At 57.5% G+C, this 53428-nt stretch carries 49 protein-coding genes; 18 read left to right on the top strand and 31 right to left on the bottom strand.

Features of this window, described 5'->3' with window-relative positions; genetic code table 11:
• Positions 1 to 688: 688 nt before the first annotated feature.
• The 12 genes from EI185_RS09680 to EI185_RS09625 all read right to left on the bottom strand — a co-directional run bounded on the left by EI185_RS09680 (position 689) and on the right by EI185_RS09625 (position 12307).
• The gene (locus EI185_RS09680) at positions 689 to 1888 is read right to left on the bottom strand and encodes an IS91 family transposase (protein WP_124704946.1); all 1200 of its coding nucleotides are present in this window, start codon (positions 1886 to 1888) and stop codon (positions 689 to 691) included.
• 18 nt (positions 1889 to 1906) lie between these two features.
• Positions 1907 to 2785: a tyrosine-type recombinase/integrase gene (locus EI185_RS09675; RefSeq protein ID WP_124704945.1), complete on the bottom strand. Its 879-nt coding sequence runs from the start codon at positions 2783 to 2785 to the stop codon at positions 1907 to 1909.
• Positions 2786 to 3065: 280 nt separating this feature from the next.
• Positions 3066 to 4370, bottom strand: a complete 1305-nt coding sequence (locus tag EI185_RS09670; protein ID WP_124704944.1) for a DUF58 domain-containing protein — start codon at positions 4368 to 4370, stop codon at positions 3066 to 3068.
• On the bottom strand, positions 4367 to 5371 hold the full coding sequence (locus EI185_RS09665; protein WP_124704943.1) for an AAA family ATPase: 1005 nt from the start codon (positions 5369 to 5371) through the stop codon (positions 4367 to 4369). Before EI185_RS09665 ends, EI185_RS09670 begins: the two co-directional genes overlap by 4 nt.
• Positions 5368 to 6498: a DUF4350 domain-containing protein gene (locus EI185_RS09660; RefSeq protein WP_124704942.1), complete on the bottom strand. Its 1131-nt coding sequence runs from the start codon at positions 6496 to 6498 to the stop codon at positions 5368 to 5370. Before EI185_RS09660 ends, EI185_RS09665 begins: the two co-directional genes overlap by 4 nt.
• Positions 6495 to 8030 (bottom strand): hypothetical protein, encoded by a 1536-nt coding sequence (locus EI185_RS09655; RefSeq protein WP_124704941.1) that lies wholly within the window; start codon positions 8028 to 8030, stop codon positions 6495 to 6497. The genes EI185_RS09660 and EI185_RS09655 overlap by 4 nt, the downstream gene beginning before the upstream one ends.
• On the bottom strand, positions 8020 to 8982 hold the full coding sequence (locus EI185_RS09650; protein WP_502697135.1) for a stage II sporulation protein M: 963 nt from the start codon (positions 8980 to 8982) through the stop codon (positions 8020 to 8022). Before EI185_RS09650 ends, EI185_RS09655 begins: the two co-directional genes overlap by 11 nt.
• A 28-nt stretch (positions 8983 to 9010) precedes the next feature.
• Positions 9011 to 9694: an RDD family protein gene (locus EI185_RS09645; protein WP_223247769.1), complete on the bottom strand. Its 684-nt coding sequence runs from the start codon at positions 9692 to 9694 to the stop codon at positions 9011 to 9013.
• Between the two features lie 6 nt (positions 9695 to 9700).
• The gene (locus tag EI185_RS09640; RefSeq protein ID WP_124704939.1) at positions 9701 to 10261 is read right to left on the bottom strand and encodes a DUF805 domain-containing protein; all 561 of its coding nucleotides are present in this window, start codon (positions 10259 to 10261) and stop codon (positions 9701 to 9703) included.
• Between the two features lie 220 nt (positions 10262 to 10481).
• Positions 10482 to 10814 (bottom strand): hypothetical protein, encoded by a 333-nt coding sequence (locus EI185_RS09635; RefSeq protein ID WP_124704938.1) that lies wholly within the window; start codon positions 10812 to 10814, stop codon positions 10482 to 10484.
• A gap of 106 nt (positions 10815 to 10920) precedes the next feature.
• Positions 10921 to 12045: a M14 family metallopeptidase gene (locus EI185_RS09630; protein WP_124704937.1), complete on the bottom strand. Its 1125-nt coding sequence runs from the start codon at positions 12043 to 12045 to the stop codon at positions 10921 to 10923.
• A 73-nt stretch (positions 12046 to 12118) separates the two neighbouring features.
• Positions 12119 to 12307, bottom strand: coding sequence for a YgaP family membrane protein (locus EI185_RS09625; protein ID WP_124704936.1), 189 nt, complete (start codon positions 12305 to 12307; stop codon positions 12119 to 12121).
• 267 nt (positions 12308 to 12574) lie between these two features.
• Here EI185_RS09625 and EI185_RS18040 point away from each other — a divergent pair, with 267 nt between their 5' ends.
• Positions 12575 to 15316, top strand: a complete 2742-nt coding sequence (locus EI185_RS18040; protein WP_189836362.1) for a bifunctional diguanylate cyclase/phosphodiesterase — start codon at positions 12575 to 12577, stop codon at positions 15314 to 15316.
• Here the strand turns inward: EI185_RS18040 and pdxJ are convergent.
• The 14 genes from pdxJ to rpoE all read right to left on the bottom strand — a co-directional run bounded on the left by pdxJ (position 15302) and on the right by rpoE (position 25931).
• Complete coding sequence (gene pdxJ, locus EI185_RS09615) at positions 15302 to 16042, bottom strand: pyridoxine 5'-phosphate synthase (RefSeq protein ID WP_124704935.1); 741 nt, start codon at positions 16040 to 16042, stop codon at positions 15302 to 15304. The two genes, EI185_RS18040 and pdxJ, sit on opposite strands and share 15 nt — an antisense overlap.
• Positions 16039 to 16797, bottom strand: coding sequence for a DNA repair protein RecO (recO, locus tag EI185_RS09610; RefSeq protein WP_124704934.1), 759 nt, complete (start codon positions 16795 to 16797; stop codon positions 16039 to 16041). Before recO ends, pdxJ begins: the two co-directional genes overlap by 4 nt.
• Before the next feature lie 124 nt (positions 16798 to 16921).
• Positions 16922 to 17818, bottom strand: a complete 897-nt coding sequence (gene era, locus EI185_RS09605; protein ID WP_124704933.1) for a GTPase Era — start codon at positions 17816 to 17818, stop codon at positions 16922 to 16924.
• Positions 17819 to 17924: 106 nt separating this feature from the next.
• Complete coding sequence (rnc, locus tag EI185_RS09600) at positions 17925 to 18611, bottom strand: ribonuclease III (RefSeq protein ID WP_124704932.1); 687 nt, start codon at positions 18609 to 18611, stop codon at positions 17925 to 17927.
• 15 nt (positions 18612 to 18626) lie between these two features.
• Positions 18627 to 19013, bottom strand: a complete 387-nt coding sequence (locus EI185_RS09595; RefSeq protein WP_124704931.1) for a DUF4845 domain-containing protein — start codon at positions 19011 to 19013, stop codon at positions 18627 to 18629.
• Between the two features lie 10 nt (positions 19014 to 19023).
• Positions 19024 to 19830 carry a signal peptidase I gene (lepB, locus tag EI185_RS09590; protein ID WP_124704930.1) on the bottom strand — a complete coding sequence of 269 codons (807 nt, stop codon included), beginning with the start codon at positions 19828 to 19830 and terminating at the stop codon, positions 19024 to 19026.
• A 35-nt stretch (positions 19831 to 19865) separates the two neighbouring features.
• The gene (gene lepA, locus EI185_RS09585) at positions 19866 to 21662 is read right to left on the bottom strand and encodes a translation elongation factor 4 (protein WP_223247771.1); all 1797 of its coding nucleotides are present in this window, start codon (positions 21660 to 21662) and stop codon (positions 19866 to 19868) included.
• Positions 21663 to 21719: 57 nt separating this feature from the next.
• On the bottom strand, positions 21720 to 21971 hold the full coding sequence (locus EI185_RS09580; protein WP_124704928.1) for a glutaredoxin family protein: 252 nt from the start codon (positions 21969 to 21971) through the stop codon (positions 21720 to 21722).
• Positions 21968 to 23371, bottom strand: a complete 1404-nt coding sequence (locus EI185_RS09575; RefSeq protein WP_189836361.1) for a DegQ family serine endoprotease — start codon at positions 23369 to 23371, stop codon at positions 21968 to 21970. The genes EI185_RS09580 and EI185_RS09575 overlap by 4 nt, the downstream gene beginning before the upstream one ends.
• A complete protein-coding gene (locus tag EI185_RS09570; protein WP_124704926.1) occupies positions 23368 to 23844 on the bottom strand; it encodes a SoxR reducing system RseC family protein in 477 nt (158 codons plus the stop codon). The genes EI185_RS09575 and EI185_RS09570 overlap by 4 nt, the downstream gene beginning before the upstream one ends.
• Positions 23841 to 23975: a hypothetical protein gene (locus tag EI185_RS18355; RefSeq protein WP_262982386.1), complete on the bottom strand. Its 135-nt coding sequence runs from the start codon at positions 23973 to 23975 to the stop codon at positions 23841 to 23843. The genes EI185_RS09570 and EI185_RS18355 overlap by 4 nt, the downstream gene beginning before the upstream one ends.
• Positions 23954 to 24787, bottom strand: coding sequence for a MucB/RseB C-terminal domain-containing protein (locus tag EI185_RS09565; protein ID WP_223247768.1), 834 nt, complete (start codon positions 24785 to 24787; stop codon positions 23954 to 23956). The genes EI185_RS18355 and EI185_RS09565 overlap by 22 nt, the downstream gene beginning before the upstream one ends.
• Before the next feature lie 8 nt (positions 24788 to 24795).
• Positions 24796 to 25320, bottom strand: a complete 525-nt coding sequence (locus tag EI185_RS09560; RefSeq protein ID WP_189836360.1) for a sigma-E factor negative regulatory protein — start codon at positions 25318 to 25320, stop codon at positions 24796 to 24798.
• Between the two features lie 11 nt (positions 25321 to 25331).
• Positions 25332 to 25931, bottom strand: coding sequence for an RNA polymerase sigma factor RpoE (gene rpoE / locus EI185_RS09555; protein ID WP_124704923.1), 600 nt, complete (start codon positions 25929 to 25931; stop codon positions 25332 to 25334).
• 205 nt (positions 25932 to 26136) lie between these two features.
• Between rpoE and nadB the strand changes: the two genes are divergently transcribed.
• Complete coding sequence (nadB, locus tag EI185_RS09550; RefSeq protein ID WP_124704922.1) at positions 26137 to 27756, top strand: L-aspartate oxidase; 1620 nt, start codon at positions 26137 to 26139, stop codon at positions 27754 to 27756.
• Here nadB and EI185_RS09545 read toward each other — a convergent pair.
• Positions 27698 to 28183 (bottom strand): protein YgfX, encoded by a 486-nt coding sequence (locus EI185_RS09545; protein WP_124704921.1) that lies wholly within the window; start codon positions 28181 to 28183, stop codon positions 27698 to 27700. The genes nadB and EI185_RS09545 overlap by 59 nt on opposite strands.
• 8 nt (positions 28184 to 28191) lie before the next feature.
• Between EI185_RS09545 and ygfZ the strand changes: the two genes are divergently transcribed.
• The 16 genes from ygfZ to glsA all read left to right on the top strand — a co-directional run bounded on the left by ygfZ (position 28192) and on the right by glsA (position 49001).
• Positions 28192 to 29142, top strand: coding sequence for a CAF17-like 4Fe-4S cluster assembly/insertion protein YgfZ (gene ygfZ / locus EI185_RS09540; RefSeq protein ID WP_124704920.1), 951 nt, complete (start codon positions 28192 to 28194; stop codon positions 29140 to 29142).
• Positions 29139 to 29453 carry a DUF4936 family protein gene (locus EI185_RS18035; RefSeq protein WP_189836359.1) on the top strand — a complete coding sequence of 105 codons (315 nt, stop codon included), beginning with the start codon at positions 29139 to 29141 and terminating at the stop codon, positions 29451 to 29453. The genes ygfZ and EI185_RS18035 overlap by 4 nt, the downstream gene beginning before the upstream one ends.
• Before the next feature lie 38 nt (positions 29454 to 29491).
• Positions 29492 to 29653, top strand: a complete 162-nt coding sequence (locus tag EI185_RS18030) for a hypothetical protein (protein WP_189836358.1) — start codon at positions 29492 to 29494, stop codon at positions 29651 to 29653.
• Positions 29654 to 29696: 43 nt separating this feature from the next.
• Positions 29697 to 29864 carry a hypothetical protein gene (locus tag EI185_RS18025; protein WP_189836357.1) on the top strand — a complete coding sequence of 56 codons (168 nt, stop codon included), beginning with the start codon at positions 29697 to 29699 and terminating at the stop codon, positions 29862 to 29864.
• Between the two features lie 55 nt (positions 29865 to 29919).
• Positions 29920 to 33078 carry a DEAD/DEAH box helicase gene (locus EI185_RS09530; RefSeq protein WP_124704918.1) on the top strand — a complete coding sequence of 1053 codons (3159 nt, stop codon included), beginning with the start codon at positions 29920 to 29922 and terminating at the stop codon, positions 33076 to 33078.
• Between the two features lie 201 nt (positions 33079 to 33279).
• On the top strand, positions 33280 to 34338 hold the full coding sequence (locus tag EI185_RS09525; RefSeq protein WP_124704917.1) for an NADH:flavin oxidoreductase/NADH oxidase: 1059 nt from the start codon (positions 33280 to 33282) through the stop codon (positions 34336 to 34338).
• A 398-nt stretch (positions 34339 to 34736) separates the two neighbouring features.
• A complete protein-coding gene (locus EI185_RS09520; RefSeq protein ID WP_124704916.1) occupies positions 34737 to 36404 on the top strand; it encodes a sensor histidine kinase in 1668 nt (555 codons plus the stop codon).
• Complete coding sequence (locus EI185_RS09515; RefSeq protein ID WP_124704915.1) at positions 36401 to 37021, top strand: response regulator; 621 nt, start codon at positions 36401 to 36403, stop codon at positions 37019 to 37021. The genes EI185_RS09520 and EI185_RS09515 overlap by 4 nt, the downstream gene beginning before the upstream one ends.
• 352 nt (positions 37022 to 37373) lie before the next feature.
• Positions 37374 to 37829: a cyclic nucleotide-binding domain-containing protein gene (locus EI185_RS09510; RefSeq protein ID WP_124704914.1), complete on the top strand. Its 456-nt coding sequence runs from the start codon at positions 37374 to 37376 to the stop codon at positions 37827 to 37829.
• A gap of 45 nt (positions 37830 to 37874) precedes the next feature.
• Positions 37875 to 38882, top strand: coding sequence for a Crp/Fnr family transcriptional regulator (locus tag EI185_RS09505; protein ID WP_189836356.1), 1008 nt, complete (start codon positions 37875 to 37877; stop codon positions 38880 to 38882).
• 88 nt (positions 38883 to 38970) lie between these two features.
• The gene (locus tag EI185_RS09500) at positions 38971 to 40581 is read left to right on the top strand and encodes a ShlB/FhaC/HecB family hemolysin secretion/activation protein (RefSeq protein WP_124704912.1); all 1611 of its coding nucleotides are present in this window, start codon (positions 38971 to 38973) and stop codon (positions 40579 to 40581) included.
• Positions 40582 to 40672: 91 nt separating this feature from the next.
• Entirely contained in the window at positions 40673 to 43090 is a 2418-nt protein-coding gene (locus tag EI185_RS09495) for a two-partner secretion domain-containing protein (protein WP_124704911.1), read from the top strand.
• A 19-nt stretch (positions 43091 to 43109) separates the two neighbouring features.
• On the top strand, positions 43110 to 43841 hold the full coding sequence (locus tag EI185_RS09490) for a FecR family protein (RefSeq protein ID WP_189836355.1): 732 nt from the start codon (positions 43110 to 43112) through the stop codon (positions 43839 to 43841).
• A 105-nt stretch (positions 43842 to 43946) separates the two neighbouring features.
• Positions 43947 to 46175, top strand: a complete 2229-nt coding sequence (locus EI185_RS09485; protein ID WP_124704909.1) for a CHASE2 domain-containing protein — start codon at positions 43947 to 43949, stop codon at positions 46173 to 46175.
• A gap of 9 nt (positions 46176 to 46184) precedes the next feature.
• Positions 46185 to 46949 (top strand): MBL fold metallo-hydrolase, encoded by a 765-nt coding sequence (locus EI185_RS09480; RefSeq protein ID WP_124704908.1) that lies wholly within the window; start codon positions 46185 to 46187, stop codon positions 46947 to 46949.
• Between the two features lie 225 nt (positions 46950 to 47174).
• Positions 47175 to 49001, top strand: coding sequence for a glutaminase A (gene glsA / locus EI185_RS09475; protein WP_189836354.1), 1827 nt, complete (start codon positions 47175 to 47177; stop codon positions 48999 to 49001).
• Positions 49002 to 49140: 139 nt separating this feature from the next.
• Here the strand turns inward: glsA and EI185_RS09470 are convergent, their stop codons facing one another.
• The 4 genes from EI185_RS09470 to EI185_RS09455 form a co-directional block, all read right to left on the bottom strand.
• On the bottom strand, positions 49141 to 49758 hold the full coding sequence (locus EI185_RS09470; protein ID WP_124704906.1) for a hypothetical protein: 618 nt from the start codon (positions 49756 to 49758) through the stop codon (positions 49141 to 49143).
• A 208-nt stretch (positions 49759 to 49966) separates the two neighbouring features.
• The gene (gene queF / locus EI185_RS09465) at positions 49967 to 50797 is read right to left on the bottom strand and encodes an NADPH-dependent 7-cyano-7-deazaguanine reductase QueF (protein WP_124704905.1); all 831 of its coding nucleotides are present in this window, start codon (positions 50795 to 50797) and stop codon (positions 49967 to 49969) included.
• Positions 50794 to 51864 carry an alanine racemase gene (gene alr, locus EI185_RS09460; protein WP_124704904.1) on the bottom strand — a complete coding sequence of 357 codons (1071 nt, stop codon included), beginning with the start codon at positions 51862 to 51864 and terminating at the stop codon, positions 50794 to 50796. The genes queF and alr overlap by 4 nt, the downstream gene beginning before the upstream one ends.
• 12 nt (positions 51865 to 51876) lie before the next feature.
• Complete coding sequence (locus tag EI185_RS09455) at positions 51877 to 53262, bottom strand: replicative DNA helicase (protein ID WP_124704903.1); 1386 nt, start codon at positions 53260 to 53262, stop codon at positions 51877 to 51879.
• Between the last annotated feature and the right edge of the window lie 166 nt (positions 53263 to 53428).

The raw sequence follows: 53428 nt of genomic DNA, 5'->3' as shown, positions 1-53428 counted from the left end.
GATGTCATGTCGTTGATAGGCATCAGCCATTCGCGTCCACCGCAGTTTATGTAAAAAACTATTTTAACATATCACGTGACGACACTGTCTAGGAAAGGGATTGACGAATATTTAACTCTCCTGAGCGTTGCAGAGACCTGCGAATACCGGAGCATCGACTTTCTTGATTTTCTTTTGTCCGAAGAACGCGATGTTGACACGTTTGCCAAGCGGCGCAAATGGTCACGGGTTCATCAAACGATCTCAACGTGACGTTCGTAATATTCCTGACTGACCGCTTCACGCTACGGAGCAGTCGCTTAGATATTCCATCTTGATGGTCTCCTGTTGTGTAGGTTTGTTCGATGCCTGCCCTGACCGTGCAAGCGGCAGATGACCAGCCGAGGTGGGTGGGCAGGCGTTGGACAAACCCCGAGGGAGGAAACCGCGGAATGTATCGGCGCGGGTTGAGCAGGCTTACCGGGCTATGGGATTTGAAGGTTCGTACTCGTGCTGAGCGTGGCACTCAGCCCGGTCAATCGGCTGAGGATCGAGCTCAACGGCTTGGCACGGACTCCGGTGAGCGCAGTTATTCGCTGATGTATCGAGCCGGAAGGGCGGTTATTCCAGCGTAACGTAAAACCGTCCGCTATCGGCTCTGGATGCTGAAGAGACGACGGTTGGCTTGAGTGGCGAGATGATGTTGAGTTCATGCTGCGTTACGCAGCCCGGGTGGTGCACGGATCAGTTGCCCACGCACGAATATCTCGAGGATGCTCATGGCCGCGCCACAACAACGGCAAACGAAGGTTGGCGGCGTCGCTGGGAGCGCCGTCGACTCAACAAGCGGTTGCACATCGGCGCCATGAACCGCCTGGGCAAGTAGCTTCCGCACTCGCGCCAGATTCTCGCGGCGCCCGGCATTGGCGATCAAGCCATAGTGGCGGATACGGTGAAACCCGCCAGGCAGTACATGCAGCAGAAACCGCCGCATGAACTCCTCGGCGCTCAGCGTCATCGTCTTGTAGCGCGTTCGTCCCTTGACCCGGTAATCCTTCCAGCGAAACGTCACGCCACGCTCATCCAGCGCCACGAGCCGCCGGTTCGAGATCGCCACCCGGTGGGTATAACGCGACAGGTACGCCAGCACCGCCGCCGGACCGGCAAACGGACGCTTGGCATAGACCACCCATTCGCACTTGCGCATCGGTGCCAGCCACCTGGTGAAGCGCGTCGCCGCCGCCAGCGGCTCGTGCTCACCGAAGAAGCGTAGCTGCCCAGCTCGATGTGCTTTCTCCAGTTCTTCGAGAAAGCGCCGGCGAAACAGTCGTGAGAGCACGCGCACCGGCAGAAAGAACCCCGGTCTGCAACTGACCCAGCGTTCGCCGTCTGGGGACAGACCCCCGCCGGGGACGATCCCGTGCACGTGAGGATGATGCGTCAGCGCCGACCCCCAGGTGTGCAGGACCAGCGTCACCCCGATCTGCGCGCCCAAATGTTTCGGATCCGCCGCGATGGTGCCGAGCGTTTCGGCGGCCACCTCGAACAACAGGCGATAGATCACCGCCTTGTTGGTGTAGGCGATGGCGCTGATCGGCGCCGGCAGGGTAAAGACCACGTGGTAATACGCCACCGGAAGCAGGTCTGCCTGACGGGCTTCCAACCAACGCTGTGCCGCCTTGGCCTGACACTTCGGGCAGTGGCGATTGCGGCAGGAATTGTAGCTGATCTCGATATGCTCGCAGCTGTTACAGCGCAGCACGTGTCCCCCCAGCGCCGCGCTGCGGCACTGTTCGATGGCCGACATGACCTTGAGCTGTCCCAGACTCAGATGCTCGCGCTGAGACAAACGCCAGGCCGGACCAAAGGCGCGGAAGATATCCGCGACCTCCAGGGTCGGACGCCCCATGGAAGGAACTCGGTGGTTCTATTCCGGGTGCAGCATCTCCAGGGGGCTGACCACTTCGCGTAGGATGTCGGTGGCGACCTGGGTATAGAGCGCCGTCGTGTCCAATTGCTTGTGCCCGAGCAGCACCTGGATCACACGAATATCCACCTTCTGCTCCAGCAGGTGCGTCGCAAAGCAATGTCGAAGCGTGTGCATCGAGACGCGCTTGTCGATCTTCGCCTCCGCAGCGGCGGCATGGATAGCCCGGTTGAGCTGGCGGGTGCTGAGCGATTCGATCGGGTTGAGGCCCGGAAACAGCCAGCCGCCATCGAGCATCTTGCCCTGTGCGCGTGCCACACGCCACCACACTCGCAGGCGTTCGAGCAGCACCGGTGAGAGCATGGCGTACCGATCCTTGCGACCTTTGCCCTGTTCAACGCGCAGTGTCATGCGTTGGCTGTCAATGTCGCAAACCTTGAGCGCGACAACTTCGCTGGCGCGCAGTCCAGTTCCGTAGGCGAGCGACAGTGCCGTTTGATGCTTCAGGTTGCCAGACGCCGCGATCAGGCGACCCACTTCCTCGCGGCTTAATACTACGGGGAGTCTCTGCGGGACACGAACGGGCTGCATCTTGGCCATCAGCTCGGCACGATCGAGCGTGACGTCGAAGAAGAACTTCAATCCGGCAATCGCGGCATTGAGCGAGATCGGCGAAGTGCCGGTATCGACGAGGTGCAACTGATACCACCTCAGATCTTCTACGGTGGCCGTATCAGGCGAGCGGCCGAGAAACCCCGCGAATCGTTTCACGGCGCGCAGGTAACCGCTTTGTGTCTTGGCAGTGAATTTGCGCATCCGCATGTCGTCGATCATGCGCTGACGCAACGGCGATATCACCGGTGGTGTCGATGAGTCCATGGCTTGCTCCTGTCAAAAAAGAGGCGGATTGCCTCATCTTCAACATTGGCAGTTTCCGCGCCTGAGCAAAACCACCAGCGCTCGCATCACCCACTGCCGATCGCACATCCTTACCGCGCGAGCGGTTTAGTCCTCGGGTCGTTAACCGTCTTTGCTGATCCCCAGCTTTTAAATCAATACAACTGACAGCTTTGGACTGGAATCAGTAGTATGTTTGGATTGGCGTGCGTAGCTGTTTTAGCGCGGAACACCAGCGGCGTTCGCCCTGTCTGCGGCGGACTTAAAGACGCCCGCTACGCTTGATGTCCAGATAACGATTCACCAGCGCCACCGGCAGTTTCTCCGGCTCGACATCCACACCCAGCACGCCGTACGCTTTAATCGCCTCATGCGCCTTGCGCCGTTCCCCCAGATAAAGATGGGTCGCGCTATGGCGCAAGGCAGCGCTGAAATCCCTGACCGGTTCGGACAGAACATCGTTGATGATGCGTTCCTGCAGGCTGGCCAAAAGCACCAGATGGCGTTGCCGCATCAGATGCAATGCGGGCAACAGTTCGTCATTGTCTTCGTCACGCAGATTGGTGACGAGAACGACCAGCGAGCGCTTGTTGAGACGAGTCATCAATTGCGTGGCCGCATTCAGAAAATCCGGGCTGCTGGTTCCCGCCTGCAAATCGTAGACTGTATCGAGCAGGCTATTAATCACCCCGGCGCCTTTGCGCGGCGGCAAATAGCACGGCCGCCCCCCGAACGCCATCAGCCCCACCGTATCGCCCTGCCTTAAAGCCACATAGGACAACAGCAGCACTGCGTTCAGCGCGTGGTCAAAATGGCTCAGCTCTCCGTCTTTGGCGAGCATGCGGCGTCCGCAATCGATCAGGAACACCACTTGCTGGTCGCGTTCATCCTGATATTCGCGCGAGGTCAGTTTCTTCAGGCGCGACGTGGCTTTCCAGTCGATCTGGCGCAACATGTCGCCAGTCCGGTATTCACGCAGCTGGTGAAACTCCAGCTCTTCGCCGCGGCGCTGACGCAAACGTATGCCCATCATGCTGAGCCGGTTGTCGGTCGCAAACAACGCGTAACTGGTCATGGCAGCAAAGTTCGGATACACCTTGACGCACTCACCCGCACCCGCCCTGCGGCTGCGCCGCCATAGCCTGAGCGGCGAAGCAACCAGCAAACGGGTTGCAGCAAAACACTGTTCACCGCGTTCCGTCGGCTTGATTTCATAGCTGATTTCGGCCCAGCCTGAAGCTGGAATTTGCGTCTGCGCGGGCATGCCACGGACTTCGACATGCGCCGGGAAGTGGTCGAAAATCTCCAGCGCAATGGGCGATTTTGCAGCATGCTGAATGTGCAACCGCACCTCGCCCCAAACGCCCAGCGCGAGGGTGCCGGAAACCTGACGCAGCACGGATATTTCAGGTTGCCGCAATGTGGCAAGCAGGTCGACAGCGGCAACCAGCAGCATCAGCGCGCCGAGCCCTGTCCAGACCATCACCAGCGTCGGCCAGAACGCGGCAACCACACCTGCGGCCAGCCACAACCACAGCAGATGGAACAGTCGCTGTGCAGGTATCACGCGCGCGGCGCTTTCACTTTTTCCAGCATGGCTTTCAGCACATCGTCCGCGCTTTGACCTTCGATTTCCAGTTCGGGGCGCAACGCAATGCGGTGGCGCAAAGCGGCGATCGACACCGACTTGACGTCATCCGGGGTGACGAAATCGCGCCCGGCCAACAATGCCTGCGCGCGCGCCGCACGGATCAGGGCAATACCGCCGCGCGGTCCGGCGCCGATGGCGATCCCCGACCACTCGCGGCTCTGGCGCACGATTTGCACCGCGTAGTCGTTCACTTGCTGATCTACCCGCAGGCCCGCCACAATTCGCTGTATCCCCAGCACCGTCTGCGGCTTGACGACGGTGGCGACGCGTTCCACATTGAGCGCATCGCCGGTTTGACCGGCGGTCACGCTGGCCACCAGGGATTTTTCTTCGTCCTCGCCCGGATAGTCGATCAATATCTTGAGCAGAAATCGGTCAAGCTGGGCTTCCGGTAGCGGATAGGTGCCTTCCTGTTCGATCGGATTCTGCGTGGCAAGCGTCATGAACGGCGGTGCCAGCGTCATGGATTGTCCCTCGATGGTGACCTGGCATTCCTGCATCACTTCCAGCAGCGCGGCCTGGGTTTTGGCGGGCGCCCGGTTGATTTCGTCCGCCAGCAGCAGGTTGGTAAAAATGGGGCCTTTGCGGATGCTGAACTGCTCGCTTTTCAGATCGTAGAGCGCATGGCCGGTGATGTCGGACGGCATCAGGTCCGGGGTGAACTGGATGCGCGTGAACGCACCGTCGAAGGTTTTCGCCAGCGCCCGTACCAGCAAGGTTTTCCCAAGCCCGGGCACGCCTTCGATCAGGACATGGCCGCCGGCAAACAAGGCGATCAATACCTGGTCCACAGTCTCTGTCTGTCCGATCAGCGCCTTGGCGATTTCCGAACGCATGCGTTGGGCAATGGCGCTTGCCTGCGCAATTTTACTGGTTGCCGGGGCGGCTTCTGCTTCCAATGGGGTGGTTTCATTCATAGCGTTTTCCTTATCGTCTCCAGCAGGATGATTGCGTCGGTAAACTCGGTTTCATTCGGGGCATGCTGCTCGAACAGGGCTTTTTGAATCGCGCCGGGCGTTGTGTTGGACAACTCGGCGAGCTGCATGGTGAGTGCTTCCCGAGGCAGGCTGGCCAGCGCCGGGTGCCGAGACTCCAGCATCCGCAACAAGGCTGCGCGCGTGCCATTCAATAGTTTCGCACGCTGGCCCTGCTGCCACAGAAAGCGCCCGCTTGCTTCGATATGATCCAGCAGGCGGCGCCGTGCCAGCGGCGCTGCAGCACGTACAGGGCCTAATCTGCGGCTGCTTGACCACAGCCATGCGACCAGCAACAGGGCTGCGCTGACCAGCACCGGCCAGGCATTCGTACCCAGCCATTTCCACAGAGGCGGCATATCCCCGCCGTAGATCAGCCAGATTTCGCCTGGGTGCTGGTCGTGCGTCAGATACCACAAAAACGCCGCATTATCGTAACGGCCAATCGATGTATTGTGCATAAAATCCGCATCACTCAATACCGTCAGAAAACCTCTGCCCAAGTGATAGCGCAACATATGCCCGCCCATATCGGCGGCGCTGGCAGAATGTTTTTCCTTGCCGCGATATGCAAGCGTTGTGCACGGCTTGAAGGACACCTGCATAAAATCGCTGGCAGCGGAAATATCCACGTTGGTCGGCACAAAAGGTTCGCGCGCCTTGGCTGAATTGATCACGTTCCTCACCCCAAGCCCGCTCAATAACCAGTCTTGTGCAGTTCTGTTTTCGGTTGCCGAAGCGTCTGCGGGTATGACAATCAGGTGGCCGCCCGCACGTACCCAACCCAGCAGTACATTGGCTTGTTGAGGTCCTATCTCGTAGCGTTCGGTAGGTATCACCAAGGTGCCGTTGGAAGGCGGCAGGCCCACCAGGCTGGACATGCTTTTCGCCGGGCTGGTTTTGGTGTTCAGGAAACGTTCGGCAGCCAGCAGCGAGTTGTAACGCGCTTCGCCCTGGTAACCGACATGGACCTTACCGGAGACCAGTTCGAAATTCTTGTAAAACCAGTAGCCTCCCCATCCGATCAGGGTCATAAGCAATACAACGACGAGCCAGGGTCTTGCTCTCATGGCGTCGGCCTGAAATGAATATCCCAACTGCGACACAACTGCTGCATTTCCTCCGTGTGCGGATGGCGGCCTGCATAGGCGGTGTTTTGCCAGACGTGGGTTAATTGACAGAAGTAGTCGCCGGTTTCCTGGGTTGCCCCGGCACGGAATAGCCGCATGCAATCGCCTTCGGTTGCATTGGCACCCAAGGCTATTTTTTCACGCGTTACCCAGTAGGCCAGTGCACCGCGATAAAGCAGGCTCAAGGCCTCACGCTGCTGGCCCTCTTGCCATAATTTCCAGGCCTCTTTCGCGATATTTCCCGGTAACGATTGCGGCTGGATATCCAGCCCGAACAGTACTTGTACAGGCTGCGCCGGGCGCATTGCCGGTTTATGTTCGAACCAGCCGAGCCAGCGCTTGCGCTTTACGATCAGCCAAACGATGACCGCTGCCAGCAACAGCCACAGCAAGCCCTCGAAAATACGTGCCATACCCGGCACAATCCGGGCCAGAAATTTCAGCCATGCAGGGTCGCTATCAGGCTGCTTTTTGCTGGCTTGCTTACCCATGTATTTCCAGTGCTGCTCGACTTTTTCAGTCTGGAATTCGGGCTGTTTCAGCACGGCAGAAATCCGTTGCTTGAGTTGTTCCGGTGTCTGGGACGCAGCGACGGCCTGCGCGGGTGGCGCGGGTGACGTCGCAGCCACTGCGGCCATGGACTGCGCTGGAAAAATCAGTGCACCACCCAGCACACACACCATCAATATGGACATGAGCACCCCGGCAGATGCCGCGGACCTGGCGGATGGCTGGTGGCGCTGCGCCATGCGCCGGAACGCAATTTCGATGTCCCAACCTTCAAGCAGGGTACGGCGATTGAGGTACAGTGCGAAACCGGCGGCCACATAGAATGGTTCCATCGCGGTCATCGCTGCCAGATAAAAAACATGCTCCAAAACATCCTGCCAGGCGGCTGGATGGGTGGCGAAAAGCAGCTTGAAAAAATCGGCCTGCATTGTTTGCGGCAGCAAAAAATAAAGTAGCGCGAACAGGGCAATATTCAGCACGAATTCCAGGTTCAGACAAACCACCGTTAGCCATACCGCACCGTTGCGCGTCTTTTTTTGCAATACTTTCAGGCGTTGCCGGCGTGCCTTGCCGCGCAAACCTTCCAGATCCCGGACCGGCATGTTGAAAGAGCGCGCCAAATCGAAGCGGCCGAGCGTCAAATCCCACAGAAAGCTGTTGCGCCACAATGGCAAAACCGCCCTGATTGTCTCCCTGATCTTGGGCGGATCGCCGAATGTCGCACGGCTCAAAACATACAGCGGTATACGATCGAATAGCGGTTTTAACCACCACATCAGCAGCGGTGCCAGCCATTGCACTTCCCAGCACAACAGATTGATGAGCACGGCAACCGGCAGCACCACGGCCAGCCATGCACCGAATACCGGCTTCCACCAGGCATGCACCATGCTGAAGCCGAGATCGATCGCTTCCCAGAGGTTGCGCGGGCGCAATGCAACGGCCACCGACTCAAGCTGCACGATTGCGCCCCATGAATAAAAAGTAGGCGGCAACGCTCAGCCAGAGCAGCGCGCCCACCGCATATTTCACTGCCGGCGCAATCGCCTGGGAAGACGACCAGAATGCTTCAAGGAACGCGGCAATCAGCAACATGCCCACCACACCATAGACGATGCGTATGCTGATCTGCGCCGCTTCGCGCAAGGCGTTCAGGCGCGTCTTGTTTCCCGGCGACAGCAGCGCCAGACCCATTTTCAATCCGGCCATTCCCGACAGGACAATCGCCGTCAATTCGAATGCGCCATGCCCCACCACAAACGGATAAAACGTCGTGCCGTAGCCTATGCGCGTCAAATGTCCTGCGACTGTCCCGAGAATCAACCCGTTGTAGACCAGATAAAAAATACTGCCCAGGCCATACAGCAAACCGCCGGCAAATGTCTGAAAACTGATGCCGATGTTGTTCTTGATGTAGTAGCCAAACATCAGAAAATCTCCATCCGATTGCCGTTCCCGGCCGATGTGCGCCGCACCCGGGTTATACATGCCTTCGATGGAAACCAGGCTATGGTGATCCAGCATGGTGTAAACCATTTGCGGCGCATACTGCAGCGCTATTCCCATCAACAACGCCGGCAGGTAGAGCAGCGCGAAAGACAGCCAGAACAGGCGTGCCTCGGCACGGACCAGCGCCGGAAAACCGCCGCCAATAAAACGCAAAGTCTGGGACAGGAAAAAACCGCGCGCCTGGTACAAGTGCTGATGGCCATCGAGCACCAGCCGGTCGAGCCGGTCGATCAGATACGTGGCATATTGACGCTCCCTGGCCAGCGCCAGGTGGTGGCAAATCTGCCGGTAATATTGCGGAAATGCGCCCATATCACCGGTAGGCTGTGATTGCTTCGTTTTGCGCTGGTTGTCGAGAGCGGTCAACAGCCTTTCCATCCTCTGCCAAAGGGCCTCGTGCTGCATTTCGAAGTCTTGCTGTTTCATCGGCCGCTTAGTTTTTCTTGCCCAGCAGCCAGTTGGCCGTGGCATGCAGTTGGCTGATGCCGCTATTGCGCTGGTTTTCGCTGTTCGGGAATGCGATGTCCGCCAGCTCTTCCATACGTTCCGGCGACAATTCCCGAGACCGCTCGGCGAAATTGATCACCGCACGCTGCTCTTCCAGATTAAGCGTGAAATGGGGCGGCCGGGCTGGAACGGCAGGTATGGCGGCCGCCTTCGTTTTGGCATCCCGATACACCACGCGCGTCCCTGCGGCGATGTCGCCAAGGCGCTTGAAATCGGGATGAAGCAGCATGGATATCAGCCCGAAACCATACAGAACAGGCAGAAAATCCACGTAGCGCAGGAGATTGCGGATCATCGAAGCCGACCAGCCCACCGGGGTGCCGTCATCGTTGACCACACATAGCCCCATGGCGCGTTTGCCCGGCGTCACCCCGTGTCGATATACCTCGAACAGCACGGGATAAAACCATTCAATCAAAAACAAACCGACCAGCAGCAATCCCCAGCCGAACTTGCCGAGCTTGGACAACACGATGGCCAGCACAATATATACGCCGCCACGAATCAGCAAATCGATCATCCAGGCCAGGCTGCGCACCACCGGACCGGCCGCGCGCAGTCTCAGCTCGACGCCTTCCGGCGTCTCTATCGCACGATAGGTATCCAGCAAGACAAACTACCTGGATTGGGCAGCGGGTGCGGGCAGATTGTTTTGTGCAGCGGCTTGCGCCCTATGCACATAAGACTGGTACGCCGGGATCGCGATTGCCGCAAGAATGCCTATCATCGCTATGGCAAATATCGCAACGACCACCCATACCAATCCGCCGCGATTAGGCGGCGTTTGTTTGCCGAAGCGGTTCTCGCCTTCGGTACCGGGTACAAACCAGAAGATCAGGTTGAGCAATGGAATGAAGACCAGCAGCGCCAGCCAGCCAGTTTTGTCGAAATCATGCGCACGCTGAATCGTGAGCATGATGGACAACACCATGGCCAGGACATAGCCGATCCCCACCATTCCCATGAATATCCCGCGCGGCAATCCCAGGGCAAGCGCTACGCCACCTATCGCTGCGAAAGCCAGGTAGATGAGCATGCCGTAGCCCATGGAGTAACCCAGATATCTTAGCCGCCCGATTCGACCGCTGATCGACAAGACTTTTACTTCGGAATAATCGTCCTGACCTTGATGGTCGACATTGGATTGTGGAACCTGATATGGATTGGCCGAATTCATCGCGTATTCTCTCCCTGATGCAATTATTGGTTTTTAAGGCGCCCGGATTTGAACCTTACCCGGCGCCTTTGTTATATGTGTCATGCATGAACGCGCATCCATCATGCCTTGCGCAGAATACACCACGCCTGTTTCGTCTGTATACCCGCAGCATAAACAGAATGGAGGAAGATAAAAAAAGCCGCACCATGGTGCGGCTTTTTACCAGCTGAAACCCGCTTTAGCCGGCGTGCCTGTCGTGATGGTGTTCCATGCGGTCATGATGCAGATCATGACGGACATGGCGCAGATGGCGGCGATGATGATGCAGCGCGGCCCGGTCATGGGCAAGCTCATGACGTTGCTTGACAACGCCTGCAGCATCTCCCTCGCGTTTTTCATGGCGCAGTTCGCGCCGGTCCTGGTGGATGTCGCGCACGTCCTGACGCACGACACGTTGTCCGGCATGGGCTGCCTGCACATCGTGATGGATGTCGCCTTCCGCAGCGTAGGCGGCGGGAAGTGCGGCGATGGCAAGTACGGCACCTAAAGCAATCAAAGTGGATTTAAACATTGCGGTATCTCCTGTCTGTAAATGGATGATGTGATCATGTGCAACCACACTACAGATAACGCGCTCGGGCGAGCCGATGGGGGACAGGATTGTGTATCAAGTCGTGTCAAATCGTTTCAGGCTTGCTGTCTATGCAATGCGCCAATACCGCTTCCAGCAAGGCCGCACCCAGCCGTTTGCTGCGCGCAGCACTCCAGCCATGTTCCGGATCTGGCAGGTTGGCGTTGTCCTTGAACGGCATTTCCAGGGTGAGCGATACGCAGCCGAAGGCATGCCCCACATATTTGGATGCGAGGGTGAGCATCTCATCGGAAAAGCGATCCGGCGCGTAACCGTGTTCGCGTTGAAAATCCGGGCTGATCTGCAGCAGGCGCGCGAGAAATGCTTCCTGTTGCGCCACCAGACTGGCCGCATAACCTGGGATCATTTCACAACCGTCGACAAACACATACGGAATGGTCTCATCGCCGTGGATATCCAGAAACAGATCCACGCCGCTATCGTGCATGGCTTGTCGCGCATGCAGTACTTCCGGACTTCTTTCCAGGCTGGGCGCCATCCATTCGCGGTTGAGATTGGCGCCCGCTGCATTGCTGCGCAGATTGCCCAGCGCTGCGCCGTCCGGGTTCATGTTGGGTACGATATGCAGCGTGGCCAGTTGCGCGAGCTTGCGCGTCACCGGATCGGCGGGGTCGAGCAGGCGTTCGATCAATCCCTCGACCAGCCATTCGGTCATGCTTTCGCCCGGATGTTGGCGCGCAATGATCCACACTTGCTGCGCACCGCTGCCCCAGCTGAGCTTGTCGATATCCCGGCCCTGCAAACTGCTGCCCAGATGCATGACGCGCATTTCCGGTACCGCTTGGGCAATCAGGTCGAGATGGCGCTCCCATGAATACGGTTCGAAATAGGCGTAGTAAACGCTGTCACACTCGGCAGTGTGGCTGATAGTCAGCACTTTACCGTCGTATGCGGTGGGCACGCGAAACCAGTGGCGGCGGTCGTAGCTGGCGATGGCCTGGTAGCCATGCCAGCCGTCGCTGTAAGTGCAGTCACCGGCATTGAGCAGGCGCATCACCAGCGCCTGTCCGGCGACGCCACTCACACGAAAATGGAACCACTGGCGGAATTCGGCGGCACTGTCGCTGCGGATATTGAGACGGATGTCGGCAGGGTCGGCGGCGGCGAGAATTTCAATCGCGCCGGAATCAAACTGGCTGGAAATGTGCATGGCAGAATACTGGATCAAACATCATGATAAAAAAGGCGACGCCAGCGGCATCGCCTCTTGAAAATACACAAAATTACTTGGTCTTGCAGGTTTTGATGCCGAATGGCAAATAGGCCGGGCACCAGCCAATCAGTCCAGTAGCAAGCGGCACCACACCAATGTAGCCCCACCAGCCAATCTTGGCCGTGGCCGCCAGGCCAATGAGCACAATGCCAACAATGATGCGAAGTACGCGGTCAATGCCGCCAACATTACAGCTCATGGTGAACTCCTTGCGGGTGGATGGAATCTTCATTAAAGCACATGTTGGCAAATGTGTCGTAACCAACACCAGCAAGTTCTGACTTGAATCTGCCCATCGCGACACCTTAACCTGGCACCAAAGAATCACCTGCCTGGATTGGAGCATCCCGCACTACAGAAAATGCTTGTTCGCACCGTTAAGGTCATATGAATACAATCTGCCGGGGTATATAGGACCGTGCGCACATTTTCGATCCGAACCCATCTCCTGTTGTTGGTCCTGGCAGTGTCCGTTCCGCTCGTGGCGACCGTAGGCTATGTCATTTATTCCGACATGCAGCAGACCATCGCTTATACCAAGACTTCACTGCGAACACTGGTGAGTACCATGGCCAGTAACACGGGCGGCAGGATTGCCGATAATCGCCAGCTTCTCGAACGCCTTGCATCTCGCCTGTTCATCAAGCAGATTGATCCGAAAAACTGCGATAGAGTTTTGGAGGACATGCTGATTCTGAATCCGCACTACGCCAACATTGGGTATACGGACATGCACGGCCAAGGGATCTGTTCAGCGTTACTGCAACCAAACGGTAAACGGCTTAATGTCGGAAAAACACCCTGGTTCCAGAAGTTCCTGAAGGAGAGGCGCTTCAGCGTTGGGCAGCCGTTTTTTGGTCCGATTTCCCACAGGTGGGTCACCGTTCTGACCGCACCGATCTGGAACGAACGTCGCGAAATGGTCGGGGCGGTCAATCTGCCCCTCGACCTGCAAGTCCTTGATCCAAGGATTCCCGCTCATATGCTGCCACCCGGGAGCCACTACGGCTTCTTCAGTCAGGATGGCATGCTGGTCTGGCGCGATTCTGACCAGGCTGCCATGGGTACGCGGCCGAAAGCGGATGCGGCCAGGCAGATTGTCAAAACAGCTAATGGCGAATTTGAAAGCCGGGCGGCGGACGGCGTAACGCGTTACTTTTCGGTGGTGTCGATGCCGGAAGCAGGGTGGATTGCCTATGTGGGCGTCCCCGTGTCGACGATTTACGCCGAAGCCAGACAGCGTGCGATAACCGCCTCGGCTATCGTACTGGCCGTCATTGTCTTGCTGTTTGCTCTAGCCATTTCCATTGCACGCCGGATTGCCAAACCGGTGGCGGAACTGGAAAGGACTGCGCAAGCAGTTCAGGGTGGGGACTTCGGGGTCAGGGCAGCAACTGAAGGTCCAAGTGAAATCGCGGCCGTGGCACAGGAATTCAATGCCATGGTCGATTCCCAGCAACGCAATATTGCTCAACTCCGCATAGCCGCGGCAGCTTTTGAATCGCAGGAAAGCATGATGGTGACCGATGCCAAAGGGGTCATCTTGCGCATCAACAAGGCATTTACCGAGACCACGGGCTACACGCCTGCGGAGATTGTGGGTCAAACACCGCGCCTGCTCAACTCGGGCCGCCACGACGCAGATTTTTTTCGATCGATGTGGGAAGCCATCCACCGTACCGGTGGATGGCAGGGAGAGCTATGGGACCGGCGCAAAAATGGCGAAGTTTATCCAAAATGGCTCACCATCTCTGCAGTGAAGGACGATGATCATACCGTCACCCATTACATCAGTACGCATTTCGACATTTCCGAACGCAAGCAAGCCGAAGAAAAGATCAATGAACTGGCCTTCTTTGACCAGTTGACCGGCCTGCCCAACCGGACACTTCTGCTGGATCGCCTGAATCTGGCCATGTCCACCAGTACCCGCAGCGGCAGTTTCGGTGCGCTGCTGTTGATCGATCTCGATAATTTCAAGACCCTTAACGATACCCTCGGCCATGATATGGGCGACTTGCTGCTGAAGCAGGTTGCACAACGCCTGACCGCATGCGTTCGTGCGGGGGAAACCGTGGCGCGGCTGGGAGGCGATGAATTTGTGGTCATGCTGGCGGACCTGAGCATGTCTGAAATAGATGCCGCCACCCGAGCCAAAACTGTCTGTGAAAAAATTCGCTCCGCCTTGAACCAGGCATATCAGCTCAACAGCTTGATTTACCACATTACACCGAGTATCGGCGCCACCTTGTTCAGAGGTCATTTCGTGAGCATCGATGATCTGGTGAAGCAGGCCGATCTCGCCATGTACAAATCCAAGGAAACCGGGCGCAATGCCATTCATTTCTTTGATCCAGCCATGCAGGCCAGCATTGTTGCGCGAGTCAATATGGAAACGGATTTGCGCAGGGCAATCGAGGAAAATCAATTCCGGCTTCACTATCAGGCCCAGGTGGTCGGCGCAGGCCGTGTCACCGGCGCCGAAGCACTGGTGCGCTGGCAGCACCCCCAGCGCGGCCTGGTATCTCCTGCCGAATTCATTCCCCTGGCCGAAGAAACCAGATTGATTTTGCCACTGGGTCTATGGGTTCTGGAAACTGCTTGCACCCAATTAGCCGTATGGGCCGGCCAACCCAGGATGGCTGATCTCACTCTTGCGGTGAATGTCAGTGCACACCAATTCCGCCAGGCCGATTTCGTCGATCAAGTGCTGTCAACGCTCAAAAACACGGGTGCCAATCCGCATCGATTGAAACTGGAGCTGACCGAAAGCCTGCTGGTAGAAAACGTGCAGGACATTATCGAGAAAATGTTCGCGCTGAAGGCCAAGGGCGTGGGCTTCTCACTTGATGATTTCGGTACCGGATATTCTTCGTTGTCTTACCTGAAGCGCATGCCGCTGGATCATTTAAAGATCGACCAGTCATTTGTGCGCGATGTGCTCAGCGACCCCAACGATGCTGCCATAGCCAGAACCATCGTAGCGCTCGCCCAGAACCTGGGGCTGGGTGTGATCGCAGAAGGAGTTGAAACAGAGGCGCAACGAGACTTTCTGGCGAGCTCAGGCTGCCATGCCTATCAGGGTTATTTCTTCAGCCGGCCCTTACCCATAGACGACTTCGAGGAGTTTGCGCAACGGCTTTTACCCTCAGTGATAAGCCAATTCTCGTCAGCGCAAGCGCACTTCCAAGGCTTAACCGCCGCGTGACTCTGGTGCGACGGCCAGCATCAACCGCTTCATCTCGCGCACCGCTGCTTCCCAGCCCACGAACAGGGCATGCGCGACAATCGCGTGGCCGATATTGAGTTCCGCCACACCGGGGATGGCGGCAATGTCCTGCACATTATGGTAGTGCAGGCCGTGCCCGGCATTCACCTGCAAGCCAATACGGTTGCCATATTCCACCGCCGCGACAATACGCTGTAATTCACCGGCCTGATCTGCGCGGCTGTGTGCATCGGCAAAACGGCCGGTATGAATTTCCACCACCGGCGCGTCACAGGCGCGTGCGGCGTCGAGCTGGCGCGGATCGGCATCGATAAATAGCGAAACACGGATTCCGGCCTCGCCCAGCACGCCGCAGGCACGCTTGACCTTGTCAAGCTGGCCGGCCACGTCCAGCCCGCCTTCGGTAGTGAGCTCCTCGCGTCGCTCCGGCACCAGGCAGGCGTCCTGCGGCATGACGCGGCAGGCGATGCCGAGCATCTCGTCGGTCACCGCCATTTCCAGATTCATGCGCGTGGTGAGCACTCGGCTCAAGGTATCCACATCGTGGTCCTGGATGTGGCGGCGGTCCTCGCGCAGGTGCAGGGTAATCGCGTCCGCACCGGCGGATTCAGCCACCAGCGCGGCCTGTACCGGGCTCGGATAGCGCGTGCCGCGTGCCTGGCGGATGGTAACGATGTGGTCGATGTTGACGCCGAGCTGGATCATAGCTGTTGCAAATCCTTTAGAAGTTCACGGGCATGCAGGATTTGCCCGCCCAGGTGATGGTTGATAATAAGCCGCATCAGCTGCTTGCTTTGCGTCAGGGTAACCGGGTCACGGTAATCGTCTGCCGCCATATCGAGCAGGGTCTTGCCGGACAACCGCATGTCAGCGTGACCATTGGCGCGTTGGACAGGCAGCGCACCGCGATCGAGCACATAGACATAGTCCTGCTGCGCCCGCACAGCCTGCCCGGAATCCGCCTCGAATTCGAATGGCTGCGCGTAGCCCAGTTCTGCCAGCAGACGTTTTTCAAAACGGCGCAGAATGGCGGCGTAGGCGCTTTGCGGCATCGGACTGGACAAGGCCTGCAACGCGGCCTGGTAATCGGCGAACAGGTTCTCGTGCGGATCTTCGCGCGCCAGCAATTTCAGCATCAGTTCGTTGATATAAAATCCGCACAGCAGCCCCATGCCCTGCGGTAACGCCAGGCCGCCCTGCCACTCGGCGCGGTGCAGCGTGCGCAACTCACCCTTGCCGGCCCACGACAGCAGCAATGGCGTAAACGACTGCACCAGACCGCGCAATTGCGAGCGTGGCCGACGCGCGCCGCGCGCTACCAGAGCGACCCTTCCGTATGCATGGGTGAAAGTTTCCACAATCAGGCTGGTTTCACGGAACGGGTAGCTATGCAGTACAAAGCCTGCGGCGTTGTCGACGCGGCTGCGTTCCGGGGCAAGTGTGGCGGGGCGTGCGTTCATGCTCTGAAAAAATACTTTGCCACAGAGCACACGGAGGAAATGGGGTTCGCAGGGATGGGCGACGCGTCGTCCAACTCGCAAAAACCGCTGTGGTGCTCTTTGTGGCCGAAGCTGTCCTTAACGTTCATTCATAACCCAGCTGTTTCAATATGCGTTCACTGTCAGCCCAGCCGCCTTTGACCTTGACCCACAGCTCCAGATAGACCTTGCCGCCGAACAGTTTTTCCATGTCGAGACGCGCGGCGGTGCCGATTTCCTTGAGCTTGGCACCCTGATGGCCGATCAGGATGCCTTTCTGGTTGGGCTTGTCGACCAGAATACCGGCAAAAATGCGGCGCATCTCGCCTTCCTGCTCGAATTTTTCGATAATCACGCTGGCGGAATATGGCACCTCTTCGCCGGACAGGCGGAACACTTTTTCGCGCACGATTTCAGCGGCCAGAAAACGCTCGCTCTTGTCGGTGATTTCGTCTTCGCCAAACATCGGCGGCGCCTCAGGCAGGTGCTTGCGAATTTCTCCCAGCAAGCCCGGCACATTGTCGCCATCGCAAGCCGACAACGGCACCACGGCGGCAAACGGGAACACTTCACTCATCTGCGCGATAAATGGCAACAGTTGGTCTTTGTCCTTGATCAGATCCAGCTTGTTCAACACCAGGATCACCGGCATGTCACGCGGCAGCAATGCCACCACCTGACGGTCGCGCGCGTCGAAGTGGGTGCCATCCAGCACGAATAGCACGACGTCGGTGGAGCGCAGGGCGTCCACCACGGTCTTGTTCATACCGCGGTTGAGCGCATTGCTGTATTTGGTCTGGAAACCAGGCGTATCAACGAAAATAAACTGCGCATCCGGCGTGGTGTGAATACCGTGGATGCGGTGACGCGTGGTCTGCGCCTTGCGCGAGGTGATGCTGACCTTGGCGCCGACAATGTGATTGGTCAGCGTGGATTTGCCCACGTTGGGGCGGCCGACTATGGCGATGTAACCGGTACGGAAGTCTGGCGCTGCTGTATGCATTTCGTATCCCGTTTAGAGCTTTCCGCCACAGAGAACACGTAAGCCTCAGCGCAAATCTTTGCTGATCGCTTCTCGCTGCGTTCTTTGCGGCCAATCGCTTTTGAATTTAAGCGTTGCCGGAATTTTTACCTGCAACGACTATCAGATTATAGGCGGCTTGTGCGGCTGTTTGTTCTGCGGCGCGGCGGCTGGCAGCTTCACCCTGGGTGCAAATCTGCAGTGCCGGAATACTGCAGGTCACCCGGAAAGTTTGCGCATGGGGATCGCCCATGGTACCGGCCAGTTCATAAGCGGGTAGCGGCAGGCGGCGGCTTTGCAGGATTTCCTGGAGCAGCGTCTTGGCGTCCTTGGCAGGCAACTCGGGATCGATATCCGCCAGTTGCGGGGCATACAGCGCATGAATGACACGTTCCGCTTCGGCAAAACCGCCGTCGAGAAAAATTGCGCCGAACAGCGATTCCAGTCCATCGGCGAGTATGGAAGGCCGATTGCGGCCACCGCTTTTCACTTCCCCGTCACCCAGCTTCAGCAGCGTCCCCAGGCCCAGCGTGACGGCAATTTCAAACAGGCTTTGCTGGCGCACCAGGTTGGCGCGTAAACGGGATAACACGCCTTCCGGCAAATCGGGAAAATGCACGTACAGCAGGTGCGCGACGGCACAGTTAAGCACGCTGTCGCCGAGGAATTCCAGGCGTTCGTTGTGCGGCGCGCCGAAACTGCGATGCGTCAACGCCTGATGCAGGTGGTGCGGCTGGCGAAATGTATAGCCTATCGCCTGTTCAATCGCAGTCAAATGCTGTGCTTCGCACTATTGCGCGGCGTCCGGCGCAGTCGAAGCCTCCGGCGCAGTCGAGGCGGCAAAATCCATATACAGGCCCAGATTGCCGAACAATGGTTTGTCCACCCGGTACTTGGCGGAGACAACCAGCTGGCCTCCGGTGCGCGAGATGTCCAGATCCTCCGATTTAACCGCAGTAATATTGTCAATGCCGGAGCGGCGCGCATAGGACAAGCGCACATCGTCATTCGTGGCATCTTTCATCGCCGGGTCGGCGGCCATGGCGCTGAATACTTTTTTGATTGAATAATACTCGATGTAAGCCGGCACTATTTTCATGACGACGATCGCCGCGAACACGATCATGATGCCCACAAACAGCATTCCGATCAACGTTGCCCCCTTTTGCTTGTGCATGATATTTTCCTTATTCAATCATGTGGCCGATACGTTTGAGATCATCGAAATTCCACCAGACCATGAAGGCTCTCCCGACAATGTTACGATCCGGCACAAAGCCCCAATAGCGGCTGTCGGTGCTGTCGTCGCGGTTATCGCCCATCATGAAATAATAACCCTGAGGCACCTTGCAGGTGAAACCTGCATCATTGTAATCGCAATTTTCGCGGTACGGAAACTGGCTGTCCACCTGGCTCAAATCGATGCTGGGCCGGTCTGACTGGGTAATGATTTCATGCAAATGCTGGCCGAGCTGCTCCTTGTACTGCTCGGTGCTGACATAGTTCAGCCCCCTGCCAATATAGTTATAAGAACCGTCATTGATTGTCACCAGGGGTTTGCCATTGATGGTGAGCCGCTTGTTACGATAGGTCACCGTATCGCCGGGCACGCCGACCACCCGTTTGATATAGTCAAGCGACGGATCTTTTGGGTAACGGAACACCATCACATCCCCTTCTTTAGGCTCGCCCACATTGAGGATTTTCTTGTTGATAATGGGCAGACGGATGCCGTAGGTATATTTATTCACCAAAATGAAATCCCCAACCAGCAGGGTCGGTATCATCGAACCGGATGGTATTTTGAACGGCTCGACCAGGAACGAACGCAGCATGAATACTGCGAGGATGACCGGGAAGAAACTCTTGGCATACTCGGTCAATACCGGCAACTTGGCGTCTTTGGGCCGCTTAGCTTTGAAAAACAGACTGTCCAGCAACCAGATCACCCCGGTGATGACCAGCGCGACAAACATGATAAGTGCGAAGTCCATACTGCTCCCTTACTGCTTGATAGATTAATGACCGACTATTTATCACCCACTTGCAGAATCGCCAGAAAAGCTTCCTGCGGGATTTCCACATTACCCACCTGTTTCATGCGTTTCTTGCCTGCCTTCTGTTTTTCCAGCAGCTTGCGCTTGCGGCTGATATCGCCCCCGTAACACTTGGCCAGCACATTCTTGCGCAACGCCTTGACGTTTTCCCGCGCGATGATCTGCGCACCGATGGCGGCTTGAATGGCGACGTCGAACATCTGGCGCGGGATGAGTTCTCGCATTTTTGACGCCAGCTCGCGACCTTTGTACTGGCTGGTGGCACGGTGCACGATCAGCGACAGCGCATCGACTTTCTCACTATTTACCAGAATATCGAGCTTGACCAGATCGGCTGCGCGGAATTCCTTGAAATCGTAATCGAGTGAGGCATAACCGCGCGTGGCTGACTTGAGCCGGTCGAAAAAGTCCATCACCACTTCGTTCATCGGCATGTCGTAATTGAGCATGACCTGCCGCCCCATGTACTGCATGTTGGTCTGTGCGCCGCGTTTCTGCGTGCACAGCGTCATCACATTGCCCAGATATTCCTCCGGTACCAGGATGGTGGCGGTAATGATCGGCTCGCGGATTTCCTCGATACTGGACAGGTCCGGCAACTTGGACGGGTTCTCGATGTGGATCGTGCTGCCGTCTTTCATCACTACCTGATAGATCACCGTGGGCGCGGTGGTGATCAGGTCCATGTCGTATTCGCGTTCCAGCCGTTCCTGCACGATTTCCATGTGCAGCAGGCCGAGAAAGCCGCAGCGGAAGCCAAAACCCAGCGCCTGTGACACTTCCGGCTCGTATTGCAGCGAAGCATCATTGAGCTTGAGCTTTTCCAGCGCGTCGCGTAGCGAGTCGTAATCGTGCGATTCCACCGGATACAGTCCGGCGAACACCTGCGGCTTGATTTCCTTGAAACCGGGCAAAGGCTCTGCGGCAGGCCGGGCATCCAGCGTCACCGTATCACCCACCTTGGCAGCCTTGAGCTCCTTGATACCGGCGATGATAAAACCCACTTCCCCGGCGGATAATTGGGTGCGTTGCCGCGCCTTGGGGGTAAATACGCCCACCTGTTCGGTGAGATGCACCGAGTTGGTGGCCATCAGGCGGATTTTTTCCTTGGGGCGCAGCACGCCATCCACCACCCGCACCAGCATCACCACGCCGACATAATTATCGAACCATGAGTCGATGATCAGCGCTTTCAGCGGCGCTTCCGGATCGCCTTGCGGCGGCGGGATTTTCGCAATCACCGCTTCAAGTATGTCTTCCACTCCCAGCCCGGTCTTGGCCGAGGCGCGCACCGCGTCGTGGGCGTCGATGCCGATAATGTCCTCAATTTCCTGAATCACCCGATCAGGCTCGGCGGCAGGCAGGTCAATCTTGTTCAGCACCGGCACCACTTCCACACCCAGCTCGGTCGCGGTATAGCAGTTGGCCACGGTCTGTGCCTCCACGCCCTGGGAGGCGTCCACCACCAGCAGCGCGCCCTCGCAGGCGGACAGCGAACGGCTCACTTCGTAGGAAAAATCGACATGGCCGGGCGTATCAATCAAATGCAGCTGATACAACTGGCCGTCACGCGCCTTGTATTCCAGCGCGGCAGTCTGAGCCTTGATGGTAATGCCGCGTTCGCGCTCCAGATCCATGGAGTCGAGCACCTGTGCTTCCATCTCGCGTTCGGACAAACCGCCGCAGAGCTGAATGATACGGTCAGCCAGGGTGGACTTGCCGTGATCAATATGGGCAATAATGGAAAAATTACGGATGTTTTTCATCAACACAATCAATAAAAAAGGCACACTGCGTGTGCCCGGAATGCTCAACAGCCGTGAATTTTAACGGATTTTCCCCAAACAATCAGCAAGTGCGGCTTCGTCCAGAAAATAATGGCAGATTTCCACGCCGTCCGGCCCGCAAAGCACCGGAATCAGCGTGCCATAACGGGCTTCCAGGGCTGGATCGAGGTCAATATCCACTTCCTGCACACTAAAACCAGAACGCGCCTGATGTGGTGCCAATGCCGCCAGAAGGTCGTCACACAGATGGCAGTAGCGCCGCAGATAGACCGTCAATACGGCCTGGCTCATGGCATACGCAATGGTATGTACACCGTATCCGGACCGCGCTTGACCAACAGGGCCACACGCTTGCTGGCTGCCGCCTCTGCCAGCAGCTTGTCGAATTGGGCAACGTTTTTCACCGGCACATTGCTCACCGCCAGAATCACATCTCCTGGCTGGATACCGGCACTCGCTGCGGCGCCCTGGGATTCTTCAACCCGAACGCCGTGGCTAACTCCCAGAGTGTGCCGTTGGGCTTCGCCGATATCGGCGAGCACCAAGCCGACCTTATTGGGTATGCTGGTTGTTTTCGCCGGTTTGCCTGAGGCCGTTTTTTTATCGGGAAGCGCCCCCACGATGACGCTGATGTTTTTGGGCGCGCGATTGCGCCACACTTCCATCTCAGCCTTGCTGCCTGGCTTGGTGGCAGCTACCAGACGCGGCAAATCAAACGAGCGATTAATGGTTTTCCCATCAAACTTGAGGATCACATCGCCCACCTGCACCCCGGCCTTCTCCGCCGGGCTGCCTTTTTCCACCCCGGATATCAGTGCTCCGGCGGGCTTGGGCAAACCAAACGCTTCGGCATTGCCGGCATTGACCTCCTGAATCACCACTCCCAAACGCCCGCGACTGACTTTGCCCTGAGTCTTGAGTTGGTCGGCGACCTGCATGGCCACATCAATGGGGATGGCAAATGACAAACCCATGTAACCGCCCGAACGCGACAGAATCTGCGAATTGATTCCGATCACTTCGCCCTTCATGTTGAACAGTGGCCCACCGGAGTTACCCGGGTTCACCGCCGCATCGGTCTGAATGAAGGGCACATAATTGTCGCTCGGCAGCGCACGGCCGGTAGCGCTGACGATCCCTGCCGTGACCGAATTTTCAAACCCGAAAGGCGAGCCGATTGCGATTACCCACTCTCCCACCTTGATCTGATCCGGCTTGCCAATCACCACCTGTGGCAGGTTGGTGGCGTTGATCTTGATGAGCGCGACGTCGCTGCTATCGTCCGAACCGATAACCTTGGCACGGAACTCGCGCCGATCGGTGAGTTTGACCGTCACCTCGTCCGCACCGTCCACCACGTGGGCATTGGTCAGAATATAACCGTCGGGACTGATGATAAAACCCGAGCCGCTGCTGCGCACCGGCACTTCACTCGGCGCTTGATTCTGTGGCGGCGGCATGGCGCCATCCGGCACAGAACCCGGCGGCATGAAACGGCGGAAAAATTCAAGCATGTCCTGTTCGGACATCGCCTGTCCCTGGCTGCCGGATTTGACCAGCTGAGTGCTGGTAATGTTTACCACGGTGGGGCCGTATTTCTCCACCAGCCCGGTGAAATCAGGTAAATCGCGCGCCCATGCAAAGGTCGTCAACATTAACCATAATGCCCATACCCAAACCGCTTTTTTCATGATCCAAGTTCCTTTAATACGAACAAGTTGTCATTTACCGCACGTAAGATTACTGGCTGAAAACGGGCATCGCGTGCGGCCCTACGACTAAACCACAACAGCCAGATAGTGCCCAGTACAAAACCGGTTCCGGCGCCGGCTATCGACCAGGCATCGCTATTTGCCAGCGGTGCGAAATGACTGGCCAGCATGGCGCCCATAAAAACAAGTAGCAGCGGCACCAAATACACCGCGCCGGATCCACGCAACACCGCGCCGTCAGCCACACCGATCACCACGGCATCACCCACCTTGCTGCCACGCGGGTCGAGTACCCGGTAACGCTTGCTGCGCAGGGTAAATACCTGACCAATGCGGTCCGCACCGCAACCGCCGCCCTTGGTACCGCAGGCGGAACAACCCGATGGCTCCATTGGCTCGACCAATGCCGCCCCTGATTCAACCTCCAGCACCCTGGCCTGGGTTTCGATCATTTGGTCTCGCCTTGCTTGACCAGGCTATCGGCCATCTGTATCACCGTTTCAGAGGGCACTTCGCCCAATGCAGTAACCTGGTATTTACCCACCGGACGTGCGTAGACATTCAGCAGACTGCGGGTGGACAAGCCGCGCACGGATTGACCAGATTGGCATAGGGCTCGATAAACAGCGATACCGTAGCCAGACCATCCGAATAAACCAGTTGCACCACCGGGGTTTTCTTGCCGGGCAACATGCGCCGCGCTTCCATCACTTTGGCAAACCCGGCAGGTAACTGTTTAACGCGCCAGTCAGTCAATCCATAGGTATCTTCACTTGCCACCTGCACGGTTTTCTTGTCGTCAAACCCGGAACTGAAAGCTTCGCGTGGCGCGCCGCCGATGCTCACCTGGGTAAACGCGAATTGTCCGGTGGGCTTGCTGTCGGCATCCAGCGGCTGCGCTTTCATCAACAGCCCGGTGGCAGCATCCGCCCACAATATATAGCCATACCGGTATTCATCCTTGGGGACCAGCATGACGCCCACGCAGTCGTGTCCGGCAACCTTGGCATGACCCAATGGCTTCAAGGTGTATTGTTCTGCCAACGCAGAGGCTGGTACCGGCAACAGTGCTGGAAAAAACTTGTGGCGATGGCGTTTTTCCACCTTGACTCGATCGCCGTCCGGTATGTAGCAGACCACTTCGTCGTTGACGCTCACATAGGCATGGGGCGGCCCCGACAGCACATCGATTTTGGACATTTCGACGCCATTGTCGACGCGATGCGATACTTTGGAAACTTCGACTGTGGAACCGTGTTGATACACGAAGGTTCCGGTGTAATTGAGTTTCTCGGCGGCAGCTGCCACCTGATTCAGCCATGCAACCAGATCACCCGGATAGGCGCTCCCTGCCGCATTGGCCAGCGGCATCGCCGCCAGCCACAACCAAATCAACCACCATCTCATCGTGCGGGATCCGCCGGGACTTCAAACGAAGCGTTGGCAAGCATTGCTCCGGGTGAAAAATCACGGTGCGCCGCTACATAATCATTCATGTCATCCTGCGTATTGGAAGAAGACTGACCAGGACTGATTGCCGCCAATTGATTGCCGCTAAAAGGCTGGGTACCGTTTTGCATCAGATTGACAGCTCCCCATGCCACCAGCATCACCGCCGCCAGCGAGGCTGCACCAGGTATGCCAAAGCGCGTCATCAGCGAACGTCGTGGCGCCAGCACAGTGGGTTCCTCTGCCAGCAACAGGTTGATCCGCGTTGCCAGATCGGATTTTAGCGCAGGGGTATTGCGCAGGCAGTCACCGATGATGTGGTAGCTCTGCCAGCGTGCGCGCCAGTCTGCGCCCTGGCTCAGGGTTTCCAGAATACGCACGGTTTCCTGATGATCCAGCTCACCGTCGACAAGCGCAGACAGCGTGGTGTCTTCAGTAAGCGGCTTGCTTTGATGAGTAGTTAGTGCAGAATTTTGCATAGTGTTACTCCTTACCATCTTGTATCTTTGCTGGTGCCCAAAATCGGGCGTAGGCGCGTTGCAATTGCCTCACGCGCGCGGAAAATTCTGGATCGTACCGTACCAATCGGGCAACCCATGATCTCGGCGATCTCTTCGTAGCTCATCCCTTCCATCTCGCGCAGCGAAATCGCAGTGCGCAAATCCTCTGGCAAATCCGCCATTGCTGCATTCACAACTTGGGCAACCTCTTTGGAGAGAAGTTCGTTCTCTGGCGTATTGAGATCACGCAAGCCATCTGCATCTTCAAAACCCTCCGCTTCTTCGGCATCGAACTCGGTGGAGGTGGGCGCACGCCGTCCGCGCGATACCAGGTAGTTTTTAGCCGTGTTGATACCGATTCGGTATAGCCACGTGTAAAAAGCCGATTCCCCGCGAAATGACGGCAAGGCGCGATAGGCCTTGATAAACGCCTCCTGCGAGATGTCCTCCACCTCGGCTGCATCGCGCACAAAGCGCGACAATAACCGAGCCAGACGCCGCTCGTATTTAATCACCAGCAAATCGAAAGCCCGCTTGTCACCGCGCTGCACCCGCTCCACCAGCAGTTGATCGACATCGCGATCACTCATCGTGAGTCTTCATCCCTGATTCCTGTTGTAGTGCCGTAGTATACCTGCGGCCAAGGCAATGCTGCACCGGCATGCCTCTTGCGCGAGAGAGACAGTCCTATCCATAACGAAGTTCCGTTGCGGCTTCCGAAAATGGGTATTCAGCCGCATAACGCTCTGCTATCCTTGCCGCACCCTAATTTCCGGCAGGTTAATACAGGTCAATATGGAGCGCACCGACGTACTTATCATCGGCAGTGGTCTGGCTGCACTGACCACCGCACTGCATCTGGCACAGCAGCGCCGGGTTACCCTGTTGACCAAAAAAACACTGCAGGATTCGGCCAGCGTCTGGGCACAGGGCGGCATTGCCGCAGTGCTCGCCGATAATGACTCGATCGAGGCGCATATCCGTGACACGCTGGTGGCGGGGGCGGGTCTCTGCAATGAACGCGCCGTGCGTTTCGTGGTGGAGAACGGCCAGGCCGCGGTACAGTGGCTGGTGGAAATGGGCGTGCCGTTTACCGCCGATGCAGCCAGTTCGACCGGATTTCATCTCACCCGCGAGGGGGGCCACAGCACGCGCCGCATTATCCACGCCGCCGATGCCACCGGCCGGGCGGTCCAAAAAACCCTGTGTACCCAGATCCGCGACAATCCCAACATCACCCTGCTCGAACACCACATCGCCATCGACTTGATCACCGGTGACAAACTCGGGCGTGACGACCGCACCTGCCATGGAGTGTATGCACTGGATAATGTCAGCGGCCAGGTCAAGACCTTCGCCGCCAGCCATACCGTGCTGGCCACCGGCGGCGCGGGCAAGGTTTACCTGTACACCACCAACCCCGATGTCGCCACCGGCGACGGCATTGCCATGGGCTGGCGCGCCGGATGCCGGGTGGCGAACATGGAGTTCATCCAGTTCCACCCCACCTGCCTGTATCACCCGCATGCCAAATCCTTCCTGATTACCGAAGCGGTACGCGGCGAGGGCGGGCTGCTCAAATTGCCCGACGGTGCACGCTTCATGGCCGCGCATGACCCGCGTGCCGAGCTGGCGCCGCGCGACATCGTGGCGCGCGCGATTGACTTCGAGATGAAAAAACGCGGCCTCGACAGCGTCTATCTGGACATTTCGCACAAGCCGGCAGAGTTCATCCTCGAGCATTTCCCTACCATTTACGAGCGCTGCCGCGCGCTGGGCATCGACATCACGCGCGAGCCAATCCCGGTGGTGCCCGCTGCGCACTATACTTGTGGTGGCGTGGTCACCGATCTGGCGGCGCGCACCGATCTCACCGGGCTGTATGCAGTCGGCGAGGTCGCCTGCACCGGGTTGCATGGCGCCAATCGGCTGGCCAGCAACTCATTGCTCGAGTGCCTGGTATTTGGCCGTGCCGCTGCTGAAGATATTCTGGCGAGCGCCGGCGCGCCGCCAGCAAACATTCCGGAATGGGACGCGAGCCGCGTCACCGACGCCGACGAAGAAATCGTGCTCTCCCATAACTGGGACGAGCTGCGCCGTTTCATGTGGGATTACGTCGGCATCGTGCGCACCAATAAACGCCTGGCACGCGCCGCCAGCCGAATCCGGCTGCTGAATGAAGAAATCAACGAGTATTACCGCAACTTCCGCGTCAGCAACGACCTGATCGAATTGCGCAACCTGGTGCTCACCGCCGATCTGATCGTGCGCTCTGCCCAGTTGCGGCGCGAATCGCGCGGATTGCACTTTAGCCGCGACTACCCGGACATGCTGCCGGTCACCGGCAACACCGTGCTCAATCCGCGACCGGGCCGGGTGTGTCCGGGGGCGTGCGACCTCCCCACTTTAGACTGACGCGCAGGCGACGGAAATCGTTGCCTGCCAGGCTATCCGGCAGCAGCGTCAATGCCACCGTTTTGCCATCCTCCAGCCGCAAACGCAATACCGTCAGCGCGGGGGTCACAAAGGCATCCAGCAAACGAGCTGTCTGCCAGGTGTCATCGCGCCGCAGGCGAAACGTGCCGTCGGCATCCAGTTCCAGCCCGGTAAAACGCCTGCGCGAATGCTGCATCAAGTTGTAAGCGAGACTTGCCAGCAGCACCAGACTGCCTGATACACGCATCCACCCTTCCGGAAACGCCCACCATACAGCCCAGACTGCAACACCATGCATGACGATCAGCATGCCCATCAAGCGGCGCGATAAATACACATTGATGCGTAAAGGCGGCAAGTTCATGGCGATGATTGTAGAATAAGCGCATTCGGATTCCCATTTCATTCCACACCATGACCCAGAACATCCTTGATACCCTGCAAACCGGCGCAGTATTCGCCGACCTCGCACCGCTGGGGTTGATTGCCTTCAGCGGCGAGGACACCGCCACCTACCTGCAAGGCCAGCTCACAAACGATGTGCGCAAGCTTGCCACTGGCGCAGCGCAGTACAGCGGTTTTTGCTCGCCCAAGGGTCGGCTGCTGGCCAGTTTTCTGCTCTGGAGCCAGGACGGCGCGACTTACATGCAGCTCGCCGGCGACTTGCAGGAGGCCATCCAGAAGCGCCTGTCCATGTTCATCCTGCGCTCCAAAGTCAAAGCCCGCGATGCGCGCGCCGAGATAGTCCGCATCGGCGTAGCGGGCAAGCATGCCACCCAACTGATCGAAGCGATACTGGGTGTGTTACCGCCCACTGATATGGGCGTGGTGCACACTCCGGCGGGCAGCGTGATCCGCCTGGCTGCCGAGCGCTACCAGATCATCACCACACCCGAATCCGCCGCCGCGCTCAATGAGACCTTGGGCCGCGACGCCAGCCAGATCGATTATCCAATCTGGCAGTGGCTGGAAATCCGCGCCGGCATTCCCACCATCCTGCCCGCCACGCAGGAGCAGTTCGTCCCGCAGATGGTCAACTTCGACCTCACCAACAGCGTCAATTTTCAAAAAGGTTGCTATACCGGCCAGGAAATCGTCGCCCGCACCCAATACCTGGGCAAGCTCAAGCGCCGCATGTACCTGGTGCACGGCGACAGCCCCGCCGCGCCCGGCGACGAACTCTACAGCGCCGACATGGAAGGCCAGGCCAGCGGCATGATCGTCAACGCCCAACCCGCCCCCAACGGCGGCTGGGACGCACTGGCGGTAATCCAGATCAGCAGCGCCGACGCCCATCCCATCCACCTCAAGTCGCTCGATGGCGCGCTCTTGGCGATCGAACCCCTGCCCTACCCATTGGCGTGAACCACTATTACATTTACTACCGGGTGAAAGACGACGACGCCGAAACCGAAACCCGGATACGCGCCATGCAGGCGCGCTTGGCTTGTCGCAGCAATATCAGCGGACGCCTGCTGAAACGCCGCGACGATTCATCCACCTGGATGGAAATCTACGAAAATGTGGCGGATAGTAACAACTTTGAGCACCAACTCGCCCGTGCCGTGTCCGAGTTCGATGTGGACATGTTTTTAACCGGCGATGGACGGCGCGTGATCGAGTGCTTTGTCGGAGATGTTGCGGCATCATCCATACCACCCTGCAAGACAAGCTAAGACGCATTTTTTCAACCACTGACAGACAGGAAATCAAATTGGCCAAACCCAACTATCAATACGAGAAACGTCAAAAAGAGCTCGCCAAGAAAAAGAAGAAAGAAGACAAGCTGAAGGAAAAAGCGCAGAAAAATGAAGAACCGGCGGCAGACGACACAGCGGATACGCCCGCTGATAGCGGCTCGGAAAATACCAAATAAGTACTGCGTAATCATCAGTCGCAACGCCGACACGCACACCGTCTTGCTGACTGATGGCGACTTTGTATCCGGTGGATTGCACCGCCTGAGCCATGTTCGACCCGGTAAACTGTTCACTGCCAATGCCTTACTCTTCGCCACCAAGGCAGGTGTGATCATGGTGGACAAGCTGGATGAAACACAGAATGACGTCGTTGCACTTCAGCCTTGAATCGCCTATCCAATTTTTTGGTTTTTCGTCAAATATTATGGCTTGAAACTGTTTGATGGCTGGTCAATTTTCCGATTTCTATCTAAGCCTCGATGCCGACCCGATGAAGCGGGGCAAGCAGTTCGAGCACTTCGTCAAATGGTTCCTCAGGGCCGATCCAGAATGGGCCACCCAGGTTGACCAGGTGTGGCTGTGGGAGGAGTGGCCGGAGCGCTGGGGCGCGGACTGTGGCGTTGATCTGGTGTTCCGCCACAAGAATGGCGAGTACTGGGCGGTGCAAGCCAAGTGCTATTCGCCCGACTATCACATCACCAAACACGATGTGGACAAATTCCTTAGTGAATCCAATCGCAAAGGTATCCATCACCGTCTGCTGATTGCCACGACAGACTTTATTGGCGGCAACGCAAAGCAAGTCTGCGAAGCGCAAGAAAAACCCGTTATTCGGTTTCTCCTGTCTGACTTTGAACGTGCCGCGCTGGACTATCCCGCCAACTTTGCCGCACTCCCGCAAGCCAAACGCAAAGCCCGTCCCACGCCCCGCGACCACCAGAACGAAGCCAGAATCGCTGTTATGCAAGGGCTGCAAACCGCCGACCGTGGCCAGCTCATCATGGCCTGTGGCACGGGCAAGACTTACGTCACGCTGTGGATCAAAGAAGCGCTAAACGCACAACGCACCCTTGTGCTGGTTCCGTCCTTGGGATTATTGTCCCAGCTTCTGCGCGAATGGACATTTGCCGCCGCCACCCCGTTTGAAGTGCTATGCGTCTGCTCGGATCAAACCGTCGGCACCAAGGGCAACGACGAAGCCATCCACAGCGTTGCCGACCTCGCCTTCCCCGTCACCTCGGATGCCGACGAAGTAAAACGATTCCTCAGCGGCGCAGGCAATCGGGTGGTTTTCTCCACCTACCAATCCTCCTCCGTCATCGCCGCCGCGCAAGCCGACGCAACCATCCCCGCATTCGATCTGGCCGTTGCCGACGAAGCCCACCGTTGCGCGGGCAAGGTCGGCAGCGACTTCACCGCCATTCTCGACAACGCGCAGATACGCAGCACCAAGCGGCTATTCGCCACTGCCACCCCGCGCACCTACTCCAGCACCGTCCATAAAGCCGCCGAAGATCGCGGCGTTGAAGTCGTCGGCATGGACAACGCCACCCTGTTTGGCGAGGTGCTGTATGCGCTGCCGTTTGGCAAAGCCATCGAACGCAAACTGCTCACCGATTACCGCGTCGTCATCATCGGCGTGGACGACCCCACCATCGCGCAGTGGATCGCCAACCGCGAACTCGTTACTACCGGCACCGGCATCGAGACCGACAGCGAATCGCTCGCCGCCCAGATCGGCCTGCTCAAAGCCATCAAGGACTACGACCTCAAGCGCATCATCAGCTTCCACAGCCGCGTCAACCGCGCAGAGGCGTTCACCACCGACATACAAAATACGATGGCATGGATCAGCGACGAACATCGCCCCAGCGGAACCCTGCGCACCGATTTCGTCTCCGGCAACATGCCCGCCAACAAACGCAAGATCAAACTCGACCAACTCAAAGCCCTGAGCGCAGACGAACGCGGCGTACTGAGCAATGCGCGCTGCCTGTCCGAAGGCGTGGACGTGCCCTCCCTCGATGGCGTGGCGTTCATCGACCCGCGCAGCAGCCAGGTGGACATCATCCAGGCCGTGGGTCGCGCCATTCGCCTGAGCCCAGACAAGAAGATCGGCACCATCGTATTGCCGGTGTTTATCGCTACCGGGGAAAATGCTGAAGACACGATAGAGGCCAGCCATTTCAAACCTATCTGGGATGTGCTGAATGCGTTGAAAGCGCACGACGATGTGCTGGCTTGCGAACTGGATCAGGTCAGAACTGAACTAGGCAGGAAACCCGGCACAGGCATCAGTGCCAACGGCCTGCGCAAAATCACTATTGATCTGCCTGCCACGGTAGGTGCGAATTTCAGTAGCGCACTGCGCACCTATCTGGTTGAGCAAGTCACAGCGTCTTGGAGCTTCTGGTTTGGGTTGTTAGAGGCGTTTGTGGAGCGGGAGAGGCATGCAAAGGTTCGTAGCAATTACAAAACGGCAGATGGATATCGTCTAGGTGGGTGGGTTTCCAATCAACGCTCGTTGTTATCTACAGGGATGCTGGATCAATCACGAAAGGCAAGGCTGGACGAGATCGGATTTGTTTGGGACGCGTTTGATGACGGCTGGGAAAAAAGATTCTCCGAGTTAACCGAATACAAGAATAAGCTTGGCGATTGCAGAGTCCCATTCGGATGGGTGGAAAACATAGAGCTGTCTTTGTGGGTAGGGACGCAGCGTCAAGACAAGAAGAAAGGTCGCATTGATTCTGAACGAACTTCAAGGCTTAGCGAAATTGGATTTGACTGGAATCCAAATCAATCTGATTGGGAAAAGAACTTTTCTGCACTAGCCGAGCTTTTCGGGCAAGAGAATCATCTGAACGTCCCTGAGAAATATCCTAAGCGACCGCAGCTTCGCCGTTGGGTCAACAAACTCAGAGAAGACTACAAAAAAGGAAAGGTGCCTGGGGATCAGGTTGCAATGCTGAACACTCTTGGGTTTGTCTGGGTACCTTTGGAGGAATCCTGGAATATCCGCTATGCAGAACTTGTCGAGTTCAAAAATAGATACGGGCACTGCGATGTCAGAGAACGGGATAACCTGAAACTGGCGCAATGGTTGACGGAACTACGAAAAAAATGGAAGCGAAGGGGATTGCCTCCGGAACGGCTCGCTGAGTTGGATGTGCTTGGATTTGTCTGGCACACCCGTGAAGACGACTGGGACGAGATGCTCACCATGCTGACTGAATACAAATTGCAACATGGCGATTGCAATGTACCTGTGACGCATGAGAACCAAAAATTTGCTCGGTGGATCACTACTCAGCGAAAGGCCAAGAAAAGCGGACAAATCACAGATGACCGTATTGCGCGGTTGGATGCAATCGGATTTGCCTGGATTCCTTTTGATGACAGGTGGGAAAGCTCGTTTAGAGCACTTGAGGAGTACAAGAACAAATACGGTAGTTGCGATGTCCCTCAGAAGTGGAAGGAGAATCCATCGCTTGGCAAATGGGTCAGTGATCAACGCAAGAAGTGGAGGGATAAGACGTTGACCGCAGAGCGCGTGAAACGTTTAGAGAGTTTAGGGATTACTTGGCAGCCAAAGAATTAGTAGCCCGCGTAGCTCGCACGACGGATTAGACGCAGTCGTAATCCGCCGTATGAAAACGCAATTAACGGGGTCGTACTCGATATTACCCCGCATATTGAAGCATCATGGATCATTGTGAACCGCCCGACTGGAAGATGGTCTGCTACTTGTAGACTGACGAACTAGTCATTCACCTCTTTGTAGAAATCATAGGTATCCTGAATGAGTACCCTCTTTTCCCCATTCAAGCTGCGCAATCTGGAATTTAAAAACCGGATTTTCGTCTCGCCCATGTGTCAGTATTCGGCCACTGATGGCCTTGCCAACAACTGGCATCTGGTGCATCTGGGTTCGCGTGCGGTGGGTGGCGCGGGACTGGTGATGGTCGAGGCGACTGCGGTCACGCCGGAAGGCCGGATTTCTCCTGGAGACATGGGGCTGTGGTCGGAGCAACATACGCGGGCGCTGGCTCCCATCGCCCAATTCATCAAGGAACACGGCGCGGTGCCGGCGATCCAGCTTGCCCACGCCGGGCGCAAGGCGTCTACCGACGTGCCATGGCGCGGTGGCAGCGCATTGACTGCAGATACCGGCGCATGGCCGGTGGTGGCCCCCAGCGCTGTGGCGTTTTCACCTGCCTCGCCCACGCCTGTCGAGTTGAGTCCGGCACAACTCGATGTCATTTGCGCGCAGTTTGTGGAGGCCGCCAGGCGCAGTCTGGAGGCCGGCTTCGAAGTCGTCGAGTTGCATTTTGCGCACGGCTATTTGCTGCACGAATTTCTGTCTCCGCTCAGCAACCAGCGTAACGATGAGTACGGCGGTTCGCTGGAAAATCGCGCCCGCTTTCCACTCCAAGTAGCCCGTGCGGTACGCGCGGCATGGCCGCAACATTTACCTCTCTTTGTGCGCATCTCGGCCACCGACTGGGTAGAAGGCGGCTGGGATCTGGCGCAGTCCGTTCAGCTCGCACAGTGGCTCAAAGCGACCGGCATTGATCTGATCGACTGCTCCAGCGGTGGTCTGGTACCTGATGCCAAAATCCCCGTCGCTTTCGGTTTTCAAACGCCGTTGGCTACCGCAATCCGCAATCAGGCCGACATTGCCGTCGGCGCCGTGGGAATGATTACTGCGCCTGCTCAGGCGGAACAGATCGTCGCCACGGGGCTTGCGGATGTGGTCCTGCTCGCGCGCGAGCTGTTGCGCGACCCCTACTGGCCGCTGCATGCAGCCGCAGCCCTGCGGGTCAAGCTGGACTGGCCGGTACAATACCAGCGCGCCTAACCGGCCGATACAACATCTCAATCATGCGCGTTTTCACACACCGGGTTCACACACGTGGCTGTTCAGCGCGCTCTGTTCACGGCCGACTCGCTCCAAATACACCGGGCTACTAGCTCTCAGCCGAATTTGCCCCGCGCGCAATAGCTGCTGTATGCTGCCAACGAAGCATGCGACATGCCTTATCAATCGCAGCAAAAAAACAAACGCGGTGGCATCGGCAATCCAGGGGAAGCACGACACATCAGCGCAACATTCAGGCACATGGGAGCATGAGGCGACAAACCCGCATCGCAAGTATGCGGGAGTTTGTTCAACTCACACCCAATGGCTAATCCCCGCAGCAGCGCACAGATCCATCGTTTTAGTCATCATCTACAGGTTGACCGACTTTTGCGACCATGAAGCAGCACGCAGCCACCCTCCTCTCACACACCAACCTGGTTTATTTATTCCAGTTATCAGGAGTGCTTGGCGGTTATTTTTTGCTGGGCAAATGGGGGCTGGAATATGCCAGCCTCAAGCCTATCGTCAGCCTGCTCTGGCCAGCCAGCGGTTTTGCCCTTGCCGTGCTCTTGTTGGCGGGCATCAGGATGTGGCCCGGTATTGCACTGGGTGCTTTTCTGGTAAATCTGAGTATCGGTATCGGCACTGCGCCTGCGGCCATCATTGCGGCAGGTAATAGCCTTGAGGCAATAATTGCATGGCACTTGCTTCACCACTATTTCAAGTTTGACCCCACCCTTGGGCGTACTGCAGATGTTTTTGCCTTGCTGCTGGCCGCTGTACTGGGGTCCATCTTTGCAGCCGGGCTGGGTAGCCTGGTTTATGGATTTAGCGTTCCCGGCACACATTATGTCGATGCGGGGCTGATCTGGTGGATGGGCGATATGGCTGGCATTCTCGTATTCACACCTGTAATTCTGGTCTGGATGAGAGCGCCGCCATGGCCGTCATGGCGGCACCAGATGGAACTGCTGGCATTGCTCGGTTGTGTCGTGTGGATAAGCCAACAGGTATTTTTCGACCCGCGCCGACTGGGTGATGCCGCTTATCCGGCGGCGCTCACCCTGCTCCCTTTTGCAGTATGGGCGGCACTGCGTTTCGGTCGCCACGGTGCGACTGCCTTTACCGTCGGCGTGGGCTTATTTGGCATAGCCGGCACATGGTATGGCAGCGGTCTCTTCATTACCGGTTCGCCGTTACAGATCATGCTGCGCTGGTGGGAGTACACCACTCTGCTAGCCGTCGCTGCCCTGTTACTGGCGGCGCTACGCACAGAGCGGATGAAAGCCTGGCTGGCATTCGCCCAATCCCACCAACACCTGGAAATGCAAATTGAGGAACGTACCTCTCGCCTGCAGCAGGCAAACCGCAAACTACAGGCGGAGATAGCCGCGCGCCGGCAACTGGAATGTCATTTGGTCGAAGTGGGTGAGCAGCGCCGTCGGCGCTTCGGTCAGGACTTGCATGATGGCCTGGGGCAATATCTAACCGGCATTTCCATGATGAGCCATGGCCTGGCGCTTGCGCTGCAGGAACGCCTGCCGGAACTGGCCCCGCAGGCAGAGCGCCTGCACCTCGTGGCCATCGAGGCGCAGAAGGAAGGGCACAACCTGGCCTGCGGGCTGTATCCCGCCACACTGGAAAAACTGGGGCTCTATTGCGCCATCGAAGAACTGGCCAAAGCCAACCACGAACGTGATGGTGTCGCCTGCAGCGTGCAAACGTCGGGAACGGATTTGCCGGATTTATCCACCACCACTGCCATCCACCTTTTTCGAATCGTTCAGGAATCATTACACAATGCCGTACGTCACGGCCGCGCCACATACATTCAAATTGAAATCCTTGGTACGCAGAAAGCGCTGCAAATCACCGTACGTGACAATGGCAGTGGATTTGAGCCAACCGCGGCGCACGCCAAGAACAGCCTTGGTTTTCACTTGATGCGTCAGCGCGCTGCGGTGCTGGGTGCACAGCTTAAAGTGGCAAGCGCGATCGGCCAGGGATCCGAAATCAGCTTGTGCCTGCCATTACCCATACTCGCTTCGGAATCCACAAATTGACTGCCGACAAGATACGCATCCTGCTTGCCGACGATCATCCCATTGTCGGCGAGGGTATCCGAGCCCTGCTTGCCGGCGAGCCGGAACTTTGCGTGTGTCACGAAGCCCGCGATGCCGCCGCAGCGCTGGTCGCGCAACAACAATGCCGACACCATCTCGCCATCGTCGATGTTTCTCTCGGACGTGACTCCGGACTTCAACTGGTCGCCACACTGAAGCGAACCTGGCCCGAACTGAGCGTTCTGGTATTGAGCATACACGAGAGCCAGCTTTACGCGCGCGATGCATATGCCGCCGGCGCCAGCGCCTATCTCAGTAAACAAACCCCTCCGCCGGTGTTGCTGCTCGCCATACGGCGGTTAGTCGCCGGCGGACTCTGGCGGTTGCCGCGTACTCCGGAGAGTCCAAGTTTGCAGCGACTGAGCAAGCGGGAACGCGAAGTGCTGCGTCTTATTGGCTGCGGGCATAGTTCTGCCGAAATCGCCGGCCAGCTCGGGCGCAGCGTCAAAACAATCGAAGCACACCGCGAAAACATCAAACAAAAGCTTGGTCTGGCCCGCGGAAAGGATTTGCTGCGCTACGCGTTGCTCTGGGCAGAAGGCAAAGCCCCGGAATAATGCGGTGCCGCAACACAATCAAAAAGCCCATCGGCACATCCTTCACAACGCAGTGCGCAAACCTTCGTTTTTCATTGTACAGATTTGAGAAAACCCAGGATCCAGAGCAGCCGAAGCTGATGACCGGACGCGGAAGCTCATCGTCTCTTGCCTTGTCTGCGCCTGCAAACACCCTGGCTGCCACACATACCCCTGGCCAAGACCAAAATCTGCCCAACGAGGTGATTCCGCATCAAGCATGACAATTTAGGGAATTCCCCTATATTGCCGGGCTGCTCGCTGTAACTATACTGATTCCGTAATCAATGCGGCATTCATTGCATGTAGCACCGACTGTAATACGGAGATAAACATGAATTTGCTGGACTTGTTCTCGCGTTCCGATGATGTCCAGGAGTTTGCGCCCGGCACGAGCATATTCGAGCAAGGCGCACCCGGAAATGTGATGTATGTCGTCCTCAGCGGCGAAGCCGAAGTTCGCGTAAACGGCAGACTGATCGATGCTGTGCGCCCTGGTGAACTTCTGGGCGAGATGGCGCTGATCGATGTACATCAACGCAGCGCGACGGCAGTCGCAAAAACTCACTGCAGGCTCGCGCCGGTGGACGAAAAACGCTTTTTGTTCATGGTGCAGCAAACGCCATTTTTTTCGCTACATGTCATGCGGGTTCTTGCAGAACGTTTGCGGCGCATGAATGCACATCTCGCGGCAAACCTGCATAAAGAGTCTCCTGTAGAGATCGGGACAAACGCCAGGGCAAGCCAGGGCAATTTGGCCCACCCGACTGACAATTTGCTTGCCATGTAAATATTGCCATCCGGGAGGCATCACTGACCCATGCAGAATAAGGTTATGGACAACGCTAAACTAAACCCCAACGAGTTGATCAAACTCCAGCCCCGCGGCTCGGTGCGTCACTACCGCAAAGGTGATCTAATATTCTCTGAGGGGGAGTCCGCCGATAACGTCTATTTCATTGAATCCGGCAAGTGCTCGGTATTTCTCTACGAGTTCACCAACCGGGTAGAAATCGGCCAGCTCGGCTGCGGCGAATTCTTTGGAGAAATGGCGGTGATCAACAGGGGCAAGCGCACTGCTTCTGTCGTTGCCATCACGGATGCCGAAATCATTGTGCTGGACCGGGAGCCTTTCCTCAAGTTTCTGGACTCGGGCAGCGAGCTCAGTGAAACTGTTAAAAGCATCATCGCGCGCCGCACTGAAGAACTCATCCTCAAGGAAAACCTGCTCACCACTACCGGCATCAAGGGCAACAATCTGCAAATCAGCATTAAAGGCGATCCGTCGCTGCGCGAAACAGCCTTTCTACGCGAACGTCATGAAAGCCCGGTTGACAAGGTGTTACCTGAACTCATTGTGAAACTGAAAATGCTGCTTCTGGAGCGTTGTGTGAGTGAGGTTTTCCTGCAGTTCAACAGCGGCGAAATCCGCCTCACTTCAATTCTCGACCCACTCAACTACGAAATTCATCCCGCTAACAAACTCATCGACGACGCCTATCTGGACCGTCATTTTCCTGTTCTCGACTATGCGGAAAAAACACGGCTGATCCGCCATCTGTACGACTCCATTGCCGCAGAATTCAGCAGCCTGACGCTGCCTCAGAACTACAAGGACTCCTATCTGCATCACTACCAATCCTGGCAGCCGCTGGCATCGGAAGAAATTGTCAAGGTCATCGATAGACTCCCGGCACTGCGCAACATTCCGGATTTTTATCTGCGCAACATGGGGATCAGCATCACCCGCGATGCCATTCGAATGCAGTTCAATTGTGACGGTACCCATATTATTGGCACCCAGGACTACGACCGCTTTCTGGCCGACAACGTCGAAGTATAGGAACCCCATAGCAGATATTTTTAGCAACCCCTAGGTGGCAAACGGCCACCGTGCTGTGCGGCAGGCACGGTTTTATAACGAGAACAGCATGACCCTCAGGGATAAGAAAAAAACAGGCAGAAACCTACTGGTGCTGTCGCTGATGCTTGCTTGCACATTTTCAACGATCCCGCCCGTACATGCTGCTACGGCTGGTGATTCTGACGAATTGCGCTTCCCGATAAAAGCATATCAGGTAAACGGCAACAGTCTGCTCAAGGCCGATGTGATCGACCGTTTACTGCAGCCCTATACCGGGAGCGCGCGCAGCTTCTCCGATATTGAAGCTGCACGCGAAGCCCTCCAGCATGCTTATCAGACAGCGGGCTACAGTGCGGTCGCTGTCACGCTGCCGGAGCAGACATTGCAGGGAGGAATAGTGAACCTCACCGTGGTAGAAGCACATCTGGCCACTATCTATATTGCCAACGGCCGCCATTACGATCGCGCCAATGTGCTCAACAGCCTGCCTGCACTTGTAGTGGGGCAAGTCCCCAACATGCACCGGGTCGATGAGGAACTGACGCTTGCCAACGACAATCCGGGCAAGACCACAGCCGTGGTCCTGCGCAAAGGCGTCGAACCCAACACCATCAACGCCAGCGTCCAGGTTCAGGACAGCAAGCCCTGGCGCACCTTTTTCACCCTGGACAACAGCGGTAATGCACAAACCGGAAAATTCCGTCTGGGTCTGGGCTACCAGTACGCCAATGTTGCCAACCGCGATCAGGTGCTCACTTTGCAATACCTGACCTCACCGGATCATCTCAGCAGCGTTAGCGCCTATGGCGCGGGTTACCACATTCCGCTCTACAGTCTGGGTGACTCGCTCGACCTGTTTGCCGGCTACGCCAACATCAATGCCGGCACTGTAGCGCAATTGTTCAGTGTCAGTGGCAAAGGCAGTATTTTCGGCCTGCGCTACAACCAGCATCTCAGCGATACGGCTCGCTACAAGCAACAACTGATTTACGGCATCGACTACCGCGCCTATCGCAATGACATCAGTTTTGTCGGCACCCCCATCGGCCACGATGTCACCGTGCATCCGCTGAGTCTCGCCTACAGTGGGCGCTATAGCGCGACACAAGGCGAGTGTAGTTTTGCGCTCACGGCACTGCAGAATATAGCGGGTGGCGCGCACGGCAACAGCGCCGATTTTGCCCTGGCCAGAACGGGTGCCAGCGCCGACTACCGTCTGTTGCGCCTGACCACTGATTGCCGCCGTGCCATCGGCGCTGCGTGGCAGATCCGGCTCAAAAGCAGTGGCCAGTATACGTCCCAGCCCCTGGTACCAGGCGAGCAATTCGGGCTGGGTGGCTTGCACTCAGTGCGTGGCTTCGACGAACGGCAGTTCGCTGGTGACAAGGGTCTGCAAGTCAGTCTCGAACTCTACAGTCCGGATGTCAGTCACGTCGTATCGCTAAACAACGCCAGCCTGCGCGGTCTGGTTTTTTACGATGCCGGATTTGTCAGTCTTAATGACGCCCAGGCCGGCGACATCGCCCATACCAACATTTCCAGCGCAGGCTTCGGTCTGCGCGTCGGTGTCGCCAAACGTCTCAGCCTGGAACTCGATTACGCACACATTCTGCGTGCCGGGAATTCCAGTCTGTCCGATCACAATCGCGTCCAGGGTAGCCTGACGCTGGTTTTTTGAGCAACGGAGGTTCATCGTGCAAGCATATAACCAGCCCAGAAAAATCAGCTCGCGTCTCCGATTAAAAGCCTTGGGCGCACTTTGCGCCCTCATGCTGCAGTGGCCCGTCGCTGCATCAGCCAACCCCGACGGAGCGCAGGTACTGAGCGGCCAGGTCAATTTCAAAACCCTGGGCAGCCAACTCGACATTCACAATACGCCAGGCGCGATCATTAACTGGAATGGTTTTTCCATCGACGCCAATGAAATCACCCGGTTCATTCAGCAAAGCGCTTCCAGCGCCGTCCTCAACCGCGTTATCGGCCAGGACCCATCGCGCATTCTCGGCGCACTGCTCTCCAACGGACGCGTTTTTCTGATCAATCCCAACGGCATCGTGTTCGCTGCCGGTGCCAGAATCGATACAGCGGGACTGGTCGCCAGCACGCTGAACTTGTCCGATCAGGACTTCGCCGCCGGACGCCTGCGCTTTAGTGCCAACCCGAACACGGCTGCCATCGACAACGCGGCTGTCATCAACACTACATCCGGTGGCCAGGTGTACCTGATCGCGCCGGATATCAACAATTCCGGTCTCATCAACGCCCCGCAGGGACAGATCGTGCTCGCCGCAGGCCGCAGCGTCGAATTGCTCGACCCGGCCTCCCCCAATGTTCGGGTCGCCATTAGCGCTCCAGGTGGGCAAGCGCTCAACCTCGGCCAACTCGTCGCCACCAGCGGGCATATCGGCATCTATGCCACGTTGATCGACCAACGCGGTATCGTCAATGCCGACAGTGCGACGCAGGCAGCAAGTGGTCAGATCGTACTGCGTGCCAGTGGTGACATCCATCTCCACGACGCCAGCCTCATCAGTGCCAGCGGTGCAGCAGACAGCCAGCAGGATGGCGGCGCGGTACAGATCGTCGCTGGCGGCAAGCTTGATCTGGCGCGCGGTGCGAAGGTCGCGGTCGATGGTGGTGGCCTGGGTGGAAACGGCGGAAGCCTGGAACTATCCGGCATGCAGCTTTCGCTGCTGGGCGACTACAGCGGGCAGGCACATACGCCCGGCTATCAGAACGGTTCGCTATTGCTCGACCCGGCATACATCAACGTCATCTCCGGTGGCACCGATACCATTCCCTCATCGGGCATAGTCGACAACACTTTGTCTCCCAACACCTTTAACATTGATCCAGCCAGCCTGGCAAACGGATCCTGGTCAACCATTCAACTGGCCGCCTCGACCGACATCACGGTAAGTTCGCCTATTCCCAGCCTGGGTGCGGCACATTCTCTCAGCCTGAGTGCCGGGCGCGATATCAATCTCAATGCCGATCTGGGTACGTCCGGGCAACCGCTGGCGGCCAATGTCAATCTCAGCGCCATGCATCTGATCAACCTGGGCAGTTCGGTTTATCTTGATTCCAGCTACACACTGAATCTCGACGGTACCACCCAGGTCAGCGCTACCTCACAACTTAGCGCAGGCAACTTGCTGGCCAACTCAGTGGTGTTACTCAACGGTGCAGCCCTCTTGCTCAATGCGCCAGCTACCATCGACACCTTGCAACTGAACGACGGTACGCTCAACAACCGCCAGCCTCTCTCGATCAACACCCTGAACTGGAGCGGAGGCGTGCTGCAGCCCGATCAGCCGGTGAACGTCAATACGCAACTGAATATTTTCGGCACGCCAATGCTTGTGGGCGGCAACCTGACCAGTCACGGTACCGCCAGCATGGGAGGATCTGCCAATCTGACGCTAAGCCAGGGAACTGTGCTGACAAACGCGCCCGGCGCACGTTTTGTCGTCAATGACCCCATCAACGACGGCAATAACAACCACTACGCCATCAGCCAAAGCGGCTCGCCGTCCAGTTTCATTAACCAGGGAACCCTGCAGAACACCAACCCCGGCGGGCGCACTACGATCGGCGTCGGATTTGTCAATGATGGAAGCTTGCAGAATGATTTCGGAACCTTCGATTTTTCGGGGCCAGTGAGTGGTGGCGGCGTTTTTAACACCGCATCCGGTGCGACACTGATTTTCTCCGGTATCGCCAATCTGCCTGCACCGACCAATCTGGTCGGCGGCACGGTGGTTTTCGCGTCCAGCAGCAAGGTGCTTTTTTCCCCTAGCGCCGGTGCCATGCTCGGCTCCAGCACCCTGATCCCCGTCAGTGGCAGTAGTGGACCGCTCACCATCGACCAGATTGTTCAACCTGCGCACGGCAACGTCATCAACAACGGAAACGGGACGCTCCGTTACATCCCGTCCGATAATTTCATCGGCACCGACACGTTTACCTATCAGTTGAACGCGAGTGGCGGTTCAGCTTTGGCGCAACAGACCGTACTCGTTTCATCCAACCAAGTATCGGTTGCACCCATTGTAGAGGTTGCTCCGGCTGTACCCTTTGGACTGGATAACAGCCTGCTCATACAAACCAGCGCACTCTCCACGACACCCAGCCTGCTTTCAGACGCGCAAAAGGGAAATCACAATGCCCGCTCCAGTTGTAACTAGATTTTTTTGTGCAGCCCTGTTGCTGCTTTCTTTGTCCGCCTATGCGAATACGCCCGCTGCGACCGTGGTGTCTCTGGTCGGCACCGTATCGGCACAATTGCCGGACAAGACGATGCGCATCCTCTGCGAAGGCGCCACTCTGGGCGCGCAGGAAACCATCACCACGCAGAAGAAAAGCTACGTGCGCCTGCGCTTCAGCGACGGCGGGCAAATCACTCTGCGTCCACAGACGTCGCTGCGTCTTGATGCCTATCACTACGACGAAGCCAAACCAGCACAGGACGCCATCGCCTTCAATCTGCTCAAGGGTGGAATGCGCGCCATCTCCGGGCTGATTGGCCACCGTGGCAATCGCGATGCCTACAAGGCGCAGGCCGGCGTCGCAACCATTGGTATCCGCGGTACGCGTTATGGTTTGCTGCTATGCCAGGACAACTGCCAGGGACTACTGACCGACAGCACGGCTACTGACGACAACACGCAAGACCCGGATCAAAAGCATCGTGCATCCAGCCTGGGCAATGGACTGTACCTGGACGTGGCTGCGGGAGAAATCGTGGTGAGCAATGACGCCGGGGCACGCGATTACCGCGTCGGTCAGTATGGCTATGTGGGCACTCTTAACGTGCTGCCCGCCTTGCTGCCGCAGGATCCCGGACTCAATCAGGCGCTGCCAGTCTCTCTGGATAGCGGCCTGAGCCTGCACAATCTGCCCGGCATCGGTCAGGATGGCGCATGTATCGCACACTGACGCAAGGTATCGGGACAATACTATAAAATCGAGCACGCAAAACGCGGTGCAAGCGCGGTCGGATAACGCCGTAACACTCAACAATCAAACAACCGGCATGGCATCATGAACCACTACCTGATCAGAAGCCTGCTGGGAATGGCCGTGCTGGTAGTCCTGCTCATGTATTCACTGGGGTTTTTCCAGTCACGCTTTATACAACAGCTGGAAGCCATCAGCTATGATTACCGCCTGCGGCTGACAGCACCGGGCACCGTAGACCGCAATATCGTCATCGTCAACATCGACGAAAAAAGCCTTGCCGCCGAAGGCCGCTGGCCATGGCCGCGCAACAAATTGGCGCAACTCGTGCACCAACTCAACGACACCTATCATGTGGCAGTGATCGGCTTCGATATAGTCTTCGCCGAAGCCGACGAAAGTTCCGGAATCACCGTATTGAGCGCGCTCGCGCGCGGGCCGCTGAGCGACGACGCACCGTTTCGTGCCCACTTCGCAGCGCTCGCGCCCAGATTGAATTACGACAATCTCTTTGCGCAACAGCTCAAGGTTTCCCCAAGCGTGCTTGGCTACTATTTCACGACCGTACAGAAAGCCGGCAAGACGTCTGAATCGGGCCAGCTGCCGCCGCCCACCTTCCTCAAAGCAGCCTTCAGCGGCCGCCACATCGACTTTGTCAGCGCCAACAGTTACGGAGCCAATCTGGCTGTACTTCAAAATAGTGCCCAAGCCGCCGGGTACTTCAGCTTTATCCCGGATGTCGACGGCATACTGCGCCGCGTTCCGATGCTGATCGAATATCACGGCGCCTACTACGGCTCACTGGCGCTGGCGGTCGCCGATGCTTACCTGGGCAGCGTGCCCATTACGCCCGGTTTCCCCACAGCAGATAATAATGCCGACGGGTATAACGCACTGGAATGGCTGCAGCTTGGCAACCGTAAAATCCCGGTAGACCGCCACGTCAGCGCGCTAGTCCCCTACCGCGGCCCGGCAGGCAGCTTTCAATATGTGTCTGCCGTGGATGTGCTCAATGGACGGCTCCCGCCCGGTGAATTGTTCGGCAAGGTCGTGCTCGTCGGTACCACTGCACCGGGACTGCTCGACCTGCGCTCAACCCCGGTAGGTACCGAATATCCTGGCGTCGAAGTGCAGGCTAACCTGGTGGCCGGCATCCTCGACGGCACCATTAAGCAAGAGCCTGCATATGTCACTGGCGCAGCCGTCGCGCTATTGGGCGTCATCGGTCTGCTGCTGATCCTTGTTCTGCCGGTACTCAGTCCGCTGTGGACTTTACTACTCACACTGGTTACCGCCGCAGCAGCCTTGGGCATCAATCTCGCAGCCTGGCAGTATGGCAATCTGGTACTACCTCTGGCACCGGTTCTGTTGTTGATTGTGACGCTTTTCGTGCTCGACATGTCTTATGGATTTTTTGTCGAAGCGCGGAATAAGCGGCAATTGAGCGGGCGCTTTGGGCAGTACGTGCCGCCCGATCTGGTGCGCGAAATGGTCAAACATCCACAGCGCTTTACCATGCAAGGGGAAAGCCGTGAAATGACAGTCATGTTTGCCGACGTGCGCGATTTCACGCGTGCATCGGAAGGCCTCGAACCCACTCAACTCACCGCCCTGATGAACGAATACCTGACCGCCATGACTCAGGTAATCCAGAAGCATCAGGGCACTATCGATAAATATATGGGGGATGCCATCATGGCGTTCTGGGGGGCGCCCCTGACCGATACGCAACACTGCCGCAAGGCATTGATGGCCGCCACCGAAATGCAGGAGCAACTTACCACCCTGTGGCCACATTTCAAAGCACGCGACTGGCCCGAAATACGCATAGGCATCGGCCTCAATACCGGCGTCATGAGCGTTGGCAACATGGGTTCCACCTTCCGTATTGCGTATACCGTCATGGGTGATGCAGTGAATATCGCTTCAAGGCTGGAGGGGCTGACCCGACAATATGGCGTGAAGATCATCGTTGGTGAGGAGACTTACAAACAATTGCCCGACATCGCCTTCCGCGAACTCGACGTAGTCCGTGTCAAAGGTCGGGAAAGCCCCCTCGCCATTTACGAGCCGCTGGGCCTGCGCAGTGAAATCGACCCGCAACAACTGGACGAACTTGCCCGCTTTGAACAGGTGCTGGGCCATTACCGCGAACAACTATGGGATCAGGCCAAGGCCGGGTTGGACTGGCTGCAACAGTTGCACCCGGAGCAACGGCTTTATGCTCTCTATCGCGAGCGCATCGACTATTTTTCCCAGCATCCACCGGGCAGCGAATGGGATGGGGTTTTCAATTTCCAGACAAAAAAATAGGGAGCAATAATGCAAGTCAGAATTCTTGGTTGTAGCGGCGGCATCGGCGGGGATTTTCGCACCACCGCCATGCTGGCAGACGACGACATCCTGATAGACGGTGGAACCGGCGTTGGCGATCTGAGCCTGGAAGCACTCGCCCGCATCGACCATATCTTCGTCACCCATTCCCACCTCGACCATATCGCCTGCATCCCGCTGATGATAGACAGTGTGGCGCGCTATCGCACCAAGCCGATCACGCTTTACGCCACCGCTGCCGTGCTGCGCATTTTGCAGGAACACGTCTTCAACTGGCTGGTGTGGCCGGATTTCAGCCGCATACCCAAGGAACAGACGCCTTTCATGCGCTACCAGACCGTATCCGTTGGCCAGCGTGTCGTGCTGGGCGAACGCAGCATTACTCCGATCCCCGCCCAACACACCGTACCCGCAGTTGGCTACCATATCGACAGCGGTACTGCGAGCCTGGTATTTACCGGTGACACCACCAGTCAGGACGCGCTGTGGGAGTACATCAATCGCATCGACAATCTGCGCTATCTGATTATTGAAACCGCATTTTCCGAGCAGCAGCAAGACATTGCCGTCGCGTCCAAACATTTGCACCCGGGTCTGTTGGCCAAGGAACTGGGTAAATTGAAACGCCCGGCAGAAATCTACGTGACGCATCTCAAACCTGGCGATGACGATGTCATCATGTCTCAGGTCAACCAACTGGCAGGGCAATTCGTGCCCAGGTTTCTTTATAACCAGCAGGTATTCGATTTTTAACAATGCAGCCGTACGAAACAGACACCTATCCTGTTTGGGTTCGCTTATGGTGCATTCGCGGCACCACTTTTAAGCATGGCATTCGCGACTTTGGAGCGGAATCAGCTTCACTTTCCGGCGCCCTGCTACTTGCCATCACGGCTCAATGTAAACAGCCAGTCAGACCGATGTGGTGTAGTTCTTGCATGTAACGCGGCGCGCTACTACTTTTACTTCTGTGAGTTTATGCAATTACCTATCCAGACCTATCTAGCCGACCTTTATCAACGCCTTTTCCCCTTGCAAGAAGGTGAGTTGGCAAGCTACATACCAGAACTGACCCGCGCCAATCCTGACTGGTTTGGTCTTTGCATTGTCACGATGGACGGTTTTGCCTATACCGAGGGAGACTGGGGGCAGCCGTTCACCATCCAGTCCGTTTCCAAGCCCTTCGTCTATGCTCTGGCACTGGCCGATCGCGGCGTGGATGAGGTAATGGCCAAGGTCGGCGTGGAACCCAGCGGCGATGCATTCAACTCCATCAGCCTGGATCCGCAAACTGGTGCACCACGTAATCCGATGATCAATGCCGGAGCAATCGCCAGCACCAGCCTGGTGGCTGGCGCTACCTCAACGCAACAATGGCAACGCTTGCAGGCAACACTTTCGGCCTTTGCCGGCCATGAGCTTGCGCTTGACGAGGCGGTCTATCATTCCGAGAGTGAAACCGGTTTTCGCAACCGGGCGATCGCCTGGATGCTGAGAAATTTCGGCATCACCGAGGGTGACCCGATGCCATCGCTGGAAAACTATTTCCGCCAGTGCTCGCTGCTGGTCGATTGCCGTGATCTCGCCTACATGGCGGCCACGCTCGCGAATGGCGGAATACATCCGCTCAGCGGACAGCGCTGCATGCCTGCCGAGCATGTCGAACGCGTGCTCTCGGTGATGGCAACGTGCGGCATGTACGACTACGCTGGCAGCTGGTTATACGAAGTTGGAATGCCGGCCAAAAGCGGCGTGGGCGGAGGCATTCTCGCAGTACTGCCTGGCCGTTTCGGTATCGGCGTCTTTTCCCCGCGACTGGACGACAAGGGCAACAGCGTGCGCGGCATTGCCGCATGCAAGCAGATTGCCCACGACTTCGGGCTCAATATTTTCAACCACACCAATTCACCGGCACTGACAGTACGGAGAATTTACAACGCGGCCGTATCGCCCTCGCACCGACAAACCGGACACCACAGCATGGCCTATTTACGCGAGCGTGCCGATCGCATAAAAATCCTCTGCCTGCAAGGTGAACTGGGTGTGGACAGCGCGGAATATGTCATTCGTCAATTACAGCATCTGGCGCCTACCACCGACAGCTTCATACTCGATCTGCATCTCGTGGCAAATCTATCGAACGGTGCGGCCACCTTACTGCATCAGGCGCGCAGGGAGCTATATACCGCAGGTATCGCCATAGTGCTTTCGCGGATACACGGACGCAACGGGATTGAAGAAACATTAAGCAAGACCACCACAGATGCCACATTCGGCTTCCTGTGTTTTGAGGGAAACGACCTCGCCGTGCAATGGTGCGAGAACCGCATGCTGGAAGAATTCTGCGGCGAAGATGAAATCGAATGCTGTTATGAAGACTCGGTTTTTTTTGCAGGCATTCCAGCGCCGGTGATGGCCAGGTTGTGTCCGTTGATGCAGACGCGCAACTTTGCGCCGGGCGAGGTGATCCTCGACGCCGGCCAGCCCTCCGACGGGCAGATTTTTTTCCTCGAAAGTGGCCGTGTCAACGTGTTGGCGCCGCTGGCGGGGGGTGGTTACCAGTTCCTTGCCACTCTGGGCCCGGGGATGAACTTCGGCGAATTGGTGCTGCTCGGACAATGCACCCGTACCGCCATGGTTCATGCCGAAAGTGAGACGCGCTGCCGTGTGCTCGCCATGGACGACCTGAACACGCTGGCGCGAGAACTGCCTGACCTGAAAATCGCCATTTTGAAAAATCTCTCGCTGGATCTGGCGGACAAGTTGAAGCATGCAACTCAAATGATTACTGTACTGGCAAACTGATACTCTGTTGCCGCAGCGCGGCAGGGGCAGCATCGAATAACTTTTTATCAGGCCCACACAACTGGTCACCCAACTCTATGGGTCAAACCGGACTGCCCGGTATAACATCAGCGCGCTCGGTCAAAGCACCAAGGTTCACTCAGGACCGCGCGCTGTCGCTCAGCCGGCTATTCACCCGCACCAGGCTGTTCAGCGCAGTTTTCAGCACTGACCTGGCCAATCCCACGTCCGGGTCAGGCTGTGTCAGCGCCTGACGCGCGCTCGCAATAGGTGCGCCTATATCCACCACTGGCAGATACACGATATGCGTCGCCATCACCTGTTTTTCCTGGTCTATCTTGCCTAACTTGTCTACTCCCGGCTGCACATCGGCAGCCGGAGTCACGATATAGGTTGCGCGGTCATCAATGCTTACCCGTAATGGCAACAGCTGGCGTTGGGCCTCGGCACTGGCTGTGTTCGACGCCGCTCGCGGCATCATGTCACGCAGGGTTTGATCGCGTCGCGCACTGGCCGCCAATGCATGGCGGGCTGCGGCGAGATTGCTGGCATCCAGTGCGCGCTGGGCTTTATTCAGTTCTGCTACCAGCTGGTTTCCCAATGCTTTTGCGCGGTCATAATCGGGATGCATGTCCCATCCACCCAGCGCGGGCGTATGGTTGCCTGTTTCGGTTGCGGGCGCTGCCAGGGCAATGCTTGCGGAGCCGGTAAGCACGGCAACCAGCAATGCGGGAATCAATACGTGTCGGGTTTTCATGAGAATCTCCTGAAGAAGCAGGCGAGACTGCCACCCATTACTCCGCAGACTTCATGCCAGACGATAACTTATTGAGAAAACTGGAATCCAGCCAGGTGGTTTCGTTTGCCGCGGTGCTTTTCAGCCGTTGCCATGGCGTCAGCCGGGGGAAAACAGCCAGCCATGCCGGCTGCGTTACGCTTGAAAAAACAGGCTAAGCGTTGTGGATTTATTGACGTGCACAACGCAGGTTGAGTGGCAATTGGCTGCCGCTGATATTGCTGCGCCACGGGTTGATGTCCAGCCCGCCGCGCCGCGTGTAGCGCGCGTAGACGGCGAGCTTGAGCGGTTTGCACTGGCGCAACACGTCCATGAAAATGCGCTCCACGCATTGCTCGTGAAATTCGTTATGGGTGCGAAATCCAATCAGATATTGCAGCAACCCGGCCTGATCAATCGGTGCGCCGACATAGTGAATTTGCACGCTGCCCCAGTCCGGCTGGCCGGTGACCAGACAATTGGATTTGAGCAGGTTGGATACCAGTTTTTCCTCGACCGGTTCGGCATCCTTGGACGCACGCAGCAAGGCCGGGTTGGGCGCGTAGCTGTCCACTTCGATATCCAGCCGGTCCAGCGACAGGCCCTCCAGTTCTGCGAAAGCCATATTGCCAAATGCATCCGGCAGAGTCAGGCGCACTTGTACCGATGCGCCCACGGCTGCCGACACATCGGCCTTCAGGCGCGCCAGCAGGGTATCGGTGTCGTCCAGCCGGGTCTGGTTGTAGCTATTCAGATACAGCTTGAACGACTTGGACTCGACGATATTGGGCGACTCGGCGGGAATGATGAAAGTCGCAATGGCAACTTGCGGCTTGCCGCGCAGGTTGAGCCAGGAAACCTCGTAGGCGTTCCAGATATCCGCGCCGAAAAACGGCAGCGTGCCGCGGATACCGATCTCGCTGCGCTTGTCCTGACGGGGGATGGGAAACAATAGCGAGGGGTCGTATTCAGCCTGGTAACAGGCGGGTTTTCCCAGCAATGACTGTTCCGGTGTATTCATGTTCCCTCGCTCATCGGTACGCGTTGCGCCACGGCGCACAACAACTCGTAGCTGATGGTGCCCGCAGCCGCGGCGACCGCCTCCACCGGCAGGCCTTCCCCCCACAGCACCACCAGCGCGCCGACTCCGGCGCCGGGAATGTCAGTCAAATCGGCGCACAGCATATCCATGGAAACGCGCCCCAGCGTGCGCGTACGCTGGCCATTTACCAGAATCGGCGTGCCGGTGCCCGCGTGACGCGGGTAACCGTCGGCATACCCGCACGCCACCACACCGACGCGCATGGGTCGATCGGCGATATAGCTGGCGCCGTAGCCCAGCGCCTCGCCGGACGCCAGGGTCTGCACGGCAATAATGCGGCTCGACAAGGTCATCGCCGGCTGCAGATCCAGCGCATGTGCGTTTTCTCCGGCAAATGGCGACGCCCCATACAGCATAATGCCGGGACGCACCCAGTCGCGCCGCGTCGCCCGGTAACGCAGCAGCGCGGCAGAATTGGCGAGACTGACGGGATGATCCAGATCAGAAAACACCGCCTGGATGATCTCAAGCTGGCCGCTCACGCCAGCCGCCCCATCCGCGGTGGCGAAATGGCTCATCAGGGTGATTTCGCTCACATTGACGCACGCCGTCAGCCGCGCCAATGACGCGTGAAAATCCTGAGGCTTAAATCCCAGACGGTTCATGCCGCTGTTCAGCTTGAGGAATACCGGAAACGGGCTGACGGGATGAGCCTGTTCCAGCATGGCGATCTGTTCGGCATGGTGGACGACCAGGGTGACACGCTGGGCCTCGCACGCCGCCAGTTCGGCCACGTCGAACATGCCCTCCAGCAGCAGGATGGGCTTGTCCCAGCCCAGATCGCGCAGGTGGCCGGCTTCTTCCAGGGACATTACCGCGAACCCGTCCGCATCCCACAATGCCCGCGCCGCCCGGCGCAAACCATGACCATAGCCGTTGGCCTTGATCACGGCCATGATGCGTGCATCCCCTGCATGACGCCGCGCTACGGCCAGATTATTTTGCAGTGCGGCGGGATGAATGCGTGCGATAAGCGGGCGTGACATTGCGCGGCTTAATTAATAATTACCGCCGCCGCTGGCGTAGTTTTCGAAGCGCGTATGCTCGCCCAGGAAAGTCAGGCGTACGGTGCCGATGGGGCCGTTCCGCTGCTTGCCGATAATGATTTCGGCGCTGCCTTTGTCCTGGCTGTCGGGGTTATAGACTTCGTCGCGATAGATGAACAGGATCACGTCGGCGTCCTGCTCGATGGCGCCCGATTCGCGCAGGTCGGACATCACCGGGCGCTTGTTGGGACGCTGCTCCAGCGAGCGGTTGAGCTGGGACAACGCGATTACCGGCACCTGCAGTTCTTTCGCCAACGCCTTGAGCGAACGCGATATTTCCGAAATCTCGGTGGCGCGGTTTTCACCGCTGCTGACACTGGACATCAGTTGCAGGTAGTCGATGATGATCAGCCCCAGCTTGCCGCACTGACGGTGCAGGCGGCGCGCGCGGGCGCGCAGTTCGAGGGCGTTGAGCGCGGGCGTTTCATCGATAAAAATCGGCGCATCATTGAGTTTGCCCACTGCGTAGGTCAGCTTTTGCCAGTCGTCATCCTGCAGGCGGCCGGTGCGGATCTTGTGCTGGTCGAGGCGACCGATGGAGCCCAGCATACGCATGACCAGCTGCGCCCCACCCATCTCCATGGAGAAAATGGCTACCGGCAGGCCGGTGTCGATTGCCACGTTTTCGCCCATGTTGATCGAAAACGCAGTCTTGCCCATGGACGGCCGCCCGGCCACGATAATCAGGTCGCCCGCCTGCAGGCCTGCCGTTTTCTGATCCAGGTCGGCAAAGCCGGTGGGTATACCGGTGACATCGCTCTGGTTGTCGCGGCTGAACAGTTCGTCGATGCGCTCCACCACCTCGGTGAGCAGGGGCTTGATTTCGAGAAAGCCCTGCTGACTGCGCGCGCCCGCTTCGGCAATGTCGAACACCTTGGCTTCGGCCTGGTCGAGCAGATCATTGGCCGAACGGCCGGCCGGATTGTAGGCGGATTCGGCAATCTCGGTACCCACTTCCACCAGTTTGCGCATGACCGCGCGCTCGCGCACGATCTCGGCGTAGCGGCGGATATTGGCGGCAGACGGCGTGTTCTGCGCCAGCGCGACCAGATAGGCCAATCCACCCACATTGGAAAGCTCACCGTGATTTTCCAGCAGCTCGGCTACGGTCACCACGTCGGCGGGCTTGCCCTGCTCGATCAGCTTGGTGATCATGCGATAAATGAGCTTGTGATCATGCCGGTAAAAGTCATTCTGGTTGATCACGTCGGCAATGCGTTCCCAGGCGTGGTTTTCCAGCAACAGGCCGCCCAGCACGGACTGCTCCGCCTCGACGGAATGCGGTGGCATCTTGAGCGCGGCGAGTTCGGGATCAGCGGTATTTTGGAATGTGGCCATGTTTTGGTTTTAATGAGGCAGCGCTTTGGGCGAAGCGCCATTTTAACGCGTCCCGGACTGCTGGGTGAAAATCATCGAGTAGGGGACGGAGTTGCCCCCGTCGCCCTCTCACACCACCGTACGTGCGGTTCCGCATACGGCGGTTCATTAAACATGCTGGAAGCGT

The organism is Sulfuriferula multivorans (assembly GCF_003851125.1).
Classification (GTDB): domain Bacteria; phylum Pseudomonadota; class Gammaproteobacteria; order Burkholderiales; family Sulfuriferulaceae; genus Sulfuriferula; species Sulfuriferula multivorans.
This window is presented reverse-complemented; position numbering and strand designations above follow the sequence as displayed.

What these genes read in the sequence shown, in the direction of transcription:
- EI185_RS09680 (WP_124704946.1), bottom strand. Translation starts at nt 1,888, where the DNA reads ATGGGGCGTCCGACCCTGGAGGTCGCGGATATCTTCCGCGCCTTTGGT.
- EI185_RS09675 (WP_124704945.1), bottom strand. Translation starts at nt 2,785, where the DNA reads ATGGACTCATCGACACCACCGGTGATATCGCCGTTGCGTCAGCGCATG.
- EI185_RS09665 (WP_124704943.1), bottom strand. Translation starts at nt 5,371, where the DNA reads ATGAATGAAACCACCCCATTGGAAGCAGAAGCCGCCCCGGCAACCAGT.
- EI185_RS09660 (WP_124704942.1), bottom strand. Translation starts at nt 6,498, where the DNA reads ATGAGAGCAAGACCCTGGCTCGTCGTTGTATTGCTTATGACCCTGATC.
- EI185_RS09650 (WP_502697135.1), bottom strand. Translation starts at nt 8,982, where the DNA reads ATGCAGCACGAGGCCCTTTGGCAGAGGATGGAAAGGCTGTTGACCGCT.
- EI185_RS09640 (WP_124704939.1), bottom strand. Translation starts at nt 10,261, where the DNA reads ATGAATTCGGCCAATCCATATCAGGTTCCACAATCCAATGTCGACCAT.
- EI185_RS09635 (WP_124704938.1), bottom strand. Translation starts at nt 10,814, where the DNA reads ATGTTTAAATCCACTTTGATTGCTTTAGGTGCCGTACTTGCCATCGCC.
- EI185_RS09630 (WP_124704937.1), bottom strand. Translation starts at nt 12,045, where the DNA reads ATGCACATTTCCAGCCAGTTTGATTCCGGCGCGATTGAAATTCTCGCC.
- EI185_RS09625 (WP_124704936.1), bottom strand. Translation starts at nt 12,307, where the DNA reads ATGAGCTGTAATGTTGGCGGCATTGACCGCGTACTTCGCATCATTGTT.
- pdxJ (WP_124704935.1), bottom strand. Translation starts at nt 16,042, where the DNA reads ATGATCCAGCTCGGCGTCAACATCGACCACATCGTTACCATCCGCCAG.
- recO (WP_124704934.1), bottom strand. Translation starts at nt 16,797, where the DNA reads ATGAACGCACGCCCCGCCACACTTGCCCCGGAACGCAGCCGCGTCGAC.
- era (WP_124704933.1), bottom strand. Translation starts at nt 17,818, where the DNA reads ATGCATACAGCAGCGCCAGACTTCCGTACCGGTTACATCGCCATAGTC.
- EI185_RS09595 (WP_124704931.1), bottom strand. Translation starts at nt 19,013, where the DNA reads ATGCACAAGCAAAAGGGGGCAACGTTGATCGGAATGCTGTTTGTGGGC.
- lepB (WP_124704930.1), bottom strand. Translation starts at nt 19,830, where the DNA reads ATGGACTTCGCACTTATCATGTTTGTCGCGCTGGTCATCACCGGGGTG.
- EI185_RS09580 (WP_124704928.1), bottom strand. Translation starts at nt 21,971, where the DNA reads ATGAGCCAGGCCGTATTGACGGTCTATCTGCGGCGCTACTGCCATCTG.
- EI185_RS09575 (WP_189836361.1), bottom strand. Translation starts at nt 23,371, where the DNA reads ATGAAAAAAGCGGTTTGGGTATGGGCATTATGGTTAATGTTGACGACC.
- EI185_RS09570 (WP_124704926.1), bottom strand. Translation starts at nt 23,844, where the DNA reads ATGATCGAAACCCAGGCCAGGGTGCTGGAGGTTGAATCAGGGGCGGCA.
- EI185_RS09560 (WP_189836360.1), bottom strand. Translation starts at nt 25,320, where the DNA reads ATGCAAAATTCTGCACTAACTACTCATCAAAGCAAGCCGCTTACTGAA.
- rpoE (WP_124704923.1), bottom strand. Translation starts at nt 25,931, where the DNA reads ATGAGTGATCGCGATGTCGATCAACTGCTGGTGGAGCGGGTGCAGCGC.
- nadB (WP_124704922.1), top strand. Translation starts at nt 26,137, where the DNA reads ATGGAGCGCACCGACGTACTTATCATCGGCAGTGGTCTGGCTGCACTG.
- EI185_RS09545 (WP_124704921.1), bottom strand. Translation starts at nt 28,183, where the DNA reads ATGAAATGGGAATCCGAATGCGCTTATTCTACAATCATCGCCATGAAC.
- ygfZ (WP_124704920.1), top strand. Translation starts at nt 28,192, where the DNA reads ATGACCCAGAACATCCTTGATACCCTGCAAACCGGCGCAGTATTCGCC.
- EI185_RS09530 (WP_124704918.1), top strand. Translation starts at nt 29,920, where the DNA reads ATGGCTGGTCAATTTTCCGATTTCTATCTAAGCCTCGATGCCGACCCG.
- EI185_RS09525 (WP_124704917.1), top strand. Translation starts at nt 33,280, where the DNA reads ATGAGTACCCTCTTTTCCCCATTCAAGCTGCGCAATCTGGAATTTAAA.
- EI185_RS09520 (WP_124704916.1), top strand. Translation starts at nt 34,737, where the DNA reads ATGAAGCAGCACGCAGCCACCCTCCTCTCACACACCAACCTGGTTTAT.
- EI185_RS09510 (WP_124704914.1), top strand. Translation starts at nt 37,374, where the DNA reads ATGAATTTGCTGGACTTGTTCTCGCGTTCCGATGATGTCCAGGAGTTT.
- EI185_RS09505 (WP_189836356.1), top strand. Translation starts at nt 37,875, where the DNA reads ATGGACAACGCTAAACTAAACCCCAACGAGTTGATCAAACTCCAGCCC.
- EI185_RS09500 (WP_124704912.1), top strand. Translation starts at nt 38,971, where the DNA reads ATGACCCTCAGGGATAAGAAAAAAACAGGCAGAAACCTACTGGTGCTG.
- EI185_RS09495 (WP_124704911.1), top strand. Translation starts at nt 40,673, where the DNA reads ATGCTGCAGTGGCCCGTCGCTGCATCAGCCAACCCCGACGGAGCGCAG.
- EI185_RS09485 (WP_124704909.1), top strand. Translation starts at nt 43,947, where the DNA reads ATGAACCACTACCTGATCAGAAGCCTGCTGGGAATGGCCGTGCTGGTA.
- EI185_RS09480 (WP_124704908.1), top strand. Translation starts at nt 46,185, where the DNA reads ATGCAAGTCAGAATTCTTGGTTGTAGCGGCGGCATCGGCGGGGATTTT.
- glsA (WP_189836354.1), top strand. Translation starts at nt 47,175, where the DNA reads ATGCAATTACCTATCCAGACCTATCTAGCCGACCTTTATCAACGCCTT.
- EI185_RS09470 (WP_124704906.1), bottom strand. Translation starts at nt 49,758, where the DNA reads ATGAAAACCCGACACGTATTGATTCCCGCATTGCTGGTTGCCGTGCTT.
- queF (WP_124704905.1), bottom strand. Translation starts at nt 50,797, where the DNA reads ATGAATACACCGGAACAGTCATTGCTGGGAAAACCCGCCTGTTACCAG.
- alr (WP_124704904.1), bottom strand. Translation starts at nt 51,864, where the DNA reads ATGTCACGCCCGCTTATCGCACGCATTCATCCCGCCGCACTGCAAAAT.
- EI185_RS09455 (WP_124704903.1), bottom strand. Translation starts at nt 53,262, where the DNA reads ATGGCCACATTCCAAAATACCGCTGATCCCGAACTCGCCGCGCTCAAG.